Source organism: Stenotrophomonas humi (assembly GCF_001431415.1).
GTDB lineage: Bacteria > Pseudomonadota > Gammaproteobacteria > Xanthomonadales > Xanthomonadaceae > Stenotrophomonas > Stenotrophomonas humi.
The window spans coordinates 1-51,774 of sequence record NZ_LDJI01000017.1; the positions used below are offsets into that span (position 1 = coordinate 1).

The 51,774-nt window shown below is 64.5% G+C and carries 49 protein-coding genes and 1 other RNA gene; 37 read left to right on the forward strand and 13 right to left on the reverse strand.

Going from position 1 to position 51,774, the window contains the following annotated elements; all coding sequences use genetic code 11:
- The first annotated feature begins 37 nt into the window (after positions 1–37).
- From ribH to ABB26_RS09140, 6 genes are all read left to right on the forward strand, one after another.
- Entirely contained in the window at positions 38–505 is a 468-nt protein-coding gene (gene ribH / locus ABB26_RS09115; RefSeq protein WP_083490757.1) for a 6,7-dimethyl-8-ribityllumazine synthase, read from the forward strand.
- The gene (nusB, locus tag ABB26_RS09120) at positions 502–981 is read left to right on the forward strand and encodes a transcription antitermination factor NusB (RefSeq protein WP_057633372.1); all 480 of its coding nucleotides are present in this window, start codon (positions 502–504) and stop codon (positions 979–981) included. The genes ribH and nusB overlap by 4 nt, the downstream gene beginning before the upstream one ends.
- A 95-nt stretch (positions 982–1,076) precedes the next feature.
- The gene (gene thiL, locus ABB26_RS09125) at positions 1,077–2,081 is read left to right on the forward strand and encodes a thiamine-phosphate kinase (protein WP_057633373.1); all 1,005 of its coding nucleotides are present in this window, start codon (positions 1,077–1,079) and stop codon (positions 2,079–2,081) included.
- 257 nt (positions 2,082–2,338) lie between these two features.
- Positions 2,339–2,644 (forward strand): roadblock/LC7 domain-containing protein, encoded by a 306-nt coding sequence (locus ABB26_RS09130; RefSeq protein WP_057633374.1) that lies wholly within the window; start codon positions 2,339–2,341, stop codon positions 2,642–2,644.
- 158 nt (positions 2,645–2,802) lie between these two features.
- On the forward strand, positions 2,803–3,165 hold the full coding sequence (locus ABB26_RS09135) for a roadblock/LC7 domain-containing protein (protein WP_057633447.1): 363 nt from the start codon (positions 2,803–2,805) through the stop codon (positions 3,163–3,165).
- A 233-nt stretch (positions 3,166–3,398) separates the two neighbouring features.
- On the forward strand, positions 3,399–3,944 hold the full coding sequence (locus ABB26_RS09140) for a GTP-binding protein (RefSeq protein ID WP_057633375.1): 546 nt from the start codon (positions 3,399–3,401) through the stop codon (positions 3,942–3,944).
- Between the two features lie 117 nt (positions 3,945–4,061).
- Here the strand turns inward: ABB26_RS09140 and ABB26_RS09145 are convergent, their stop codons facing one another.
- The 4 genes from ABB26_RS09145 to ABB26_RS09160 are packed head-to-tail and all read right to left on the reverse strand — an operon-like array spanning position 4,062 to position 8,080.
- The gene (locus ABB26_RS09145) at positions 4,062–5,453 is read right to left on the reverse strand and encodes an FAD-binding oxidoreductase (protein ID WP_057633376.1); all 1,392 of its coding nucleotides are present in this window, start codon (positions 5,451–5,453) and stop codon (positions 4,062–4,064) included.
- The gene (locus tag ABB26_RS09150) at positions 5,450–5,992 is read right to left on the reverse strand and encodes a metal-dependent hydrolase (protein WP_057633377.1); all 543 of its coding nucleotides are present in this window, start codon (positions 5,990–5,992) and stop codon (positions 5,450–5,452) included. Before ABB26_RS09150 ends, ABB26_RS09145 begins: the two co-directional genes overlap by 4 nt.
- On the reverse strand, positions 5,992–6,366 hold the full coding sequence (locus tag ABB26_RS09155; protein ID WP_057633378.1) for a YraN family protein: 375 nt from the start codon (positions 6,364–6,366) through the stop codon (positions 5,992–5,994). Before ABB26_RS09155 ends, ABB26_RS09150 begins: the two co-directional genes overlap by 1 nt.
- Positions 6,356–8,080, reverse strand: coding sequence for a penicillin-binding protein activator (locus ABB26_RS09160; RefSeq protein ID WP_057633379.1), 1,725 nt, complete (start codon positions 8,078–8,080; stop codon positions 6,356–6,358). Before ABB26_RS09160 ends, ABB26_RS09155 begins: the two co-directional genes overlap by 11 nt.
- An 81-nt stretch (positions 8,081–8,161) precedes the next feature.
- On the opposite strand from ABB26_RS09160, the gene rsmI reads away from it, so the two are divergent.
- Both rsmI and rnpB read left to right on the forward strand, forming a co-directional pair.
- Positions 8,162–8,986 (forward strand): 16S rRNA (cytidine(1402)-2'-O)-methyltransferase, encoded by an 825-nt coding sequence (gene rsmI / locus ABB26_RS09165; RefSeq protein WP_057633449.1) that lies wholly within the window; start codon positions 8,162–8,164, stop codon positions 8,984–8,986.
- A 215-nt stretch (positions 8,987–9,201) separates the two neighbouring features.
- An RNA gene (rnpB, locus tag ABB26_RS09360) (RNase P RNA component class A) lies at positions 9,202–9,553 on the forward strand.
- Positions 9,554–9,856: 303 nt separating this feature from the next.
- Here the strand turns inward: rnpB and ABB26_RS09170 are convergent.
- Complete coding sequence (locus ABB26_RS09170; protein ID WP_057633380.1) at positions 9,857–10,627, reverse strand: NRDE family protein; 771 nt, start codon at positions 10,625–10,627, stop codon at positions 9,857–9,859.
- Positions 10,628–10,954: 327 nt separating this feature from the next.
- On the opposite strand from ABB26_RS09170, the gene mraZ reads away from it, so the two are divergent.
- From mraZ to lpxC, 14 genes are all read left to right on the forward strand, one after another.
- Positions 10,955–11,401 carry a division/cell wall cluster transcriptional repressor MraZ gene (gene mraZ / locus ABB26_RS09175; RefSeq protein ID WP_057633381.1) on the forward strand — a complete coding sequence of 149 codons (447 nt, stop codon included), beginning with the start codon at positions 10,955–10,957 and terminating at the stop codon, positions 11,399–11,401.
- 14 nt (positions 11,402–11,415) lie between these two features.
- Positions 11,416–12,471, forward strand: coding sequence for a 16S rRNA (cytosine(1402)-N(4))-methyltransferase RsmH (gene rsmH, locus ABB26_RS09180; RefSeq protein WP_057633383.1), 1,056 nt, complete (start codon positions 11,416–11,418; stop codon positions 12,469–12,471).
- Entirely contained in the window at positions 12,468–12,731 is a 264-nt protein-coding gene (ftsL, locus tag ABB26_RS09185; RefSeq protein WP_057633384.1) for a cell division protein FtsL, read from the forward strand. The genes rsmH and ftsL overlap by 4 nt, the downstream gene beginning before the upstream one ends.
- A 53-nt stretch (positions 12,732–12,784) precedes the next feature.
- Complete coding sequence (locus ABB26_RS09190) at positions 12,785–14,590, forward strand: peptidoglycan D,D-transpeptidase FtsI family protein (protein ID WP_057633451.1); 1,806 nt, start codon at positions 12,785–12,787, stop codon at positions 14,588–14,590.
- Positions 14,587–16,077, forward strand: a complete 1,491-nt coding sequence (locus ABB26_RS09195; protein WP_057633386.1) for a UDP-N-acetylmuramoyl-L-alanyl-D-glutamate--2,6-diaminopimelate ligase — start codon at positions 14,587–14,589, stop codon at positions 16,075–16,077. The genes ABB26_RS09190 and ABB26_RS09195 overlap by 4 nt, the downstream gene beginning before the upstream one ends.
- Positions 16,074–17,468: a UDP-N-acetylmuramoyl-tripeptide--D-alanyl-D-alanine ligase gene (locus tag ABB26_RS09200; protein ID WP_057633388.1), complete on the forward strand. Its 1,395-nt coding sequence runs from the start codon at positions 16,074–16,076 to the stop codon at positions 17,466–17,468. Before ABB26_RS09195 ends, ABB26_RS09200 begins: the two co-directional genes overlap by 4 nt.
- A complete protein-coding gene (gene mraY / locus ABB26_RS09205) occupies positions 17,458–18,543 on the forward strand; it encodes a phospho-N-acetylmuramoyl-pentapeptide-transferase (protein ID WP_057633390.1) in 1,086 nt (361 codons plus the stop codon). The genes ABB26_RS09200 and mraY overlap by 11 nt, the downstream gene beginning before the upstream one ends.
- Complete coding sequence (gene ftsW / locus ABB26_RS09210) at positions 18,543–19,844, forward strand: putative lipid II flippase FtsW (protein ID WP_057633393.1); 1,302 nt, start codon at positions 18,543–18,545, stop codon at positions 19,842–19,844. The genes mraY and ftsW overlap by 1 nt, the downstream gene beginning before the upstream one ends.
- Positions 19,841–20,938 (forward strand): undecaprenyldiphospho-muramoylpentapeptide beta-N-acetylglucosaminyltransferase, encoded by a 1,098-nt coding sequence (gene murG / locus ABB26_RS09215; protein ID WP_057633395.1) that lies wholly within the window; start codon positions 19,841–19,843, stop codon positions 20,936–20,938. The genes ftsW and murG overlap by 4 nt, the downstream gene beginning before the upstream one ends.
- A 43-nt stretch (positions 20,939–20,981) precedes the next feature.
- Complete coding sequence (gene murC, locus ABB26_RS09220; protein WP_057633397.1) at positions 20,982–22,418, forward strand: UDP-N-acetylmuramate--L-alanine ligase; 1,437 nt, start codon at positions 20,982–20,984, stop codon at positions 22,416–22,418.
- Positions 22,419–22,509: 91 nt separating this feature from the next.
- Complete coding sequence (locus tag ABB26_RS09225; RefSeq protein ID WP_057633399.1) at positions 22,510–23,238, forward strand: cell division protein FtsQ/DivIB; 729 nt, start codon at positions 22,510–22,512, stop codon at positions 23,236–23,238.
- Entirely contained in the window at positions 23,235–24,470 is a 1,236-nt protein-coding gene (ftsA, locus tag ABB26_RS09230; RefSeq protein WP_057633401.1) for a cell division protein FtsA, read from the forward strand. The genes ABB26_RS09225 and ftsA overlap by 4 nt, the downstream gene beginning before the upstream one ends.
- A gap of 206 nt (positions 24,471–24,676) precedes the next feature.
- Positions 24,677–25,906: a cell division protein FtsZ gene (gene ftsZ, locus ABB26_RS09235; RefSeq protein ID WP_057633452.1), complete on the forward strand. Its 1,230-nt coding sequence runs from the start codon at positions 24,677–24,679 to the stop codon at positions 25,904–25,906.
- Between the two features lie 304 nt (positions 25,907–26,210).
- The gene (gene lpxC / locus ABB26_RS09240) at positions 26,211–27,122 is read left to right on the forward strand and encodes a UDP-3-O-acyl-N-acetylglucosamine deacetylase (RefSeq protein ID WP_057633403.1); all 912 of its coding nucleotides are present in this window, start codon (positions 26,211–26,213) and stop codon (positions 27,120–27,122) included.
- Positions 27,123–27,567: 445 nt separating this feature from the next.
- On the opposite strand, the gene ABB26_RS09245 is transcribed toward lpxC, so the two are convergent.
- Positions 27,568–28,002, reverse strand: coding sequence for a DciA family protein (locus tag ABB26_RS09245; RefSeq protein ID WP_057633405.1), 435 nt, complete (start codon positions 28,000–28,002; stop codon positions 27,568–27,570).
- A gap of 12 nt (positions 28,003–28,014) precedes the next feature.
- Here ABB26_RS09245 and ABB26_RS09250 point away from each other — a divergent pair, with 12 nt between their 5' ends.
- The 3 genes from ABB26_RS09250 (at position 28,015) to ABB26_RS09260 (ending at position 32,995) form a co-directional block, all read left to right on the forward strand.
- A complete protein-coding gene (locus ABB26_RS09250; protein WP_057633406.1) occupies positions 28,015–28,965 on the forward strand; it encodes a M23 family metallopeptidase in 951 nt (316 codons plus the stop codon).
- 154 nt (positions 28,966–29,119) lie between these two features.
- The gene (secA, locus tag ABB26_RS09255) at positions 29,120–31,846 is read left to right on the forward strand and encodes a preprotein translocase subunit SecA (RefSeq protein ID WP_057633407.1); all 2,727 of its coding nucleotides are present in this window, start codon (positions 29,120–29,122) and stop codon (positions 31,844–31,846) included.
- 198 nt (positions 31,847–32,044) lie between these two features.
- Positions 32,045–32,995: a Nudix family hydrolase gene (locus tag ABB26_RS09260; protein WP_057633409.1), complete on the forward strand. Its 951-nt coding sequence runs from the start codon at positions 32,045–32,047 to the stop codon at positions 32,993–32,995.
- Here ABB26_RS09260 and ABB26_RS09265 read toward each other — a convergent pair.
- The 3 genes from ABB26_RS09265 to ABB26_RS09275 all read right to left on the reverse strand — a co-directional run bounded on the left by ABB26_RS09265 (position 32,985) and on the right by ABB26_RS09275 (position 35,344).
- Positions 32,985–33,593, reverse strand: coding sequence for a DUF4124 domain-containing protein (locus tag ABB26_RS09265; protein ID WP_057633411.1), 609 nt, complete (start codon positions 33,591–33,593; stop codon positions 32,985–32,987). The genes ABB26_RS09260 and ABB26_RS09265 overlap by 11 nt on opposite strands.
- A gap of 57 nt (positions 33,594–33,650) precedes the next feature.
- Positions 33,651–34,481 (reverse strand): methylenetetrahydrofolate reductase [NAD(P)H], encoded by an 831-nt coding sequence (gene metF, locus ABB26_RS09270; RefSeq protein ID WP_057633412.1) that lies wholly within the window; start codon positions 34,479–34,481, stop codon positions 33,651–33,653.
- Positions 34,482–34,585: 104 nt separating this feature from the next.
- Positions 34,586–35,344, reverse strand: coding sequence for a COG4705 family protein (locus ABB26_RS09275; protein WP_057633414.1), 759 nt, complete (start codon positions 35,342–35,344; stop codon positions 34,586–34,588).
- 165 nt (positions 35,345–35,509) lie between these two features.
- Between ABB26_RS09275 and ABB26_RS09280 the strand changes: the two genes are divergently transcribed.
- The 3 genes from ABB26_RS09280 (at position 35,510) to proP (ending at position 38,325) form a co-directional block, all read left to right on the forward strand.
- Positions 35,510–36,064, forward strand: a complete 555-nt coding sequence (locus ABB26_RS09280) for a DUF3228 family protein (RefSeq protein WP_057633415.1) — start codon at positions 35,510–35,512, stop codon at positions 36,062–36,064.
- Between the two features lie 8 nt (positions 36,065–36,072).
- A complete protein-coding gene (locus ABB26_RS09285) occupies positions 36,073–36,480 on the forward strand; it encodes a ribosomal maturation YjgA family protein (RefSeq protein ID WP_152982614.1) in 408 nt (135 codons plus the stop codon).
- A 315-nt stretch (positions 36,481–36,795) separates the two neighbouring features.
- Entirely contained in the window at positions 36,796–38,325 is a 1,530-nt protein-coding gene (gene proP, locus ABB26_RS09290; RefSeq protein ID WP_057633418.1) for a glycine betaine/L-proline transporter ProP, read from the forward strand.
- Between the two features lie 114 nt (positions 38,326–38,439).
- Here proP and dusB read toward each other — a convergent pair whose 3' ends face one another.
- The 3 genes from dusB to ABB26_RS09305 all read right to left on the reverse strand — a co-directional run bounded on the left by dusB (position 38,440) and on the right by ABB26_RS09305 (position 41,813).
- Complete coding sequence (dusB, locus tag ABB26_RS09295; protein WP_057633420.1) at positions 38,440–39,438, reverse strand: tRNA dihydrouridine synthase DusB; 999 nt, start codon at positions 39,436–39,438, stop codon at positions 38,440–38,442.
- A 95-nt stretch (positions 39,439–39,533) separates the two neighbouring features.
- Positions 39,534–40,484 (reverse strand): ribokinase, encoded by a 951-nt coding sequence (locus tag ABB26_RS09300; protein ID WP_057633421.1) that lies wholly within the window; start codon positions 40,482–40,484, stop codon positions 39,534–39,536.
- A gap of 30 nt (positions 40,485–40,514) precedes the next feature.
- Entirely contained in the window at positions 40,515–41,813 is a 1,299-nt protein-coding gene (locus ABB26_RS09305) for a NupC/NupG family nucleoside CNT transporter (RefSeq protein WP_057633423.1), read from the reverse strand.
- A 200-nt stretch (positions 41,814–42,013) separates the two neighbouring features.
- On the opposite strand from ABB26_RS09305, the gene ABB26_RS09310 reads away from it, so the two are divergent.
- The 4 genes from ABB26_RS09310 to ABB26_RS09325 all read left to right on the forward strand — a co-directional run bounded on the left by ABB26_RS09310 (position 42,014) and on the right by ABB26_RS09325 (position 46,854).
- The gene (locus ABB26_RS09310; protein ID WP_057633426.1) at positions 42,014–42,985 is read left to right on the forward strand and encodes a potassium channel beta subunit family protein; all 972 of its coding nucleotides are present in this window, start codon (positions 42,014–42,016) and stop codon (positions 42,983–42,985) included.
- A 285-nt stretch (positions 42,986–43,270) separates the two neighbouring features.
- Entirely contained in the window at positions 43,271–43,465 is a 195-nt protein-coding gene (gene hemP, locus ABB26_RS09315; RefSeq protein WP_057633428.1) for a hemin uptake protein HemP, read from the forward strand.
- 152 nt (positions 43,466–43,617) lie between these two features.
- On the forward strand, positions 43,618–45,822 hold the full coding sequence (locus ABB26_RS09320) for a TonB-dependent hemoglobin/transferrin/lactoferrin family receptor (protein WP_057633430.1): 2,205 nt from the start codon (positions 43,618–43,620) through the stop codon (positions 45,820–45,822).
- Positions 45,823–45,924: 102 nt separating this feature from the next.
- Positions 45,925–46,854, forward strand: coding sequence for a DUF6607 family protein (locus tag ABB26_RS09325; protein ID WP_057633432.1), 930 nt, complete (start codon positions 45,925–45,927; stop codon positions 46,852–46,854).
- Positions 46,855–46,937: 83 nt separating this feature from the next.
- Here ABB26_RS09325 and ABB26_RS09330 read toward each other — a convergent pair whose 3' ends face one another.
- On the reverse strand, positions 46,938–47,291 hold the full coding sequence (locus tag ABB26_RS09330; RefSeq protein WP_057633454.1) for a DMT family protein: 354 nt from the start codon (positions 47,289–47,291) through the stop codon (positions 46,938–46,940).
- Between the two features lie 263 nt (positions 47,292–47,554).
- Here ABB26_RS09330 and ABB26_RS09335 point away from each other — a divergent pair, with 263 nt between their 5' ends.
- The 5 genes from ABB26_RS09335 to ABB26_RS09355 all read left to right on the forward strand — a co-directional run bounded on the left by ABB26_RS09335 (position 47,555) and on the right by ABB26_RS09355 (position 51,774).
- Positions 47,555–48,268, forward strand: coding sequence for a response regulator transcription factor (locus ABB26_RS09335; RefSeq protein ID WP_057633435.1), 714 nt, complete (start codon positions 47,555–47,557; stop codon positions 48,266–48,268).
- A gap of 116 nt (positions 48,269–48,384) precedes the next feature.
- Positions 48,385–49,656 (forward strand): sensor histidine kinase, encoded by a 1,272-nt coding sequence (locus ABB26_RS09340; RefSeq protein ID WP_057633437.1) that lies wholly within the window; start codon positions 48,385–48,387, stop codon positions 49,654–49,656.
- Between the two features lie 149 nt (positions 49,657–49,805).
- A complete protein-coding gene (locus ABB26_RS09345) occupies positions 49,806–50,186 on the forward strand; it encodes a diacylglycerol kinase (protein ID WP_057633456.1) in 381 nt (126 codons plus the stop codon).
- A 55-nt stretch (positions 50,187–50,241) separates the two neighbouring features.
- Positions 50,242–50,991: a TerC family protein gene (locus ABB26_RS09350; RefSeq protein WP_057633440.1), complete on the forward strand. Its 750-nt coding sequence runs from the start codon at positions 50,242–50,244 to the stop codon at positions 50,989–50,991.
- A gap of 141 nt (positions 50,992–51,132) precedes the next feature.
- Positions 51,133–51,774 carry a LemA family protein gene (locus tag ABB26_RS09355; RefSeq protein WP_057633458.1) on the forward strand — a complete coding sequence of 214 codons (642 nt, stop codon included), beginning with the start codon at positions 51,133–51,135 and terminating at the stop codon, positions 51,772–51,774.

The window sequence follows — 51,774 nt, forward strand, 5'->3', positions numbered from 1 at the left end:
CGTTAAACTTACCCACCCTCAGGATTCCCCACACCCCATGAGCCACTACGAAGGCGACCTCCGCCCGGCCGGCCCGGCCCGTTTTGCCATCATCGCCAGCCGCTGGAACGCCCGCATCACCGATGTGCTGGTGACCGGCGCCCGCCAGAGCCTGGCCGGTAACGGCATCGGCGAGGACGCCATCGACGTGGTGCGTGTGCCCGGTGCGTGGGAAATCCCGCTGGTGGCCGCCCGTTTGGCCGCCGCCGGCCAGCATGCGGCCATCATCGCCCTGGGCTGCGTGATCCGTGGCGATACCCGCCATTACGAGCATGTTGCCGACCGCTGTGCCGAAGGCCTGATGCGCGCCCAGCTGGATTTCGGTGTGCCGGTGCTTAACGGCGTGCTGGCGGTGGAGCGGGTGGAAGATGCCGAGGCCCGCGCAGGCGGCAGCCACGGCAACAAGGGTGAGGAAGCCGCATTGACGGCATTGGAAATGGTCAATCTTCTGGAACAGCTGCCATGAACAACAAGAACAACGGCAAGCCTGCCGGAAAGCCGGTCCGTCGCGATGGCGTGGACCCGGTACTGCGCTCGCGCGCGCGCCGTCGTGCCCTGCAGGCGATCTACGCCTGGCAGATTTCCGGTGGCAACGCCGAATCACTGCTGGCCCAGTTCGCCCACGAGCAGGCGCATGAAATTGCGGATCTGACCTACTTCGAGAGCCTGTTGCGTGGCGTGCTCGACAACCGTCGCGATCTGGACGAGGCACTGGCCCCGTTCGTCGACCGTGGCGTGGAAGAAGTGGATGCCATCGAGCGCGCCGTGCTGCGCGTGGCCGCCTACGAACTGCGTTACCGCCAGGATGTGCCGTACCGCGTGGTGATCAACGAGGCCATCGAAACCGCCAAGCGCTTTGGTTCCGAACACGGTCACACCTACGTCAACGGCGTGCTGGATCGCGCTGCGGTGGAATGGCGCAAGACCGAATCGGGCCACTGAGTCCGGGCTGGCGGTGATTGCCGCTGGTTGTCTTCATCACTGCGCCGGGGCCGGCATCATCGGCGCCGGCGTTGTTGTTTCAGGGGTGCCTGTGCATGAGCCTTGATGAGTTTGGTTTGATAGAGCGCATCCGCCGCCGTGCCGGTGCGCGGCCGGATGTGGCACTGGGCATCGGCGATGACGCCGCGTTGCTGCAGATGCCGCCCGGCCAGCAGCTGGTGGTCACCGCCGACACGCTCAACGCCGGCGTGCACTTCCCGGTGGAGACGCCGGCCGCGGACATCGGCTGGAAGGCGCTGGCGGTGAATCTTTCCGATCTGGCGGCAATGGGTGCCGCACCGGCATGGTGCACCTTGTCCCTGTCATTGCCGGAGGCATCACCGGTGTGGGTGGATGCATTCGCGGACGGCTTCTTCCAGCTGGCCGATCCGCATGGCATGGCCTTGATTGGCGGCGATACCACGCGCGGCCCGTTGTCGATCTCGATCACCGCCATGGGGCATGTGCCTGCCGGCAAGGCATTGCGCCGGGATGGCGCCCAGCCCGGTGACGACGTGTGGGTGACCGGCATGCCGGGCGAAGCCGGCCTGGCCCTGGCGTTGTGGCAGCGGCAACGGTTGCAGGTGACCGGGCCAGCAAGTGACGCGGCGCTTGAGCATCTGCGTGGTCGCCTGGCGCGGCCCACGCCCCGGTTGGCGGCAGGGTTGGCCCTGCGAGGGCTTGCGACGGCGGCCATCGATGTATCCGATGGCCTGCTGGCCGACCTGGGCCACATCTGTGAACGCAGCCAGGTGGCGGCCGAGGTGCTGGAAGGCGAACTGCCGATGTCGCAGATGGCGGCACAGGCCGGTGAGGCCGAGGTGTTCCGCATGCTGCGCGCGAGCGCGGGCGATGACTACGAGTTGTGCTTCACCGCGCCGGCATCACAACGCGAGCAAGTGTTCGAAAGCATGGCGTCCGTTGCAGTTCGGGTCACCCGTATTGGCTATATTCGGGCCGGTAGTGGGGTTCGGCTGGTCAACGGGGAGGGCACGGTGTTGGCAACATCGCGGTTGGGCTTCGACCATTTTTCTGCAGCAGGTCAGTCAGCAGATCACTAGGAAAAGCCCGTCCGCGCGGCGGTGGATTCAATTCCACCTCATCCACTCGGTTTCATCATTCCAACCGTGACACGTCGCGCTTTTGATGCAGGGGGTTGCATCCGCGACGGCAAGCAGGGGGCCTGGTAGTGGAAACGGCGACACGGGAAAAGGTCCGGGCGAAGATCGGGGATGCAGTCGCATCCTTTGCGTCTGTCGACAACCCGGCATTGGAAGCAGCGCTGGATGCCGTCCTTTCCCGTAACGCGGGGATTTCAATGTTGCTGGTATCGACCGGTGACGGCCGCACCGTGGCCCATCGTTGCTTCAGCACGCTGGATCCGCGCCGCCTCTCGGCGATGAGCAATTCCTTTCTTACGTTGGGTGAAACCCTGTCGCGCGAGCTCGGCCTGAGCACGGCCGACCACGTGACGATGTCCACCTCGCAGGGATGCATGGTGCTGGTGCGTGTGGCCGCAGGGCGGCCCTATACATTGGCGGCACTGGGACATGCCGATACCTCGCTTGCGATCCTGTTGTATGCGGCCCGTGATGCGGCGGGCCGTATTGAAGCGTTGCTGTAGATCCTGTTGCAGGGAACCGGTGCTGCAGGTTGTCCGGCTCCCGTGCGACAGGCCCGGGTCGAGGGGTGGAGATTCGACAAACACGCGTTCAGCCCATTCCACGTTCCGGCATGGCGGCGCACCCTGGCAAGACAACAAACGAGTGCATGGAGAAAGTCATGGCTGGAAACGTCAAGCTGGAAAAGCTCAATGAGATCACTGGTTTCGTCGGTGCAGCGCTGGTGGACAGCGACAGCGGCATGGCGCTGGGCATGTTGGGGGGCGGCCCGATCAACCTGGAAGTCGCCGCTGCCGGTAACACCGAAGTGGTGCGTGCGAAACGTCGCGTCGCCGCGTCGCTGGGATTGTCCGACAACATCGAAGACATCCTGATCACGCTGTCCAAGCAGTACCACCTGGTGCGTCCGCTGGAGAGCAACCAGGATCTGTTCCTGTACGTGGTGCTTGACCGTGCCCGCGCCAATCTGGCGCTTGCCCGCCACGAGTTGAAGTCGTTCGAGCAGACGCTCGATTTCAAGTAACGGTTGTGCGCATCGCTGCCCACGCTCCGGGCGGCGATGCGTTTGAAGTGCCTCCCGGCTCTCGTTCGATCACTCCACTGCGCATCGCTGGCGAGAACGGATGCCCGGGCCCAGTGGCGTCGCAGCGTGCGAACGGCGAGCAACCTTCGCGTGCCGGTGTTGGTGCCATGTCTGGGTTCTTAAGGCGTGGCTGTGAGATGTCGATTCAACTCAATGCGCTTCAGGTCTGACATATGGCGACCAAGCTGGTGTTTGTCGGTGAGATGGGTGCGGGAAAGACGACGGCCATCCGGTCGGTCTCGGACATGGAGCCGATCAGCACTGAAATGCCGATCAGTGACGAGGATGCGCTGCAGGTCTCACAGGGCAAATCGCACACCACGGTGGCGCTGGACTACAGCTCCATCGAGCTGGGTGATGGCCAATTGCTGCATGTCTACGGCGTGCCTGGTCAGGCTTATCTGGATTTCATGTGGCCCATCGTGGCCGAAGGCGCAATCGGTGTCGTCGTGCTGGTAAGCACGCTCAACCCGCGCGCGTTGCCCAGTACGCTGGCCTTGCTGGAACGCTTTCGCGTCTTGGCACCGGATGCCTGTTTCGCGGTGGGTGTCACCTGCCAGGATCGCCATCCAACTTTCGCCTTCGCGGCGCTGCGCGACGGGCTCGCCGCGGCCGGTCACCGCTTGCCGGTGATGTGGGTGGACGCACGCGAAGCGATGCAGGTCGACTTCCTGGTCAAGGCACTGTTGTCCTGCCGTTACCCCGAAACATCGCGTTGAATCGGGGCGGCCGCGGAGGCCGGGCTGAAAGCCCAGTGGCTCTGCCTCGCGCAATCACAGCAGATCGGCTCGGTCGGCAGATGCTGCCGGGCTTTCAGCCCGGCCTGTGAGGCTGCATCACTGCGGTGCCGAAGGCGGCGGCAGTACCTTGCCCGGATTGAGGATGCCGTCCGGATCCAGTGCCTGCTTGATCGCACGCATCGCATCCAGGGTGCTGGGGGAAAATGCCTGCGCCATGAAGTCGCGCTTGGCCAGCCCAATGCCATGTTCACCGGACAACGTGCCCCCCAGCCCCAGCGCCAGTGCGAACACCTGGGGCAGGGCCGCATGCGCGCGTGCGTTCTCGTCGGCATCGTCCGGGTGGTAGAGGATGTTGACGTGCAGGTTGCCGTTGCCGGCATGGCCGAAGGTGACGATGGGCAGGCGGGCATCGGCCGACAACCGTTGCACGCCTTCAACCAGTTCCGGGATGCGTGATACCGGCACGACAACGTCTTCGTTGATCTTGCCCGGCGCGATGCTCTTCAGCGCGGGCGACAGCGCACGGCGCGCAGCCCACAGCCTGTCGCGTGCGCTGCCATCGGTGGCGACATCCAGTTCCAGCATGCCGTCGCCTTCGGCGGCCTGTGCCAATGCATTGAGCAGATAGGGCAGGGTGTCATCGTCGCCATCGGCTTCGATCAGCAGCATCGCGCCGGCATCCGGTACCTGCGCACCATTGCGGCGCAGCAGCTCCAGGCTGCGCGCATCCATGAATTCGAGCATGGTCGGCGTGACTGGCTGCACCATCACCCGCGATACCGCCGCTGCCGCTGCTGCGGCATCGCGATACAGCACGCGCAGCCCGGCCTGCGCACGTGGGCGTGGCGCCAGCTTGAGCGTGGCCTCGACGATCAATGCCAGCGTGCCTTCGCTGCCAACGATCAGATGGGTAAGGTCGAAGCCGGTGGCGTCCTTGGTGTAGGCGCCGCCACAGTGGATCAGCTCGCCGGTGCCGGTGACGGCGACCAGGCCCAGCACGTTGTCACGGCTGGTGCCGTACTTCACCGCGCGCGGACCGCCGGCATTGCAGGCCAGGTTGCCACCGATGCTGCAGATATCCGCGCTGGAGGGATCCGGTGGCCAGAACAATCCATGCGGCATCAGCGCCTGTTGCAGGTCGCCATTGAGCACGCCCGGTTCGACCACCGCGCAGCGATCCCCAGCACGGATAGCGACGATGCGGTTCATGCGTGCGAATGACACCACCACGCCGCCAGCGGTGGGCACCGCCGCGCCGGTGGTGCCGGTGCCGGCGCCGCGCCCAACCAGCGGCACAGCGTGCTCGCGGCAGGCGCGGACAATGGCCTGCACCTGCTCGCGGGTGCTAGGCAGTGCGACGCCCTGTGGCAGTGCATGGCGCCAGGAGTTGTCCTGCGCATGGGCTTCCAGCGCGGTGGCGTCGGTGCGCCAGTCATCGCCCAGCAGCTGCGACAGGGTTTGGTTGAAAGCGTCGGGCAGGGCAGTCATGGGTGTTGGATTTCAACCGGCGCGCGGTGCTGCATGGCCTTCCAGCCCAGCACGCACAGGAACAGGGGCAGCCACACCCAGCGCAGTTCCGAAAGAACGGTCTGCAAGCCGCGTGCGCTGAAGAAATTGTTGGCAAACGGTGATACGCGGATCGGCCGCCAAGGCGCGAACAAACGGCTGTCGCTCCATGGCCACCACAGCGCCACGCCGAGACCGCCAGAGGTGAAGGCATCGAGCAGCGGGTGCGATAGCGCGCAGGCGAATACAAAGGCCGTTGCCTGCACCCGCGTCGCGCGCAACGGTCGTGCCAGCACTGCCGCAAGCAGCGCCAATACCGTAGAGAACAACAACGAATGACTGGCGCCACGGTGGCCGAAGGCATCGGCATACGGAATGTGCAGCGCGAAGGCCAGTACGTCGGCGTCGGGCAGCATCGCTGCGATCACACCAGCACCAAGCAGACGCGGTGAAATGCGGCCGCGCTCGCTGGCACACCACAGCGCAAGGGGAATGGCGGCATGAGTGAAGATGCTGGGCATCAGCAGTCGTCCGCGCGGAAGGCGTCGGTTATCCAGTGCAGGCGCGGCGGTTCGCCGCTGGCTTCGACCACGTCGAAGCGGCAGGGAGCATCGGCGTAGCGCGCATTGCTGGCCAGATACAACTGCGCGGCATGCACCAGCTTGCGGCGTTTGCCGGCATCCACCGATGCCGCGCCGCCGCCGAATACCGCCGAGCGCCGGTAGCGCACTTCGACAAACACCAGAGTGCCGGTGGCGGGGTCGCGCATCACCAGATCCAGCTCGCCGCCACGAAAACGCACGTTGGCGGCGAGCCAGCGCAGGCCGGCTGATTCCAGATGCGCGCGGGCGGCACTTTCGACCGCCGCGCCGCGCTGCAGTGGATCAGCGACCATCACCGATCGATGTCGGACGACCACCGCTGAAGGTGGACCATGCCGGCGTGCGCAGCACATTGCCGAAGCCATCCAGATGCAGCGTACCGGTCGCGCCGAACAGGCCGCCGCTGGTGCTGTTGGCCATCTTTTCCAGATACGCGGTGATCTTCCATGCATCGAAACCGAAGGCGAACAGGCGCGCGGCGCCGCCGCGTGCGGTGGCCAAGGTGCCGGCAACACTGCTGGCGGCGGGCAGGCCGGCAACGCCGCGTGTGGTCCAGGCCTCGCTCGGATAGACGATGCCGTCCAGCGCGGTGTCTTCCTCTGCTTTGCCGGTGTTGCTGATCAACTGCGAGGTGCCCACGCGGCTCACCGCCGACAGCCCGGCCAGTGCCAGCTGTGGCGCCAGCGCACGCGCCTGGTTGCCCTTGACGGCCAGGAACACGGCGTCCACGCCGTTGGTCTGGCGCAGCTGCGCGCCAATGTCGCCCGGGGCATCGCCGACGTTGATGCTGGCGGCGACCTTGCCCCCGCGTTCGGCGAAGCGTTCCTTGAAGGCGTTGCTGGCGCGGCGGCCGGCATCGTCGTTGCTGGCGATCACCAGCACGTTGCCGCGCTCGCGGCTCAACAGGTATTCGGCGGCCATGATGCCGTCGTCTTCCGGCGCCAGCGAGAAGGCGGCGCTGCCTGCGGGCGGACTGTCCTTGCCGCGGTTCAGTGCCAGCAGCGGCACCTGTAGTTCACGGTGGAACAACGCATCCACTTCATCACGGCCCAGCGGCCCGACAACAAAGTCCGCGCCCGAGGCCACGGCCTTGTCGTAAGCGGCGTTGGCGCCGGCGGCGGTGCCGTGGGTGTCGATGAAGTCGATCTGCGGGCGACGGCGGCTCTCGGCGTAGTAGCCGGCCAGCAGGCCATCGCGGACCGGCGCGGCTGCGGTGGCCATGTTGCCGCTCAGCGGCAGCAGTACGGCCATCTTTGCCGGCGGGCGATAGCCATCGGCTTCGGCTGGCGGACGCTTGCCGGTGTCCAGTTGCCAGGCCGCGTCGCGGTCAAACGGACGCGGCAGCGGCAGGCCGCGTGCGATCAACGCACGGCCGGCATGGTTGTACAGCGGGTCGCCGGCTGGCAGTGCGGTGGTGCGGCTGCTGAGCGTGGCATCGTCCAGCCCGGCCAACAGACGGGTGATGGCGCGTTGATTGTCGCTGCGCGCGGCACCGCTGAGCAGTGCACTTGCGCGGGCGCGTTCGGCAGCGGCGTTGAAGGCATCGCCATTGGCTTCAAGTGCCTGCGCGCGAGCGAGGTGCCAGCGGGCCTGCAACGGCGCGGGCAGCTGATCGGCCGCACTGGCCAGGGCCTGGAGGGCCACCGCCGGTTGCTTTTCAGCCAGGGCCAGCTCGGCCAGCATCAGGTTGTACCGTTGCTGGGTGGCGCCGCTGAGCTGGCGTGACTGCACCTGCGGGATCAGCATGCGGGCGCGCGCGTGGTCGCCGGCTTCGTGCCAGGCAAAAGCCGCATCGGCCAGCAGCAGCGATTTGGCTGCACCACGCGCCAGCGCGGCCTGGGCTTCCAGCTGCTGTGCCGCTTCGCGCGGTTTGCCTTGCTCAAGCAGGGCGATTGCAGCCTGCTGGGCGGGCGAAGTGGTGGGCGCGACGCTGGTGGTGGCGCAGCCCACGAACAGCAGCATCGACAACGACAGGGCGGAAATCCGGGCGGCGACAGACTTGTTCATTTGATATCCGTTCGACAGGGCGCGGCGGTGCCGGGCGGGGGAAACGGTACGATTCTACCCTTGCCCATGGAAAAGCCGATGATGAGTACCTCTGTCGCCACCTTGTATGTCGTTGCCACGCCCATCGGCAACCTTGCCGATCTGAGTCCGCGTGCGCAGGAGGTATTGCGGTCGGTGGCGGCGATCTGTGCCGAGGACACGCGGCACACCGGCCAGTTGCTGTCGCATTTCGGCATCAGCAAGCCGCTGGTGGCGCTGCACGACCACAACGAGGAAGCCATGGCGCAGCGCGTGGTTTCGCGCCTGCTGGCGGGCGAGTCGCTGGCGGTGGTGAGCGATGCGGGCACCCCGTTGGTCAGCGACCCCGGCTTCCGGCTGGTACGTGCCGCGCGCGCGGCTGGCGTCAAGGTCAGCCCGATTCCGGGTGCCTGTGCGGCGATCGCTGCATTGAGCGTGGCCGGGCTGCCAAGCGACCGTTTTGTATTTGAAGGTTTCCTGCCGGCCAAGTCGTCGGCACGGCGCGAGCGTCTGCAACGGCTGGCGGGCGAAACCGGCACGCTGGTGTTCTACGAATCCTCGCACCGCATCGCCGAATCGCTGGCTGACATGGGCGGCGCCTTCGGCAACGAGCGCCCCGCCGTGATTGCACGCGAGCTGACAAAGCTGTTCGAGACCGTGCTCGATGGCACCCTGGAGCAACTGCTGGCCAGGGTTCTGGCTGACGACAACCAGCGCAAGGGCGAGTTCGTGGTGATGGTGCAGGGTGCCGGTGATGACGAGGAAGCCAAGATCGCCGAAGGTCGCCGCCTTTACACCAAGCTCAACGAGCATCTGCCTCCGTCCACCGCCGCCAAGCTCGCCGCCGAACTGAGCGGTGCACCGCGCAAGGCGCTGTACGGGTTTTAAGAGGGGCCCAGGATGCGGGGAGCAGTGAATCGCTTTCCGGTGAGGGCTGGCAGGTCATGTCGCCCTGCGCCACGTTGCGGGTGTGGTGCGAGGTGCCGAAGCATTTGGCTTTTCGCGTCTGCCTGAATGGTTGCAGGGCGCAGCAGCCTGCTTCTGCCCCGCATTCCCGATTTCCTGTTCCCCATTTCCCGCCCCGATGCGACAATGCGCGCGGCGGAGTCGGCCAGGCAGTCGCGTCATTCCTTCGGGAATGCCGAGGAAAGTCCGGGCTCCACAGGGCGAGGTGCCAGGTAACGCCTGGGCGGCGCAAGCCGACGGAAAGTGCAACAGAAAGATACCGCCTACGTCTCCTTCGGGAGGCCGGTAAGGGTGAAATGGTGCGGTAAGAGCGCACCGCGAGTCTGGCAACAGACCGGTACGGCAAACCCCACCTGGAGCAAGACCAAATAGGGACCTAATGACGTGGCCCGCGTCGGGTCCGGGTAGGTTGCTTGAGCGTCACGGTGACGTGGCGCCTAGAGGAATGACTGCTCACGACAGAACCCGGCTTATCGGCCGGCTCCGCCACTTTCCCCGTCTGCCAGGCGGGAAAAGTCCCAAGTTTTCGCGGCGCGAAATCTTGGTCCTCGGGCCTTTGGCCTTCCAATTCCCCGCGCCTGTCGGCGCGCACCCTTTACTAGAGGGGACTTGGCTCCATCAAGATTGCCTGGCTCGCATCGCGCCGTTTCCGGCGTGCAAAGGGCATGAAAGCTGAGCCTTTCTCCCGCGATGGCGGGAGAAAGTGCCCAAGGGTGGATGAGGGCGATTTTTCTTCTGGCTGAAATTCCATCCACCTACGAACCAATAGGCAGGTGTCGGATGCCGGCCTTCTCACTCCCCGTCGCCGGGAATCTCCACTCGGGTCTCGCCCTGGAATACACCTTCCGGACCAAAGCGACGTTCATGAATGAAGCCGCGCCCGGCGTGGTCAATAAGGATCACCGTGCTGGCACGGGTGCCATAGTCGGCGCCGCGGATGAAGGCGCTGGACAGGCGTCGCTCCAGCTCAATCGGGACGCCGGTATGCGGAAGTGCGGTATCGGCGGCCCGGGTTTCATCCGCCAGCGCCCGCCAGAGCGGATCAAGCGTGGGAGTTTCCTGTGTCGACCATGTTTCCATCGCCCGCATGAGTCGCAGGGTTTTGGGCCACGGTGCATCCAGGCTGCCATTGGACATGCCGTGGATGCCGGGCGGCAGGTTCTGCCAGCCGGCGGGGTGGTTGCCGAGGTAGGTGCAGGTCTTGGCATCGGCAACAAGCAGATTGAATGGCGCAAATTCGCCGGCACGATTGGCCAGTGCGCGGGTGTAGTGAGTGGCATCCAGTGCGCCGCCCAGGTAGCTGGCGATCAGCTCGCCGCGCGAGGGTCCGCCGGTGGCAGCGGTCGGGTCGCGCACGTTGGTGACCACGGCGGCATGCCCGCGTGCATTCACCCCCATCCAGCTGCCGCCCGAGCGCAGGTCGCGCCCGGCGATCACGCTTTCCTGTGGTTCGGCCCAGCGTTGCAGGGGCGCCGTGGGGCGGGCGTGGAACTCGTCACGATTGCCCGCCATCGCCAGGCGCCAGCGGGGATGAGAGTTCCAGGCAAGGGTGACGAGGCACATGGACGGAGTGTGCCGATTCGCGCGGTTTCCGGCCATCCCAGTCTGAATGGTGGGGTAGTTGCGGTCCGGTTTTCACGCTGTCTCTACAGTGCTGAATTTCTTGGAAATCTCAAAATTTGAGACGAAACAGCAACTTGTGGATAAGCCTTGAACAAGTCTCTAAACATTGCTGCAAACCCTTGATGCAAATAGCGATTTTGCGAGCGGAAAGTTGTTGACAACCTTTTTGCCACTGCTAAGGTGGGCATCAGAGGGAAAACCGGGTTTTTTGTGGTTTTTCGTGGTTCAATAACTTTCCATACGCAATCAACAAACGGGTGCATACGGGTGTTTCAGGGCGAGACGGCCATCACGGTTGACGACAAGGGACGCATGGCGGTGCCCACCGCCTACCGCGACCTCGTCGCGCGTGCCAGCGGCAATCGTCTTGTGCTGACCTACAACCCGTTTGAAGCCGGTTGCCTGTGGTTGTATTCAGAGCAGGAGTGGGAGCGGGTGCGGGACGATGTAATGGCAAAGCCCAATACCCAGCGCGTAGTGCGCACCCTTCAGCAGAAGCTTGTCGGTTCCGCCGCCCACCTGGAGCTGGATGGAAACGGCCGTATCAGCCTTCCCTCCAGCCATCGCAGTGCGGTGGGCATCGAGAAGAAAGCAGTGCTGATGGGCATGGGTGACAAGTTTGAATTGTGGAGCGAGCAAGCGCACCGCGCACTGATCCAGCAGACGTTGTCTGACGCGGATCTGGGCGATGGGCTTCTCGACCTGAAGTTGTGAGCCGGGGTGCCCGGGTGCGCGGTCAAGCGCAAGCCGGTCACCCTCCGGTGTCACAGCCGCCGGCGGGTCACCTGCCGGTGCTGTACACCCAGGTCCTTGAGGGCCTGAGGGTGATCGAAAACGGTACCTATCTGGATGGCACGTTCGGCCGTGGCGGTCATGCCGGTGGCGTGCTTCGCCAGCTGGGTGCCGACGGCCGTCTGCTGGTCATGGACAAGGATCCTGAAGCCATCGCCGTGGCAGAGCGCGATTTCGCGCCCGACGGTCGCGTGGCGATCTATCGCGGCAGCTTTGCGGATCTGTTGAACTGGGACGAAACCGCTGCCGGTCTGGATGGCGTGCTGTTCGACCTGGGCGTGTCTTCGCCGCAGCTGGACGTGGCTGAGCGTGGTTTCAGCTTCGGCAAGGATGGCCCGTTGGACATGCGCATGGACCCGGACTCGGGCGAAAGCGCCGCGCAATGGCTCAACCGTGCTGAAGACCGCGAAATCGCCGATGTGCTGTGGGCCTATGGCGACGAACGCCAGAGCCGCCGCATCGCCCGCGCCATCGTTGCCCGTCGCGCCACCCAGCCGTTTGCGCGCACCGCCGAGCTGGCGGAGCTGATCGCATCGGTGATGCCGCGCGGCAAGGACAAGATCCATCCGGCCACGCGCAGCTTCCAGGCCATCCGCATCCACATCAATCGCGAACTGGCTGATCTTGAAGCCGGCTTGGACGCGGCGATGGCGCGGCTCAAGCCCGGTGGCCGTCTGGCGGTGATCAGCTTCCACTCGCTGGAAGACCGCATCGTCAAGCAATTCATGAACCGGCACGCCAAGGCGCCGCCGGCCAATCGTCGTTTCCCGGAAGCAACGGTCTTCGTGCCGACGCTGGATCTGATCGGCGGCGCGATCAAGGCTGAAGACGACGAGTTGGCGGTGAACCCGCGCTCGCGCAGCGCGGTGCTGCGGGTTGCCGAAAAGCGCGGAACCGGGAACGGGGAGCCGGGAATGAAGAGCCCGGGGAATGCCTCATCCCCCGATGCTGATTCCCCGATCACCACTTCCAACAAAGGGCGCAGGCCATGAGCCGCCTGCTGCTGATCGTGCTGCTGGCCTGCACCATCGCTTCGGCGATCGGTGTGGTGTTCATGCGCCACCGTCATCGGCAGCTGTTTGTCGAGCTGTCCAAGCTCGAGCATGCGCGCGACGAACTCAATATCGAATTCGGCCGTCTGCAGCTGGAGCAGGCCACGCTGGCGCAAGCCACGCGCGTTGATCAGGAAGCACGCGGTCGTCTGGGCATGAAGTTCCCGGAAGCCGCCGACATCGTGGTGATCCGCCCGTGAACAAGTCCGGCCGCAATCGCACCCGCAGCCAGTTCGACCTGGGCAATCGCCTGATGATGGTCGGCATTGGCCTGGGTCTGTGCGCGGTCACGCTGGTCGGCCGTGCGGCCTATGTGCAGTTGATCGACAGCGATTTCTACCAGCGCCAGGGCGAAGCGCGTTACCTGCGTGAAGTGCCGATCCCGACCTCGCGCGGCATGATCACCGACCGCAATGGTGAGCCGGTGGCGGTGTCCACGCCGGTGGCATCGATCTGGGCCAACCCGCAGGAACTGCTGCAGGCACCGGAACGCATCCCCGAACTGGCACAGGCGTTGGGGCTGCCGGTGGACGAGCTGACCACCAAGCTCACGCAGAAGGCGGATAAGGAGTTCATGTATCTGCGTCGTCGCATGAATCCGGATGTGGCCGAGCAGATCGTGGCGCTGAAGATTCCGGGCGTGTTTTCACAGCGCGAGTTCCGTCGTTTCTACCCGCAGGGTGAGGCGATGGCGCACGTGCTGGGTTTCACCAACATCGATGACCGTGGCCAGGAGGGGCTGGAGCTGGCCTTCGACGAATGGCTGCGTGGCAAGGCCGGTGCCAAGAAAGTGATCCGCGACCGCAAGGGCGCGATTGTCGAGAACATCGACCAGGTGCGTCCTGCCGAGCCGGGCAAGGATCTGACCCTGAGCATCGACCGCCGCATCCAGTTCCTGGCCATGCGCGAGCTGCGCAATGCGGTCACCGCGAACAAGGCCGCTGGTGGTTCCATCGTGGTCATGGACGTGGCAACCGGCGAGGTGTTGGCCATGGCCAACCTGCCGACCTACAACCCTAACGCGGTCAGTGGCGCCACGCCGGACACGCGTCGCAACCGTGCGGTGACCGATCTGGTCGAGCCGGGTTCGACGATGAAGCCGCTGACCATCGCCACCGCGCTGCAGAACCACGTGGTCACGCCGGACACGATCATCGACACCAACCCGGGCTACATGTCGCTGGGTCGCTACACCATCCGCGATGTGCCGCGTAACAACGGCGTGCTCAACGTCACCGGCGTGATCACCCGCAGCTCGAACATCGGCGCGGCCAAGATCGTGGCCCGTATTCCGGACCAGACCTTCTACGACACCGTGCGTGCCTTCGGCTATGGCGTGGCGCCGGACAGCGGTTTCCCGGGTGAATCGTCGGGCGTGGTGCCGCGGCCGGGCAGCCCCAACTGGTACGGCACCACCAAGACCACGATGTCCTACGGTTACGGTCTGGCCGTGACGCCGCTGCAGATCGCGCAGGCATACTCGGCGCTGGCCAATGGTGGCACGGTGATCCAGCCGACCTTCATCAAGGGCCAGCGCAATGAAGCGCGCCAGGTACTGGACCCGAACGTGGCCCAGGAAGTGGTGCGGATGATGGAAACCGTGGTCACCAATGGCGGCGCCAAGCAGGCGGCGATTCTTGGCTACCACGTTGCCGGCAAGACCGGCACGGCGCGCAAGAACGGCCCCAATGGTTACGAGCGCGGTCACTACAACCTGTTGTTTGCCGGCGTGGTCCCGGCCACTGCACCGCGCTTTGCAGCGGTGGTGGTGGTCAACGATCCGCAGGGCGCGCTGCAGTACGGCGGCCTGGTTTCCGCGCCGGTGTTCCATCATGTGATGGAAGGCACCCTGCGCCTGATGGACGTGCCGCCGGATGACATCCAGTCGTGGCTGGCCGCGCAGGCGGCCGGCAAGGTGGGCGGCAAGCCGGGCAGCAATCGCGCGCCGCTGCCGATCCCGCAGGAAGCGGCCGATGTTCCCGACGCGACGGCCGAATTCGATGCCGCGCTGCCTACCGCCAGTGCTCCGGCACCTGCCACCACGGAGGTGCGCCAGTGAGCCGCACGATGCTGTTGTCCAACCTGCTGCCTGAGCTGACCCTGGCGCACGACCCGCAGATCAGCGGGCTGGTGCTGGACTCACGTTTCGTGCGCCCCGGCGATGCCTTCGTCGCGATCGCCGGCTTCGGCGCACACGGGCTGGGCTTTGTGGAACAGGCCAAGGCAGCCGGTGCGGCTGTAGTGTTGTTTGATCCGCCTGCTCCGGTCGAGTTGCCGGCGCCGGCCGATGCCATCGCCGTCCCCGGCCTGCGTTCGCGCATGGGCGTGATGGCCGACCAGTTCCATGGTCATCCGTCGCGCGCGATGACGATGGTCGGGGTCACCGGTACCAACGGCAAAACCTCGACGGTGCAGCTGCTGACCCAGGCATGGCATCTGCTTGGCATCCGCTGCGGCTCGATCGGTACGCTCGGTGTGGGCCTGTATGGCGATGTGGTGCCGACCGGCTTCACCACGCCGCTGGTGCTGCAGATGCATCAGGTATTGGCGCAGCTGCGTGATGACGGTGCCCAGGCCGTGGCGATGGAAGTCAGCTCGCATGCGCTGGACCAGGGCCGCGTCGATGCGGTGCATTACGACGTGGCGGTGTTCACCAACCTCACCCGTGATCATCTGGATTACCACGGCAGCATGGAGGCCTATGGCGCTGCCAAGGCCAAGCTGTTCCAGCGTCCGGGTCTGAAGGCGGCGGCGATCAATCTGGATGACGCGTTCGGCCGTGAACTGATCGCCACGCTGGCGCCGGACGTGCAGGCCATTGGTTTGAGCTCGACCGGCCGGAACGATGCCACGATTCGCGCCGAGAACCTGGTGCTGGACGGGCAGGGCATCGGCTTCGATCTGATCATCGGTGATGCGCGCCATCCGCTGCGTTCACCGCTGCTGGGTCGCTTCAATGTCGACAACCTGCTGGCCGTGGCCGGTGCATTGCATGGCCTGGGCCAGCCGACGTCGGCCATCGCCCAGGTGCTGGCTCAGCTGCAGCCGATTGCCGGGCGCATGAATCGCCTTGGAGGTCATGGCGAACCGACCGTGGTCATCGATTACGCACATACCCCCGACGCACTGGAACAGGCACTGCGCAGCCTGCATGGCCATCTTGATGGTCGTCTGCTGTGCGTGTTTGGTTGCGGTGGCGAGCGTGACACCGGCAAGCGTCCGCAGATGGCCGCCATTGCCGAAGAACTGGCCGACGTGGTGTTCGTCACCGACGACAATCCGCGTGGCGAAGATGGCGATGTGATCGTCGCCGACATCATGGCCGGCTTCACCGATGCCTCCCGGGTCAACGTACAGCGTGACCGAGCCCGCGCCATTGGCGCGGCCGTCGCGCAGGCCGGCCCCGGCGACATCGTGCTGGTTGCCGGCAAGGGCCATGAGCCCTATCAGGAGATTGCAGGTATCAAACATCCTTTCGATGACACCGACGTGGCATCGCGCGCGCTGCTGGCGCGCGCCGCCGTTGGCCAGGAGGTGCGTTCGTGAAGCGCGCCCCGCTGTCGCTGATCGCCCATTGGGCTGGTGGTGAGATCCACGGTGAAGACGTGGCAGTCGACGCTGTCAGCAATGACACGCGCACGCTCAGTGCCGGCAGCTTGTATGTCGCGTTGCGCGGCGAGCGCTTCGACGGGCATATGTTTGCCGCCAACGCAGTGGCCCGTGGTGCCAGCGCATTGCTGGTGGATACGCTGCAGCCGCTGGACGTGCCGCAGGTGGTGGTCGCCAATACCGAACTGGCGCTGGCAAGGATCGCCGCGGCGATGCAGCATGATCGCGCTACCCGCGTGTTCGCCATTACCGGCAGCAACGGCAAGACCAGCGTCAAGAGCCTGCTGCTGGCGATCCTGCAGCATGCCGCTCAGGTGGAAGGCCGTCAGGTCTATGCAACGCCAGGCAACCGCAACAACGAGATCGGCCTGCCGCTGGCCGTGATCGACGCGCCGGAAGACGCCGACTACGCCGTGTACGAAATGGGCGCCGGCAAGCCGGGTGACATTGCTTACCTGACCGACATCGCGCACCCGCATTATTCGTTGGTCAACAACGTTGCCGCTGCGCACCTTGAGCGCATGGGCAGCCTGTTGGGTGTGGCCACCACCAAGGGCGCCATCTATGCGGCGCTGCCGGAAGACGGCGTGGCGGTGATCAATGCAGACGATGCATTCGCGCCGTTCTTCGAGCAGCATTTCATCGGGACGCCGACACGTTGCAAGGTGCTGCGTTTCGGCCTGGAGCACAGCGCCGATGTGCGTGCAGTCAATCTTGTGCTGGGCGCCGAGGGTGCACGTTTCAACCTGATCACACCACAGGGCGAGACAGCGGTGGTGCTGCATCTGGCCGGCCGTCACAACGTGCTCAATGCACTGGCTGCCGCATCGCTGGCGTTGGCTGCAGGAGTCGCGCTGCCGTTGATCGTGGAAGGCCTGGCGCAGGCGCGTCCGGTGGCGGGCCGTCAGGTCGCGCACACGCTGGTCAACGGCGCGGTGCTGATCGACGACAGCTACAACGCCAACCCCGGTTCACTGGCCGCTGCGATCGACGCGCTGGCCGCGGGCAGCGAAGAAGGCTGGCTGGTGCTGGGCGACATGCGCGAACTGGGCGAGGGCGCGCAGGCGCTGCACGCTCAGGCCGGGCAGCGCGCACGCGAAGCCGGTCTCAAGCGACTCTACACGCTGGGGCCGCTGAGCGAAGCGGCATCAAAGGCGTTCGGTGAAGGCGGGCGTCATTTCGACTCCCATGCCGCGCTGGCCGCCGTATTGGAATCGGAACTTCATGCTGGCGTGCGTTGCCTGATCAAGGGCTCGCGCGGCAGCGCCATGGACAAGATCGTGACCGCGCTGTTGGGGCGTGGCGAGGACACTATGCATGTTGCTTGAACTGGCCCGTTGGTTGCAGCAGTTGGACGACCTGTTCCGGCTGTTCAACTACATCACTTTCCGCGGCATCCTCGCGGCGCTGACCGCGCTGGGCCTGTCGCTGTGGCTTGGGCCGGCGGCGATCCGTCGTCTGGCCCAGCTCAAGGGTGGCCAGCCGATCCGCAAGGATGGCCCGCAATCGCACTTCTCCAAGGCCGGCACGCCGACCATGGGCGGCGGTTTGATCCTGACCACCGTGCTGATCTCGGTGCTGCTGTGGGCCGACCTGCGCAACCGCTATGTGTGGGTGGTGATGGCGGTGATGCTGTGCTTCGGTGCCATCGGCTGGTACGACGACTGGTTGAAGATCGCCAAGCGCGATCCGAACGGTCTGAAGTCGCGCTGGAAATACCTGCTGCAGTCGATCTTCGGTCTGGCCGCGGGCCTGTTCCTGTTCTATACGGCCGACGTGCCGGCGGCGCTGACGCTGTACATTCCGATGTTCAAGTCGATCGCGCTGCCGCTGGCCGGCATCAGCTTCGTGGCCATCGCCTACTTCTGGATCGTCGGGTTCTCCAACGCGGTGAACCTCACCGATGGGCTGGATGGCCTGGCCATCATGCCGACGGTACTGGTGGCATGCGCGCTGGGCGTGTTCGCCTACGCCTCGGGCAACGCGGTGTTCTCCAGCTACCTGCAGATTCCGCAGATTCCCGGGGCCGGTGAACTGGTCATCATCTGCGCCGCCATCGCCGGTGCGGGCCTGGGCTTCCTGTGGTTCAACACCTACCCGGCCATGGTGTTCATGGGCGATGTCGGTGCGCTGGCGCTGGGCGCGGTGCTCGGCACCATCGCGGTGATCGTGCGCCAGGAGCTGGTGCTGGTGATCATGGGCGGCGTGTTCGTGATCGAAACCCTGTCGGTGATGATCCAGGTGGCTTCGTTCAAGCTCACCGGCAAGCGTGTGTTCCGCATGGCACCCATTCACCACCATTTTGAGCTGAAGGGCTGGCCGGAGCCGCGCGTGATCGTGCGCTTCTGGATCATCTCGGTGGTGCTCGTGTTGATCGGCCTGGCAACCTTGAAGGTGCGCTGATGGACGACTACTCGCGTCAGGCAACTCGACTTGAAGCCATCGGCGGCAGCTACGACAAGTGGCTGCTGGGCGCCGCCGTGACCTTGGCTTCGATCGGGATCGTGATGGTGGCTTCCAGCTCCATCGCGCTGACGCAGAGTCCGTTCTACTACCTCACCCGGCATCTGGTGTTCATCGGCATCGGCGTGATCCTGGCCATGGTGACGATGCGGGTGGAGTTGAAGGAAATCGAGAAGTACAACCAACTGCTGCTGCTGGGCTGCTTCGCGCTGCTGATCGTGGTGTTCATTCCGGGGCTGGGCAGCAGCGTCAATGGCGCGCGCCGTTGGGTGAACCTGGGCGTGTCCAAATTCCAGACCGTTGAAGCGGTGAAGGTGCTGTACATCGTCTGGTTGTCCAGTTACTTGGTGCGCTTCCGCGACGAGGTCAACGCGACCTGGCAGGCGATGTTGAAGCCGGTCGGAGTGGTGGGCCTTTTGGTCGGCCTGCTGTTGATGCAGCCGGACTTTGGTTCATCGATGCTGCTGCTGGGCATCACCATCTGCATGCTGGTGCTGGGCGGCGCCCAGATCACCCGCATCATCCTGCCGGTATTGCTGTTGCTGCCGGGCCTGGTGCTGCTGGTGATCTTCGAGCCGTACCGCATGCGCCGCGTCACCTCATTCATGGATCCGTGGCAGGACCAGCTCGGTTCGGGCTACCAGCTGTCCAACGCACTGATGGCCATTGGCCGCGGTGAATGGACCGGTGTCGGTCTGGGTGCGTCCATCCAGAAACTGAACTACCTGCCCGAATCGCATACCGACTTCATCTTCTCGGTGATCGCCGAGGAGCTGGGCTTCATCGGCGTGTGCGGCATCATCAGCCTGTACGTGTTGCTGGTGGGCCGTGCGTTCTGGCTGGGCATGCGCTGCATCGAAATGCGCCGTCACTTCGCCGGCTATATCGCGTTCGGCATTGCCCTGTGGATCAGCCTGCAGACCTTCGTGTCGGTTGGTGTGAACCTGGGCATTCTTCCGACCAAGGGTCTGACGCTGCCGCTGATTTCCTCTGGCGGCTCCAGCGTGATGATGACCTGCGTGGCGATGGGCCTGCTGCTGCGCGTGTCCTACGAATACAACCGCGCGGTGCGCCGACAGGAGGTGCGCGACGACGTCGAGCCGATGGTCGAAGACGCCGAGCCGGCGCCGGTGAGTGCACCGACGGCGACCGCCGTGGCCGCGGCCATGCAGGGCAATACCGCGCGTGGCACCAGCCGCATGCAGCAACGGGTCGAGCCGACCTTCGGGAGGATTGCATGAGCAATCCGACGAAGAACGCAGCGCCGCGTCCGGTGATGATCATGGCCGGCGGTACCGGTGGCCACATCTTCCCGGGGCTGGCGGTGGCCAAGGTGTTGCGCGAGCGTGGTGTGCCGGTGGTGTGGCTGGGCGCTGACGGCGCCATGGAAACCCGACTGGTGCCGCAACATGGCATCCAGATCGACACGCTGGCCATCTCCGGTCTGCGTGGCAAGGGCAAGCTGGCACTGTTGGGTGCGCCGGTGCGGGTGCTGCGTGCCATTCGTGACGCTGGCTACGTGCTGCGCGACCGCAATCCGCGCGCCGTGGTGGCTTTCGGTGGCTTCGCCTCCGGGCCGGGCGGCATGGCGGCGCGTCTGCATGGTCTGCCGTTGCTGGTGCACGAACAGAACCGTGCGCCCGGCATGACCAACCGTATCCTGTCGCGCTTCGCCCGTCGTCTGCTGACCGGTTTTCCGGGCAGCTTTGCCGGCGGCAAGGAAGAAGTGGTGGGCAACCCGGTGCGCGCCGAGATCGCCGCGTTGCCGGCGCCGGAACAGCGCTTGTCCGGGCGCACCGGTCCGATGCGTTTGCTGGTGCTGGGTGGCAGCCAGGGCGCGCGCGCATTGAACAATGCCGTGCCCAAGGCGCTGGCCGCGCTGGGTGACAGCGTCGCCATCGACGTCTGGCACCAGTGTGGCGAGAAACTGCACGAAGAAGCATTGCAGGCCTATCGCCAGGCCGGTGTGTCCGGTCGCGTGGATGCCTTCATCGGCGACATGGCCGCTGCCTACGACTGGGCCGACGTGGTGGTGTGCCGCTCTGGTGCATCCACGCTGGCCGAGTTGTGCGCGGTGGGCATCGGCAGCGTGCTGGTGCCGTTCGCCGCTGCGGTCGATGACCACCAGACCCGCAATGCCGAATATCTGGTCGAGCGCGGTGCCGCCGAACTGCTCAAGCAGGACGACGCACTGGCAGCCAACCTGGAAGGCGTGCTGCGCACGCTCGTCAACAATCCCGCCGGTCGCATGCAGATGGCGCACGCCGCGCGTGCACTGGCCAAGGTCGATGCGGCCGAACGCATCGCAGACATCATTCTTGAGGAAGCAGCATGAATACGGCATCGCGCCCCCGCGCCCGCCACACCGGAGGCCAGGCATGATCCGCCGCCTCCACGACACCACCGACCTGGTCCGTGCCTTCCCGCGCGTGCATTTCGTCGGCATCGGTGGCACCGGCATGAGCGGCATCGCCGAAGTGATGCTGACGCTGGGCTACGAAGTCTCCGGTTCGGACAACTCCGACAACGCCGCCACCCGTCGCCTGTCGCGCCTGGGCGCGCGGGTGATGCGTGGCCACTCTGCGGCCAACGTGCTGGGCACCGATTGCGTGGTGGTATCCAGTGCCATCCGTGACGACAACCCCGAACTGATGGAAGCGCGCAGCCAGCGCATTCCGATCATGCCGCGTGCGGCGATGCTGGCCGAGCTGATGCGCTTCCGTCGTGGCATCGCCGTGGCCGGTACGCATGGCAAGACCACCACCACCTCGCTGACCGCGGCGGTGCTGAGCGAAGGCGGGCTGGACCCGACCTTCGTCATCGGCGGCCAGTTGCTGGCGGCCGGTGCCAACGCCAAGCTTGGTGGCGGCCAGTGGCTGGTGGCCGAGGCCGATGAAAGCGATGGCAGCTTCCTGCGGCTGAACCCGCTGGTGGCGGTGATCACCAACATCGACTCCGACCATCTGGAGAACTACGGCAACGACTTCGCCCGCGTGCAGGAAGCCTTTGCCGAATTCCTGCAGCGCCTGCCGTTCTACGGCTTGGCCGTGCTGTGCATCGACGACCCGGAGGTGGCGGCGCTCGCCGCCAAGACGCCGCGTCACGTGATGAGCTACGGCATGAGCAGCAATGCCGATGTGCGCGCCGAGGACGTGGTCCAGGATGGCCCGCGCATGCGCTTCACCCTGCGCCTGCCGGAAGGCAGCAGCGTGCCGGTGACGCTGGCATTGCCGGGCAAGCACAACGTGCTCAACGCACTGGCGGCGGCGGCGGTGGCATGGCAGCTGGGCGTGGCGCCGGAAGCCATCGCTTCGGCGCTGGAGAAGTTTGAAGGTGTCGGCCGCCGCTTCAACGATCTGGGCGTGGTCACCACGCACAAGGGCGCCAAGGTCCGCGTCATCGACGACTACGGTCATCATCCGCGCGAACTGGAAGCCGTGTTCGCTGCCGCGCGCGGTGGCTGGCCGTCGCAGCGTCTGGTGGTGGCTTTCCAGCCGCACCGCTACAGCCGTACGCGTGATCAGTTCGACGCGTTCGCCGCAGTGCTGTCGGATGTCGACGCGCTGGTGTTGAGCGAGGTTTACCCGGCCGGTGAAGCGCCGATTCCGGGTGCCGATTCCAAGTCGCTGGCACGTGCCATCCGCGCACGTGGTCGTAGCGAGCCGGTGGTGGTGAGGCAGGCCGCTGACCTGGTGTCGGTGCTGCCGGACGTACTGCAGGACGGCGACTTGTTGCTGATGATGGGCGCGGGCGACATCGGCCATGTGGCTCAAATCGTGGCAACCGAGGGCTTCAAGGAGGCCACGGGCGAATGAGCCATCACGCATTCCCGTCGTTGCATGCCGGCACCACCGCTCTGCGGTCGGTGCGGGGTGCGTGCGCGTGGAATGCAGGGGAGGGCGCGCGATGAATGCTGTGTTGCGCATCCTCGCCTGGCTGTTGGCTATCGCGCTGGTCGCCTTGCCGGTGGTTGCCGTGCTCAACGGCTGGGTCGGAACCGAGCGCTGGCCGCTGGCCAAGCTGCGTGTGCATGGTGAGTTTGAGCGGGTGCCGGCCGAGGATCTGCAGAAGGCATTGCTGCCGTATGCGCAGGCGGGCTACTTCGCGGTGAAGCTGCAGGACGCCCAGCACGCAGTGGAAAAGCTGCCGTGGGTGGAAAGCGCCCGCGTGCGCAAGCAATGGCCGGATGTGCTGGAGGTTTCCATCGTCGAGCACAAGCCGTTCGCACGCTGGGGCAAGGATCGACTGTTGTCCGAGCAGGGGCGTTTGTTTGCGGTGCCGCATGGCCTTGAAAACGCACCACTGCCGGAGCTGGACGGCCCCGATGCCAAGACCGCGGAAGTGGTCGAGCTCTACAACGATTCCCGCGCCTTGTTCGCGCCTGCCGGCGTGGACGTGCGCAAGGTCGCCATGGATGCGCGCGGCAGCTGGTCGCTGGCGTTGAACAGTGGCACCGAGATCATCGTCGGCCGCAATGACGCGCGTTCACGTCTATCGCGCTTCGTGCGGGTGCTGCCCCAGCTCACCCGCACGCAGGTGCCGATCGAGCGCGCCGACCTCCGCTATACCAATGGTTTCACGCTGAGCTGGGGAACCCCGCCGCCGGCAACAAAGCAGACGCAGGACAGAACATGAATCGCAAGGGTGACAAATCGCTGATCGTCGGACTCGATATCGGCACTTCCAAGGTGGTGGCACTGGTGGGTGAGTACTCGCCGGGCAGCCCCATCGAGGTCATCGGCATCGGTTCGCATGAATCGCGCGGCCTCAAGCGCGGCGTGGTGGTGGACATCGAATCGACGGTACAGTCGATCCAGCGTGCCATCGAGGAAGCCGAATTGATGGCCGGCTGCGAGATCCGTTCGGTCTACGCCTCCATCTCCGGCAACCACGTGCAGTGCCGCAACTCGCAGGGCATCACCCCGATCCGTGAAGGTGAAGTCAGCTGGGGTGACCTGGACCGTGTGCTGGAAGCGGCCAAGGCCGTGGCCATCCCGGCCGACCAGAAGATCCTGCATGCGATCCCGCGCGAGTACGTGCTGGACGATTCGCAGGAAGGCATCCGCAACCCGGTCGGCATGACCGGCGTGCGCCTGGAAGTACACGCGCACCTGGTGGTCTGCGCGCAGTCGGCGGCGGCCAACATCAGCAAGTGCGTGCAGCGCTGCGGCCTGCAGGTGGACGACCTGGTGCTGTCGTCGCTGGCCTCCAGCGTGGCGGTGCTCACCGCCGACGAGCGCGAGCTGGGCGTGGTGATGGTGGACATCGGTGCCGGCACCACCGACATCGCGGTGTTCGTGCAGGGCGCGATCTGCCACACCGCCTCGTTGCCGATCGCCGGCGACCACGTCACCAACGACATTGCGCACATGCTGCGCACCCCGACCCCGGAAGCCGAGCAGATCAAGGTGCGCTACGCGTGCGCACTGGCACAGCTGGCTACCGCCGAGGAGAGCATCCAGGTGCCGTCGGTGGGTGACCGTCCGCCGCGCCGCATGCCGCGTCACTCGCTGGCGCAGGCCGTGCAGGGCCGCTACGAGGAAATTTTCGAGATGGTGCAGGCCGAACTGCGCCGTTCCGGTTTCGAGGAAATGGTTCGCGCCGGCATGGTGCTGACCGGTGGTGCGTCGAAGATGGAAGGTGTGGTCGAGCTGGCCGAGGAAATGCTGCAGATGCCGGTACGCGTGGGCATTCCGCAGCACGTCACCGGGCTGGGCGAAGTGGTCGGCAACCCGGTGCATGCCACCGGCGTGGGCCTGCTGCTGATGGGCAGCCAGATCGAACATCCCCGTCGTCCGTCGCTGCCAACCGGGCGCGCCGGCAGCATGTTCAACAAGTTGAAGAACTGGTTCCGCGGCGAATTCTGAGCGCGGTGTCAGGTGGCAAGGCAGTAAAGCAGGCAGTAGGGCAAGACGAAGTGCAGTAACGCAGTCATTGATACAGGCAACAACCACCGTGACGGGGCAACCCGGAGCGGAAAACCTAAAACAACTCGCCGGTGCGGGCGGGCGCAGAAGGAGAAGGATTCTTCCCGGATGCTCGACCCAATCACGGCAATAGAGAGGACATGGACATGGCGCATTTCGAACTGATTGAAAAGATGGCACCGAACGCGGTGATCAAGGTGGTGGGTGTTGGCGGTGGCGGCGGCAATGCCGTGGCACACATGGTTAACAGCGCCGTCGATGGCGTGGAATTCATCACTGCCAACACCGATTCGCAGGCCATCAAGAACTGTGGCGCCAAGCTGCAGCTGCAGCTGGGTACCAACGTAACCAAGGGTCTGGGTGCTGGCGCCAACCCTGAAGTCGGCCGCCAGGCCGCACTGGAAGACCGCGAGCGCATCATGGACGCCCTGCAGGGCGCCGACATGGTGTTCATCACTGCCGGCATGGGCGGTGGCACCGGTACCGGCGCTGCGCCGGTGGTGGCACAGCTGGCCAAGGAAATGGGCATCCTGACCGTTGCCGTGGTCACCAAGCCGTTCCCGTTCGAAGGCCGTCGCCGCATGCAGGTCGCGCTGAAGGGCATCGAGGAGCTGAGCCAGCATGTCGACTCGCTGATCACCATCCCGAATGAAAAGCTGATCACCGTGCTTGGCCGCAACGCCACCATGGTGCAGGCCTTCCGTGCCGCCAACGACGTGCTGCAGGGCGCCGTGCAGGGCATCGCCGACCTGATCGTGCGTCCGGGCCTGATCAACGTCGACTTCGCCGACGTGCGCACCGTGATGTCGGAAATGGGCCTGGCCATGATGGGCACCGGCACCGCACGTGGCGATGATCGCGCCCAGGCTGCTGCCGAAGCCGCGATCCAGAACCCGTTGCTGGACGACGTGAACCTGGCTGGTGCCAACGGCATCCTGGTCAACATCACCGCCGGCCCGGACTTCACCATGAGCGAGTTCGACGAAATCGGCCGCACCATCGAAGGCTTCTCCTCGGAAGACGCCACCGTCGTGGTCGGCACCGTGCTGGACCCGGACATGCAGGACGAAGTGCGCGTGACCGTCGTGGCCACCGGCCTGAACCGTGCCACCGCCAAGAACGCACAGCGTCCGGGCGAGCGCGCACCGATCAAGCTGGTCCGCAATGCCACCACCGGCCAGCCGGAGTTCGGCGAATACGAAAGCCCGGCCGATGCCGTGGCCAAGGCCGTGGGCAACTCCTTGGGCATGGGCCTGCGCCGTCCGAGCGCCGACACCGCGGCGGCTTCTTCCGCATCGATGTCCGCGCCGGCCGCTGCTGAGCTGCCGAACGACTACCTGGATATCCCGGCGTTCCTGCGCCGCCAGGCAGACTGATCGGGGCTGATCCGGCGCCACTGAGTGGACCGGGTCTGGTCACGCGCCTGCCGGCAATGGCGGCGCGGGTCGGGCCGGTTCGTCCCGGTGGGTCGGAGTCGCCGCCGCTGCACTACACGTCAGGGCTGTCCACCCTGACGGGCAAGACCATGTCCTTTGTCGCCGGGCCAGGATCGGCCCGGCGGCATTTTCCGTCGCTCCCCGCATGAGCTGCCGTTGTCTGGCGTTTTCGGGGTGGTTGTTAACGCGTGTTATTCTTGTTTGTCCCCAGCCGCGCATGCGCGGCTTATCCGGTTCCGCACCCATGATCCAGCAACGCACACTCAAGAATACGATCCGCGCCACCGGCGTCGGCCTGCACAGCGGTGACAAGGTCTATATGACGTTGCGCCCTGCGCCGGTGAACCATGGCGTCGTGTTCCGTCGGGTCGATCTTGACCCGGTGGTGGTGGTGCCGGCACGCGCCGATCTGGTCACCGAGGTGACCCTGTGCACCGGGCTCACCTGCGAAGGCGCCAAGATCCAGACCGTCGAACACCTGATGTCGGCCCTGGCCGGCCTTGGCGTGGACAACGTGATCGTGGAGTTGTCTTCGGCCGAGCTACCGATCATGGACGGCTCTTCCGGCCCGTTCGTGTTCCTGCTGCAGTCGGCGGGGGTCGTCGAACAGGATGCGCCCAAGCGTTTCCTGCGCATCCTCAAGACAGTGGAAGTGCGCGACGGCGACAAGATTGCCCGCTTCGATCCGTATGAAGGCTACAAGCTGGGTTTCACCATCCAGTTCGACCACCCAATGATTCCGGCCAAGCAGTCGCGTGCGGAGATCGAATTCTCAACCGCTGCTTACGTCAAGGAAATTTCCCGCGCCCGTACGTTTGGCTTCATGCGTGACCTGGAGTACATGCGTGAGCGCAACCTGGGCCTGGGCGGCTCGATGGACAACGCCATCGTGCTGGACGAATTCCGCGTATTGAACGAAGACGGCCTGCGTTACGTCGACGAGTTCGTGCGCCACAAGATCCTCGACGCCATCGGTGACCTCTATCTGGCCGGCGGCCAGGTGCTGGGTGCCTACGACGGCTTCAAGTCCGGCCACGCGCTCAACAACAAGCTGGTGCGCGCCTTGTTGGCCGATGAAAGTGCCTGGGAATGGGCCAGCTATGACTCCCCGGTCGCTGCTGATCCGGTGGTCTACGGGCTGCCTGCCTACGCCTGAGGCGTGGTCCTGTGATGCTGAAACGGCCGGTCGAACCGGCCGTTCTGCTGTCCGGGTGCCGGATACGCACGGGACATGCAGGCCAATGAAGCAGTGCACGCTTCGGTTCGCGCCAGCCAAAGTGGCGCCATGCTCCCCGGGTCACCAGCCTGATGGTCGGCGCTACCGGCTGTACTGCCGGGATTGGGTCCAGTCATGCCGGTACCAGCATGGCTGGGTGCGTGGTCTTCGGGCGGCTCATGCGTAAGAGCGCCGCCAGATTCCTAGGACTGAAAGCGGCCATGTCATGGATTTGTGAACCCAGTAAGGGTTCGAGCCTGAATTTAGCGAAAAATTAACAAAAGACTAACTCCCGGGGGCCAATCCACCGCTAGGATTCCTCCGGCTTCCTGCTTCGACCCTCCGGGTCAGCGGCGGGAGCCGGGGCCGGTAGGGCTCCCGGATTTCAGGATCGCGAGGATTTCACATCCTGGAGGGCAGCCAGGGCGTCACGCAGGCCTTTATGCGTGGCTTCCGATACTGCGGTACTGCGCTGGTCATTACGCACTGGGGAGTGCGGGGGCGCAGTGGCAGTCTTGACGGTCACTCGCGTGGCCTTCAGCCCGATGGATCGGGCCGCGTCGATCAGCTGGTCTTCGGCAAGCCGCACTTTGGCATGCCACACCGGCGACTCGACGAGAAAAACGAGGTGTTCGCCGTCCACATTGGCCAACCGGCAACGGTTTGCCAGCGCCGGCGGCAGATGGGGGCGCAATTGCCGGTCCAACGCATCGAGCCACAGGGCTCGCCGCAACGGGTTTCCAGCTTTGTCCGCCATCGCCGCTTCCAGCGCCTGTTTGGGCGCGGAACGGGAACGAACGCTGGATTTCGGCTCAGACATAAGAATTCTTCAATGACATTTAAAAAGATCGTAATCAAAACGCGTGAACGGCAGGCCAAGACGTCGCTGGCGCGTGTTCAGATGTATTTCGAGGATCGCCCCAAGGCGTTGCTGGGCAGCGTACTCGGGTTGGGTTGCCTGATGGGCCTGGCGTCGAGCCTGGCACTGGGCATGGTGGGGGATTCGGCCCTGCAGACCAAGGTCGACCGGCAGGAACAGGAGCTGGCCAAGGTGCGCGCCGACGCGCAGACCCAGGTCAATGCACTTGCCGCCCGCCTGGGTGAACTGCAGGCGCAGGCCACGCGGCTCAACGCGCTGGGTGACCGCTTGACCCAGATGGGCAAGCTGCAGGACGGCGAGTTCGACTTCAATGAAACGCCCGGTATGGGTGAAGGCGAGCCGGGCCCGACCCAGGACATCCCGGCCAACGCCGTCGTCACCGACTTACAGGTGCTGGAGCAGCGTTTCGCTGCTTCAGGCAAGCAGTTGTCGGTGCTGGAATCGCTGTTGTTCGATCACCAGCTCGAGCAGAACGCCGTGCCATCGCGCATGCCGATCAGCAACACCTACATCACCTCCAGTTTCGGTACCCGCGCCGATCCGTTCGGTCGCGGTGCCGGCAACCACAAGGGCATGGACTTCCATGCACGCGTGGGTGACCCGGTGATGGCCGTGGCCGACGGTGTGGTCAGCTATTCCGGGGTCAAGGGCGGCTACGGCAACGTGGTCGAGATCGACCATGGCAATGGCTACAAGACCCTGTACGCGCACAACTCGCGCCTGACCGTGCGTGAGGGCAGCCTGGTCCGTGCCGGGCAGGAAGTGGCCAAGGCCGGTTCCACGGGCCGTTCCACTGGCGCCCACGTGCATTTCGAGGTCTGGCAGAACGGCCAGGTGATGAACCCGCGCAAGTTCCTGGGCGAGGGTGGCAATACGCCCGTGGGGCGTCTCAGCCGCGGCTGACAAAAGCGGGGGAGGGAGCTTGAATCGCCAAGCCCCCGCCCCAAGCTACAATAGGCGTTGCCATAGACAGGGCGCATTGCGCCCTGTTTCGTTTGTGAGGGCGGTCCCAGGGGCCTGCCTGTCATACGGCATTTCATTCAAACCGGTTCCTTCAATGATCAACAGCCTGCTTACCCGCGTTTTTGGCAGTCGTAATGAACGCCAGTTGCGTCAGCTCAACCGTATCGTCGCCAAGATCAATGCCTTGGAGCCGGAGATCCAGAAGCTCTCCGATGACCAGCTGAAGGCCAAGACGCCTGAGTTCCGCGAGCGCATCGCCGCTGGCGAAGCACTGGACAAGGTGCTGCCGGAGGCCTTCGCGGTCTGCCGTGAAGCATCCCTGCGCGTATTGGGCATGCGCCATTACGACGTGCAGCTGATCGGCGGCATGGTGCTGCACCTGGGCAAGATCGCTGAAATGCGCACCGGTGAAGGCAAGACGCTGGTGGCAACGCTGCCGGTCTACCTCAACGCGCTGGAAGGCAAGGGCGTGCATGTGGTCACGGTCAATGACTACCTGGCTCGCCGCGACGCCGCGCAGATGGGCAAGCTGTACAACTGGCTGGGCCTGAGCGTGGGCGTGGTCTACCCGGGCATGCCGCACGGTGACAAGCGCGAAGCCTATGGCAGCGACATCACCTACGGCACCAACAACGAATTCGGCTTCGACTACCTGCGCGACAACATGGCGCTGAGCAAGGCCGATCGTTACCAGCGTGGCCTGCACTACGCCATCGTCGACGAAGTCGACTCGATCCTGATCGACGAAGCGCGTACGCCGCTGATCATTTCCGGCCCCGCCGATGATTCCCCGGAGCTGTACATCCGCGTCAACCGCGTCGTGCCGCACCTGATCAAGCAGGAGGCCGAAGACGGTGAGGGTGATTACTGGGTCGATGAAAAGGGCAAGCAGGTGCACCTGTCCGAAGCGGGCATGGAGCACGCTGAAGCACTGCTGCGCGAAGCCGGCATCATCGGTGAAGACAACGACAACGGCCTGTACGCCGCGCAGAACCTGACCGTCGTTCACCATCTCAACGCCGCACTGCGCGCGCACGCCATCTACCAGCGCGACGTGGACTACATCGTGCGCGATGGCGAAGTGGTGATCGTCGATGAATTCACCGGTCGTACGCTGGCCGGCCGCCGCTGGTCCGATGGCCTGCACCAGGCGGTGGAAGCGAAGGAGGGCGTGCCGGTACAGCGTGAGAACCAGACGCTGGCCAGCATCACGTTCCAGAACCTGTTCCGCATGTACAAGAAGCTGTCCGGCATGACCGGTACGGCCGATACGGAAGCCTTCGAGTTCCAGAGCATCTACGGCCTGGAAGTGGTGGTGATTCCGACCAACAAGCCGACCGTGCGCAAGGACTACCCGGATCAGGTGTTCCTCAACCGCCAGGGCAAGTTCAACGCGGTGCTGGCCGACATCGAAGAGTGCGCCAAGCGCGGTCAGCCGGTGCTGGTGGGTACCACCTCGATTGAAACCTCGGAGATGTTGTCCGAGCACCTGCGCAAGGCGGGCGTGAAGCACGAAGTGCTCAACGCCAAGCAGCATGACCGCGAGGCCAGCATCGTCGCCAACGCCGGTCGTCCGGGCTCGGTGACCATCGCCACCAACATGGCAGGCCGTGGTACCGACATCGTGCTCGGCGGTTCGCTGGAGACCGAACTGCATGAGCTGGGTGAAGACATCAGCGACGAGCAGAAGGCCGCGGTGAAGGCTGCCTGGCAGGAGCGCCACGAAGCCGTGAAGGCCGCTGGCGGTCTGCACATCGTCGGTACCGAGCGCCATGAGTCGCGCCGTATCGACAACCAGCTGCGCGGCCGTTCCGGTCGTCAGGGTGACCCGGGTTCGTCCCGCTTCTACCTGTCGCTGGAAGACAACCTGATGCGCATCTTTGCCTCTGACTGGGTGCAGAAGGCGATGCGCATGATGGGCATGAAGGAAGACGACGTCATCGAAGACCGCATGGTCAGCCGTCAGATCGAGAAGGCGCAGCGCAAGGTGGAAGCGCACAACTTCGACATCCGCAAGAACCTGCTGGACTTCGACGACGTCAACAACGACCAGCGCAAGGTGATCTACTCCCAGCGTGATGAACTGCTGGACGCCGAGTCGGTGAAGGAAAACATCGACGGTATCCGCGGCGATGTGATCTACGATCTGGTCGCCCGTTTCGTGCCGCCGAATTCGGTGGACGATCAGTGGGACCTGGCTGGCCTGCAGGCCACGCTGGACTCCGAGCTGGGCGTGCAGATGGACCTGGTGGGCCTGGTCAAGCAGCACGAAGAACTGGACGCCGATGCCATCGCGCAGAAGGTCGTCGAGCGGATGGAAGAGCACTTCGCGCAGAAGGAAGTGGCCGTTGGCGGCGACACCATGCGCGCGCTGGAGAAGCACGTGATGCTGACCGTGCTCGACCAGAGCTGGAAGGAGCATCTGGCACGCATGGATTACCTGCGCCAGGGCATCTACCTGCGTGGTTACGCACAGAAGCAGCCCAAGCAGGAGTACAAGAAGGAAGCCTTCGAGTTGTTCTCGCAGATGCTGGAGGACGTCAAGAGCGAAGTGATCAACCTGTTGTCGCGCGTGCGCGTGCGCAGCGAGGAAGAGGTCGCCGCGATGGAGGCCCTGGAGCGCCAGCAGGCCGAAGCACGTCTGCAGATGTCGCAGTTCCAGCACCAGGACAACGGCAGCTACAGCGCGGACGAAGAAGCTGCGCAGGTCGAAGCCGGTGTCGCGCAGGTCACCCGTGAGGAACCGAAGGTCGGTCGCAACGATCCGTGCCCCTGCGGCAGCGGCAAGAAGTTCAAGCACTGCCACGGGCAGTTGAACTGATTGATGAAAAACCCCGCGGAAGCGGGGTTTTTCGTATGCGGGCCTGCGCGCGCTGGCTGCACCGCAGCCCTGGGGCCATGCGCCGCTGGTGTCGTGCCGGGAGACCTCGTGCCCAGCAGGGCTGGGCTTCGTCTTCTACCCCCTCCCGCCTGTACATGCCCGTTGCGTGTCTGGCCTCGTTTTCGGCATTCTCAGGCAATGAATTCACCCCTTCGCTCGATCCATGTCGTGGCTGCCGTCATCACTGACGCGCGGGGCCGCATCCTGCTCAACCGCCGTACCGGCAACAGCGACATGGCGGGGTTATGGGAATTCCCGGGAGGGAAGCGCGAGCCCGGCGAAACTTCGGAACAGGCGTTGGTGCGTGAGCTGCACGAGGAGCTCGGCATCGACGCACAGATCGGTGAGTGGCTGATGGAAGTGCCGCAGCTTTACCCGGACAAACGGCTGCGCCTGGAAGTGCGCATGGTGCGTGACTGGAAGGGCTCGGCACGCGGTCGTGAGGGCCAGGCCATCACCTGGGTGACGCCGGACAAGCTGTCGCGCTACTCGATGCCGCCGGCCGATCTGCCGGTCGTGGCCGCCCTGCGCCAGCCTGACCGGTATCTGGTCACGCCTGAGCCCGTGTACGGGGCGGATGCATGGTTGGGCGGTATCGGCGCGGCGATTGAAGGTGGCATCCGGCGCGTTCACCTGCGCACGCCGCAGGCTGAAGACCGTGCCGCGTTGGCGCGCAATGCGGCCGAGCGTTTTGCCTCCCAGGTGGATGTGCTGCTCAACCGAGACATCGCGCTGGCGCGCGAGCTGGGGGTGGGCGTGCATCTGGGTGGCGAGCAGCTGCTGTCGCTGTCGGCGCGGCCACTGCCGGAGTCGCTGCCGGTGGCCGCATCCTGTCACGACCTGGTGCAGCTGCAGGCCGCACAGCGGTTGGGCTGTGACTTTGTCGTGCTGGGCCCGGTGCAGCCCACCGCGACGCATCCCGGCGCGGTGCCGTTGGGCTGGGAGGCCTTCGAGCGACTGCGCGAACAGGTGTCGTTGCCGATCTACGCGATCGGTGGGATGGCTGCTGCCGATATCGAGACCTCGCGCCGGCATGGTGCGTTGGGCGTGGCGGCGATCCGTTCGCTGTGGCCTGCGCCTACAGCGTGATCCAGAAGCAGTTGTATTGGCGCCGCAGCCGAAACACGGTACGCGTGGGCGTGCTGCTGCGTGGCAGCGTCTGCTCCAGCCGCAGCGCGACCGGCCGCCGAGCGGGCGGGGCGGCATTGCTGATGACCGGGACCGTCGCGGACTGCGCTGGATCCACGGGGGTGCCGTCGGCGTAGGTGAACGGTTCGGTAGGGGCTGGCTCGTAGACGGGCGCTTCGGGAAACACCGGCGCGATATCCAGCAGCGGGCGCTGCACGATTTCGTGCAGGCGATCCATCACCTGGGTAGCGGCAGCGGTGGACAATCCGTTCCAGAGATAGATGCTGGACAGGCGGTTGGCATCCTGGGCTTGTGCGGCGGATTGAATCTGCCCGACCAGCTCACTGAGACGCCGTGCGCAGCTGTCGCGATAGAGCCCGCTGCCGCCGGTTGGGCGTGCCGGCAGCAATCGCGCGCGGGCGCCCATGACCTCGCAGGGTTTGTCGCCGTAAACCGTCTGGCCCTGTGTGTTGGTGCAGCGATTGACCTGCTGTGCATGCGCGTTGAACGCCAACAGGGCAAGGCAGGAAGACAACAACAGCAGCAACGCGGTTCGCATCGCGCAAGCGTAGCGGTTGTGGCGGTTGGCAGGACGTGACGGCGGTGGCGTTGTTGATCAGGCGCTGCGCAGACGTTGCAGTACGGCGTGGGTCGGCTTGGCCAGGTTCAGCGTATAGAAATGCAGCGATGGTGCGCCGCCGCTGATCAGGCGTTCGCACAACGTTGCGACCACGTCGGCGCCGAAGTCGCGCACCGATTCGACATCATCGCCAAAGGCCTGCATGCGCTTGCTGATCCAACGCGGGATCTCGGCGCCGCATTGCTCGGAGAAACGCCGCAACTGGCTGAAATTGGAGATCGGCATCACGCCGGGAATGATGGGCACATCCACCCCGAGTTTGCGTGCGGCATCGACGAAGTGGAAGTACGCATCGGCGTTGTAGAAATACTGAGTGATGGCGGCGTCGGCACCGGCGTCGATCTTGGTCTTGAAGTGACGCAGGTCGGCCAATGCATCGCTGGCCTGGGGATGAGTCTCCGGATAGGCCCCGACCTCGATGCGGAAGGCATCGCCGTGCTCGGCACGGATGAAGGCGATCAGCTCGGAGGCGTAGCGCAGGTCGCCGGGGAAGCCCATGCCCGAGGGCAGGTCGCCACGCAGGGCCACCAGGCGCTTCACGCCGATGGCACGGTACAGCTTGAGCAGCTCACGGATTTCCTCGCGGGTGCCGCCCACGCATGACAGGTGCGGGGCTGCCTGCAGGCCATGGTGCTGGTTGAGGTGGCGTACGGTTTCGGAGGTGTAGCTCAGGGTCGATCCGCCCGCACCGAACGTGCAGGACACGTATTCGGGGGTGTGAACCTTGAGCTTGGCAGCGGTGCGATCCAGCTGGGCACGCTGGTCGTCGGTCTTGGGGGGATAGAACTCGAAGCTGATCGCGGTCATGGATAGCAGCCGGGCATATATCGGAATGCTCGGCATTATATCTCTCCATCAAGATGGATGTGCAATGGTTTCAGGCGAGACCGCGATCAGGTTGTGTGCTGGCCTCAGTGCGCCCGCGTGGCCGGTCGTTGCGGCAGCCAGGCGACGCAGGCGGCAATAACCAGCAGCAACAGTACGGTGCCGGCGTAGCGGCTCAAGGCCAGGCCACCGTGGTCGAGGGGCTTGTCCAGGTAGTCGCCCACCACGGCACCCAGTGGCCGGGTGAGCACGAAGGCCGACCAGAACAACAGCGTGCGCGGTATCCGGGTGGTGGCGTAAAGCAGGGTGATCAGGGCGAGCAGGCCGGAAAACAGGGCGATGCCGCCGCTATAGCCCAGCCCCTGGGTGTCGGCGACCCAATCGCCAAGCGCGGTACCCAGCGTCTGCGAGAAGGTAATGGTCAGCCAGTAGAAAAACTCACTGCGCGGCGTGTCGATGCTGGAGACGGAGATCGAACCGGTCGCTTGCTTCCACAGCCACAACGACGCCAGCAGCAGCGACAGCAGCAACATGCTGCCGCCGCTATAGCCCAGCCCAAGCGAGCGGTTCACATAGTCGGCCAGGGTGGTGCCAACGGTGGTGCTGGCAATGATGGCCGACCAGTAAAGCCAGGGGTGAAAGGCGCGTGCACGGATCTGTGCGGCGACCGCGAGGGCAAACACCACGGCGAAAAATGCCGTGCTCAACAGATAGCCCAGCCCCATCGACATGCTGACCGCATCACCGCCGACTTCGCCCAGCGTCGTGGCCAATATCTTGATGACCCAGAAGCCGAGGGTGATGGCAGGCACCTTGATTGCATCGTGGGAATCCTTAGGGCGCATGGCAATGCTCTGCAGGGACGGTGCGTACTGTCAGCGCGCGGACGTCGGAGCCCTGTCGTAACCTTGCGGGCACCGCAGCGGTGTTTTCCTGCCGTTCAATACGGCGCCACTGCCAAGGTGAGCGCCGATCACCGACAATGTGCTCAGCCTCCGAAAGACGTTGCCATGTCCATCCATCTCACCGCGTTTGCCCATACCCGGTTGTTTCCACGTACGCCGCGCCCCAATACCATCCAGGACTGCAGCGCCGAGCAGTTCGAGCAGCACTTGAACGCGCATGCGCCGGACAAGGTGATCGATGGCTATGCGCCGTTCTGCAAGTTGTTCGTCTACCGCAACTGGACCAGCACCCGCTGCCTGACGGTCCCGATCACCGACGACAACCGCCATCTGCTGCGTTCGGCGTATGAAGCGCGCACGCGCGAAGAACTGCCGGTGTTGGTGCGCTGGTTTGAAGGCGTGGAGTCGCCGGTTGCCGACTATCTGGTGGTCATCATGTACAGCCGCGAACAGCTGGAAAAAGAAGGTTCAATCATTGAGGCGGAGTGGGGTGTGGTGGGCTGCCTGTACACCGCGGAACCAGCAGAAATTCCGATGGCCCCGATCACGATGATGCGCAATGCACTGGGTGTGGAAGAAGGGGGCTCCGGCGTGCCGATGGATCGCGATGCCTATCGCGATGCGGTCGCGTTCTGGGAACGCAATGCGAACTGGCGATGAGCGCGGGCATGCCGATTTCGCATCAACGGCTGGCCTTGGGTTTCAGCTGGCCACATGCCCTGCTGGCACTGGTGGTGTTCGCGATGGAAGTAGTCATCGCCACGCAGTTGCCGCATGTCTCATGGATACGCGCGTATCTGGGCGACGTGCTGGTGGTGATACTGATCTATGCCGCTGCGCGCAGTGTGTTGCGCATCCATGACCATGTGCTGCTGCTGGCGGTGTTCGTGTTCGCCTGCTGCATTGAGTTCGCGCAGTATTTCCGGCTCGCCGAGTTGCTGGGATTCGTACGTGGCGATGTGATGTATACGGTGATCGGCAACACTTTCTCGTGGGGCGATATCGTCTGTTACGCGATCGGCTGCATTGCGATGGCGCTGGTTGTTTCCGGTAAAAATGCACTTGTTCCGGCGTAATTCCATCGAACGTGTTGAAGGCAATCGCGCTAGCGGATGAATGCGCGCTCGGCCTGATCTTTAGGCGGTCTTAACACCTGCTTGCGTAGAATAAATCGGCTCGGTACTCCACGCGCTTCGCGCAGGGCATTCACGCCTGGGTATCTGGACAGCCGGCGTTTCGCCTTTCCAGGCTTGTTCCTGGTTCTTTCTGTCCCCGACCGTTCCTGCAGCGCCGCTGCGGGTCATTCATTCGTGCGCATCGCGGCCTGCGCTGGATTCATTGTCTCCAGGCCCTGCACGCATCCTACTCACTCATGGGAGGACTGGTCCTGCATGTCTACAGGTGAATCCGCTATTCGTAATGAGCCGCTGCAGATCGACGACATCACCGTCATCGACAAGGGCAGAGTCAAAAAGGCCGTCACCGCCGCTGCGCTTGGCAACGCAATGGAATGGTTCGACTTCGGTGTCTACGGCTTTGTTGCCTATGCCCTTGGCAAGGTGTTCTTTCCCGATGCATCGCCCAGCGTGCAGACCATCGCCGCGCTCGGTACGTTCTCGGTGCCGTTCCTGGTGCGTCCATTGGGAGGCGTGTTCTTCGGTGTGATGGGAGACAAGTTCGGCCGGCAGAAAGTGCTGTCGGCCACCATCATCCTGATGGCGATCAGTACGTTCTGCATCGGTTTGATTCCGTCGTATGAAAGCATCGGGATACTCGCGCCGATTCTGCTGCTGGTGTGCAAATTGGTGCAGGGTTTCTCGGTGGGCGGCGAGTACACCGGTGCGGCGGTGTTCGTGGCCGAGTTCGCGCCGGATCGCAAACGTGGCTTCCTCAGCAGCTGGTTGGATTTCGGCTCGATCGCCGGCTTTGTACTGGGTGCCGGTGTCGTGGTGGTGCTGAGCAGCATCCTCGGCGAGGCGCGTTTCCTGGAGTGGGGCTGGCGCGTGCCGTTCTTCCTGGCTGCACCGCTGGGCTTGATCGGCCTGTATCTGCGCAACGCCGCGGAGGAAACACCGGCCTTCACCGAGCAGCTGGAGCGCATGGAAAAGGAGGATCAGGACGCAGTGGGAAGCGCGCCGCGCATCTCCTTCCGGGAAATCACCACCAGGTATTGGCGCTCGTTGCTCGCATGCGTGGGCATCGTGCTGGTCACCAACGTGACCTACTACATGCTGCTGACCTACATGCCGACGTATCTGTCACACAACCTGCACTACTCCGAGGATCACGGTGTGCTCATCATCATCGTGGTGATGATCGGCATGTTGTTCGTGCAGCCCCTGGTGGGCTGGGCCAGTGACCGGGTCGGCCGCAGGCCGTTCATCGCCGCCGGCAGCGTCGGTTTATTGCTTGCGGCGATTCCGGCGTTCCGCCTGATCAACAGCGGCAACATCGGTTGGATCTTTGTCGGCCTGTTGCTGTTGGCGGTGTTGTTGAACTGCCTGATCGGGGTGATGGCCTCGACGCTGCCAGCGATGTTCCCCACGCGCGTGCGTTACAGCGCATTGGCGACGGCCTTCAACATCTCGGTGATCGTGTGTGGCCTGACACCGACGGCGGCCGCATGGTTGGTGGAAGCGACCGGCGATCTGATGATGCCGGCGTACTACTTGATGGTGGTGGCCGTGGTGGGTCTGGCGACCGCCCTGTTGATGCGTGAAACCGCCAATCGCCCGCTGCATGGTGATACGCCCAATGCGTCCAGCCGCCGCGAGGCGCGCGAGTTGTTGCAGGAGGCCTACGACCACATCGAAGCGAGCGTGGACGACCTGGACGCGAAGATCGATGGCTTGCAGATCCGGATCAGCGATCTGCAGCAACGCAAGCAGGCCCTGGTCGACCGGCATCCTGACCTGGTGTGATGGATTGAGCGCGGATTGCCGGTTGCTTCCGCGAAACGCCGCGATACGAGCTTGCCGGGTGCGCTGTGCTCACCGGGGCCAGGTTGGGTGGCGTGGTGGAAGGCGTCGCGTGGATCAAGCGGCTGGCGACAATGCCGGCCGCTCACCTGCGATCAGGGCATCGAAATAGTCGCCGGTCAGGCGCAACTGCGCGTCGGCGCTTTCGGCGGCGTTGACCACGGCACGGAAGGCGGCATTTTCGGGTCGATCCTTGGCGTACCAACCCAGGTGCTTGCGCGCGATCCGCACGCCTTGCGGTTCGCCGTAGAAGGCGTGCAGGTCGATGAGGTGCGCGATCAGGATGTCACGCACTTCCTGCAGCGACGGCGGCGGTAGTTCTTCGCCGGTTGCCAGGTAGTGGCCGATCTCGCGGAAGATCCACGGCCGGCCCTGCGCCGCGCGGCCGACCATCACCGCATCGGCGCCGGTGTGCTTGAGCACCTGCTCGGCTTTCCGGGGCGAGTCGATGTCGCCATTGGCCAGCACCGGGATGCGCAGCATCGCCTTGATACCGGCGATGGTGTCGTACTCGGCCTGGCCGGTGTAGTGCTGGTCGCGGGTACGCCCATGCACGGCCAATGCGGCGATGCCGCTGTCTTCGGCGATGCGGGCGATGGTCGGTGCGTTGCGCACGTCGGCGCACCAACCGGTGCGGATCTTCAAAGTGACCGGCACCGGGACCGCATTGACCACCGCTTCAAGGATGCGCGCCACCAGTGCCTCATCACGCATCAGTGCCGAGCCGGCCCAGGCGTTGCATACCTTCTTGGCCGGGCAGCCCATGTTGATGTCGATGATCTGCGCACCGTGGTCAACGTTGTAGCGCGCCGCCTCGGCCAGCTGCTGCGGTTCGGTGCCGGCGATCTGCACGCTGATCGGCGCCGGTTCGCCGGCGTGGTCCATGCGGTGGATGGACTTGCGGGTGTTCCAGAAGCGCGGATCGCTGATGGTCATTTCAGACGCGGCAAGACCCGCGCCCAGCCGCTTGCACAGCTGCCGGAACGGTTTGTCGGTGACGCCCGCCATGGGCGCGAGCACCACGTTCGGGGCAATGGTGTAGGGGCCGATCTGCATGCTGCGTATTGTAGTTGCCGAACAAGCGTGTGGCGCCTGAACGGCATGACGGCCCGTTTCCGGGCCGTCATGGGATCACGTGATGTAGCGGGGACTCAGACGTCGGCCGGGGTCATCCGCGGCATCGACACCGCTGCGCCTTCCTGCTCGGTGGAGCGGGCGGCGTACTGATTGGCAAAGCGCACGTGCTTGATGAACGAGGCTTCCGGGGCATATGCCAGCGAGGCGGCCAGCGCACCGTTGAAGGCATCGCCGGCGCCGGTGGTATCCACCACCTGCACCGACTCGGCGGCGATGCGGTAGTACGGCTGGCTGTCGCCACGCAGCTTGTCTTCGTCATGCGAGACGAACACGCCCACCGCGCCCAGCGTCACCACCACGGTGTTGCCCGACAGCTTGCGGCACAGTGCATGCAGGCTGGCGCCATCGAGTGCGGCCACGTCGTCCGCTTCCAGGCGCTCGCCGACATGGCGACCGAGCAGGGCGGCGAATTCGGTCTCGTTCGGGGTGAGCACATCGGCCAGCTTGAGCAGGCTGATGGTCGACGGCGCATTGGCCGGTGCAGCGTTGAGCATTGTCAGTACACCGGCTTCACGGGCCAGGCCGAGGGCGGCCTCGATCGTTTCCACCGGCGATTCCAGCTGCGCCAGCAATACCTTGGCGTTGCCGATCAGGGCCGTATTGGCGGCCATGAACTCGGTGCTCAGCGACGCATTGGCGCCGGCGCCGATCACGATGGAGTTGCGGCCACGGCCGTCGACGTAGATGCCGGCGGTGCCGGTCGGCTCATTGCTGGCTTCGGCCACCAGCACGATGCCGTCAGCCGCCGCCAGCTGGCGCGCCAGCGTGCCACCAGCGTCTTCGCCCAGGGCGCAGACGAAGCTGGCCTCGGCACCGGCACGGCGGGCCGCCACGGCCTGGTTGAAGCCCTTGCCGCCGGGGCCGGTGCTGTAGCGCCCGGCAATGGTCGCCCCTGGCGCGGGCAGGGCATCGCAGCGCCAGACGTGGTCGACATTGAAAGAACCGGCAACGACAACAGAACTCATGGAATCTACGTCTCTAAGGTGGCTGATGAATCAGCCGAAATGGGTCAGCACGCCGGCGATGGTGGCGGTCATCAGGGTGGCAACGGTGCCGCCCAGTACCGCGCGCAGGCCGAACTTGGCCAGGTCCTGGCGACGGTCCGGTGCCAGGCCGCCAATGCCACCGATCTGGATGGCGATGGAGCTGAAGTTGGCGAAACCGCACAGGGCGTAGGTGGCGATCAGGCGGCCTTCTTCGCTCAGGGTGACGCCCGGGACGTTGCCCTTGATGATCTCCGACAGGTCCATGTAAGCCACGAACTCGTTGATCACGACCTTCTGCCCGATCAGCGAGCCGACGGTGGTGGCATCGGCCCACGGCGTACCGATCACCCAGGCAATCGGGGCCAGCACATAGCCGAAGATGGTGGCCAGGTTGGTCGGCTTGCCGATGGCCTGGGCCAGGCCGGTGACGTCACCGATCCAGGTCAGCGGCGCATTGAGCAGGGCGATCAGGGCGATGAAGGCCAGCAGCATCGCACCGATGTTCAATGCCAGGCGCAGGCCGTCAGCGGCGCCGCCTGCAGCAGCGTCGATGATGTTGGACGAGGTCTTCTCCACTTCCATCTTCACCGTGCCGCGGGTCAGCGGGGTACCGGTTTCCGGCACCAGCAGCTTGGCGATCACCAGCGTGGCCGGGGCGGCCATGATCGAGGCGGCCAGCAGGTGCTTGGCGTAGAACGCCTGCGCGGCGGGATCGCCGCCACCCAGCATGCCCACATAAGCGGCCAGCACGCCGCCGGCGATGTGCGCCATGCCGCCGATCATCATCGTGATCAGCTCGGACTGGGTCATCTTGGAGATGTACGGGCGCACGGTCAGCGGCGCCTCGGTCTGGCCGATGAAGACGCTGGCGCAGACGCTGGTGGTTTCAGCGCCGGACACGCGCATCACCTTGGTGATGGCCGCGGCCATGACCCGCACGATGGCCTGCATCACGCCCAGGTGATACATCACGCCCATCAGCGCCGAGAAGAAGATGATGGTCGGCAGTACCTGGAAGGCAAAGATGAAGCCGTATTTGGGTACATCCATCAGGCTGCCGAAAATGAAGTTGGAACCTTCATTGACGAAGCTCAGGATCTTGACGAAGCCCTTGCCCAGCCAGTCGAACACGTCGCGTCCGCCGGGAACCAGCAGCACCAGCGCGGCAAAGGCGATCTGCAGCGTGATACCGGTAGCAACCAGTTTCCAGTCCACCGCCTTCTTGTTGTTCGAAAACAGCCAGGTGATGCCCAAAAGCACCGCCAGGCCGAAGAGGCCGAAGCCAATCCTGCCCAAACCTTCGACCATGATGAATCCCCGGGCGAGCCCGCAAAAGACGCAAGCCTAGAGCAGCGGCTTATGCCCGGCAAGAATCTTCGAGGCATATGCAGCCAACTGCCCGGATTGCGCCGGTATCGGCAAGGTCTGGGGCCTGAACGGGCGGGCCGGGCAGTTACACTTAGCGCCCATCCGCGCCGATGACGCGGTCTGAAATCCTGGAGTGAGCCATGCAATACCGTCGTCTCGGGTCGTCCGGCCTGCAGCTTTCCGCCCTGTCCTTTGGCGCCTGGGTGACCTTTGGCAGCCAGATCGGGCGCGATGAGTCCCGCAACCTGGTCGCCGCCGCCTGGGACAACGGGGTCAACTTCTTCGACAACGCCGAGGGTTATGCCAAGGGCCGCGCCGAGCAGGTGATGGGTGATGTGATCGCCGACCTGCGCCTGCCGCGCGATGGCTTCGTGGTGTCCAGCAAGGTGTTCTTCGGCTCGGCGGAGGACCCGGCGCCGACCCAGCGCGGGCTGTCGCGCAAGCACGTCACCGATGCCTGCCACGCCGCGCTCAAGCGCCTGCGGGTGGAGTATCTGGACCTGTACTACTGCCACCGTCCGGACCCGGAAACCCCGATCAGCGAGACCGTGCTGGCCATGGATACGCTCGTGCGCCAAGGCAAGGTGCTGTATTGGGGCACCTCGGAATGGTCCGGTGCGCAGATTGCCGAAGCGGTGGCCTTTGCCCGCGCCAATCACCTCTATGCACCGACGATGGAGCAGCCGCAGTACAACCTGCTGCACCGTCAGCGCGTGGAGCAGGAGTACGCGCCGCTGTACGCCGATGCCGGGCTGGGCACCACCATCTGGTCGCCGCTGGCCTCGGGCCTGTTGACCGGCAAGTACAACGACGGCATCGCCACCGATTCGCGGCTGGGCCAGCCCTCGCTGGAATGGCTGCAGACCGCGGTGCTGGGCGAGCCGGCCGCTGACCGCCTGGGCAAGGTACGCAGGTTCAGCGCGCTGGCGGCGGAACTGGGGGAGTCGCCGGCGCAGCTGGCCATCGCCTGGTGTCTGCGCAACCCGAACGTGTCCAGCGTGATCCTGGGCGCGAGCCGCGTGAGTCAGCTGGAGGAGAACCTGCGTGCGCTGGATGTGCTGGAGCGTGTGGATGCGCAGGACTGGCAGCGGATTGAAGCCATTTTTGGCTGATCGCAGCGCGTTTCGATTGTGATGATGTAATCCAGAATGGCCCGGCTTCGTACCGGGCCGTTCTGCTGTTCGCGACAGCACGGTAGGGGCGGCTTCAAACCCGGCGCAGGCAATGCAACCCCGTCGCTTGGCTGCAAGCGCCGGGCCCGGCTGCCGCTGGAGCCTCCCCCGGCTCGCGGTCGAAAGCCCTCCTGCGGGGAAGGGGAGAAAGTTTTTGCGAATGGGTCTTGCATTGGTATTGAGAATCATTATCATCAACTCCGTCCCCAGCACGGAATCACCACGATGTCCGCTCAGCCCATCCTGCTTCGCCCCCGTACCCTCCACCTGCCGCAGCGCCCGGTCCAGTTGATGTCGGCTGACGGCGTTGTCGACAGCGGCGCCCTGCTCAAGGGGCAGCGTGAAATCGTCATCCAGCATGGCGACAAGTTCTATCGCTTGCGCCACACCAGCAACGACAAGTTGATCCTGACCAAGTAACCGCAGGCGGCATTGCCTGTAGGCGCGCCACTGCGCGCCTTGCCCGACTGAAGCACACCTCTCTCTCCCCCCTTGGCCGCGGCCGGGTTGTCCTCCAGGCAACCCGGTCGTTCCGCCAAGGGTTCCGCATCTCCAACGGATTCCAGGCTTCCATGATTCGTCCAACTGTTCTGAGTGCTGCCCTGTGGGCGGTACTTTCTCCCGTGCACGCCGAAACAGCGGCGTCGGCCGACACGCGTGATTTTGACCGCGTGCAGGTCACCGCCACCCGTACCGAGCGTGCCGTCAGCGACGTTGCCGCGACCGTGGACGTCATCGACCGCGAGCAGTTGGACAACCAGCTCGTGCACGACATCGCCGATCTGGTCCGTTATGAGCCGGGCATCTCGGTCACCCGCAATGCCACGCGTTTTGGCCTGGGCGGTTTCCGCATCCGTGGCCTGGACAGCAACCGTGTGTTGATCCAGACCGACGGCATCGCCATGCCGAAAAGCTTCGACATCGGCAACTTCGCCAATGCCAACCGCAACTTCACTGATCTGGAAACGCTCAAGCGCGTGGAAATCGTGCGCGGCCCCGCCAGTTCGCTGTACGGCTCCGATGCACTGGGTGGCGTGGTGGCCTTCGTCACCAAGGACCCGGCCGATTACCTGAAGGACGGCAAGGACAGCTACGTCGGCCTCAAGTTCGGCTACGACGGCGATTGGCAGGGCTTGCTGGGCAGTGTCACCACCGCCTTTGGCGGTGAGCGCTGGAGCGGCATGGTCAACGTCAACCACCGCCAAGGCCAGGAAACCGACAACAAGGGCGATGTCCGCAGCCGCGACTACACCCGCACCGCGCCCAACCCGCAGGAGCGCGACGGCCGCAGCGTGCTGTCCAAGCTGGTCTATGCGCCGGACGAAAGCCAGCGCTTCCGCCTGACCGTGGAAGGCAACGAAGACATCACCGATACCGACGTGTATTCATCGATCAACGACAAGCATCCAACGCCTTCCGTGCGCACCACCACCGGCATGACTGCGCACGACAAGCAGACGCGCATGCGCGTTTCGTTCGCACATGAAATGGATGCGCTGGACACGGCATTCGCCGACAGCCTGCGCTGGCAGGTGTACCGCCAGGACAGCGAGACCACGCAGGTCACCAACGAGAACCGCACCAATGGCAGCCGTCGCCACCGCGAGTTCAATTTCGACCAGCGCGTGTATGGCGCACAGGCACAGTTCAACAAGGGTCTGCAGACCGGTGATGTCGAACACGCGCTGACCTGGGGCTTTGATGGTGCATGGACCGAGGTCCACCAGAAGCGTGATGGCTTCCAGGTACTGGCCAATGGCAATACCAGCACGACCATTCTTCCCGACGCCTTCCCGGTGCGTGATTTCCCCATCAGCAAGACCACCGAGCTGGGCCTCTATGTGCAGGATGAAATGCGCCTGGCGGGCGGGCGGCTGTCGCTGGTGCCGGGCCTGCGCGTGGATCACTACCGGCTCTCGCCGGAGCTGGACAGCATTTTCCGCGAGGACAACCCGGACATGCCGGTCGCTTCACTGAGCAAGACCAGCGTGTCGCCGAAGCTGGGCATGGTGTGGCGTTTCGATGATGAGTGGTCACTGTTTGCCGGCTACTCGCACGGATTCCGTTCGCCGCCGTACAACGACGTCAATCTCGGTTTCACCAATGTCATGTTCGGTTACACCGCCATTCCCAATCCGGACCTGAAGCCGGAAACCAGCAATGGCGTCGAACTGGGCATGCGTTACCTGACTCCCGCCGCCTATGTCAGCGTCAGCGGCTACTGGAACGACTACAAGGATTTCATCGAGTCGCAGCGCAATGTCGGTCGCAATGCACAGGGCCTGCTGGTGTTCCAGTCGCAGAACATCTCCGAAGCCCGCATCTATGGTGCCGAATTGAAGGCCGGTGTGGATTTCGGCCAGCTCACCGCTGTGCTGGACGGCTGGTCGCTGCGCAGCGCACTGGCGTGGTCGCATGGGCAGAACCGCACCGAGGATGTGCCACTGGATTCGGTGGATCCGCTGCGTGGCACCGTCGGCCTGATGTATGACCGCGATGCGTGGGGCGTGGAGCTGGCCGGCACCTTTGCCAAGCGCAAGACCCGCATCGCCGATGCGGACGCCTATCGGCCGGCGGGCTATGGCGTGCTCGACCTGATGGGGCATTGGGAGTTCGCGCCCGGCGCCAAGTTCAACGTCGGCGTGTTCAACCTGGCCGATCGCAACTACATCGACTGGTCCAGCATCACCTCGACGCTGGCCTCCGGCAGCACGGTCGTCGACCGCTACAGCAATCCGGGGCGCACCGTATCGGCCAGTGTCGCGGTGTCCTGGTAACAGAAAAGCCTCTCTCTCCGGTTTCTCCAGGACCCGCCTCTGAAGGAACGACTGCGGCCATGGACGGCCATTCTCCCTTCGCAACGCACAAAGGAACGCTCCATGAAGCTCCATCACGCCAGCCTGTTGTTGCTCGCCACCGCCTGCGGTGCCGCCAGCGCAGCACCCGCCAGCATCCGTGACCATGATTCCATCCTGGCCATGCAGGGTGAGTACACCGTGGATTTCGCCTTCGACGAAACCGTCCTGCTCAAGCCTGGCTATGAGCGCGCGGCAGCCATGCGCAGCGGCGGCAATGAAGTGGTGATCGTGATCGAGGACACGCCGCAGCGCATCGTGCTGCAGCATCTGCTGGTGGACGAGAAGAGCGGTCATGTCACCAAGCATTGGCGCCAGGACTGGGTGTACGAAGCGGGCAATCGCTTTGAGTTCAGTGCCGACCAGACCTGGCAGGTGCGCACCATCCCGGTCGCGGTGAATCAGGGTGCCTGGACCCAATGCGTCTACGAAGTCAGTGATGCGCCGCGTTACTGCGGCACCGGCAAGTGGAGCTACGACAACAACGTGCCGACCTGGACCAGCGATCTCAGCTGGCGTCCGTTGCCGCGTCGTGAATACACCAAACGCAGCGACTACAACGCGCTGGCGGTGGTGAACCGGCACACCCTCACGCCCAATGGCTGGACGCACGAGCAGTTCAATACCAAGGTGCAGCGCAACGCCGATGGCAGCCAGGTAGAAATCGCGCGCGAGTTCGGCTTCAACGATTACATCAAAACCACTGAAGTGGATTTCGCGCCAGCCTACTCCTACTGGAAGGGCACGTCGGGCTTCTGGGCACAGGTGCGCCAGCGCTGGGAGGGATTCCTCGGCAAAGCACCAGGCGTGCACCTGAAGACCAAGCTCGACGGCATGGCGATGATCATTCCGCTGTTCGAGCAGGCCGAAGCCGTCAAGGATGGCGCGGCGGTGGATGCCGCGAAGATCGATGCGGTGTTCAAACAGTACGTTGAACCGGCAGTAGTCAAGTAAACGAGAGGCCCCGCATTGCGGGGCCTTTCTGTTTGCATGACATCGACGGAGATGGAGCAGGGAGCATCCCGTGCCTGCCCCCGCTATTCCTTGAACATCAACAGCGCCGCCACCACGATCAGCGCGAACGCAGCCCAGTGGTTCCACTTCAACGGTTGGTCCAGATAGGTAGCCGAGAACACCGCGAACACCAGCAGGGTGATCACTTCCTGCATGCCTTTGAGCTGTGGCGCCGAATACACCGCGCTGCCCAGACGGTTGCCGGGCACCTGCAGGCAGTACTCGAAGAAGGCGATGCCCCAGCTGACCAGGATGACGGTCATCAGCGGTGCCGATTTGTACTTCAGGTGGCCATACCAGGCCACGGTCATGAATACGTTGCTGGCGATCAACAGCAACACCGGATACAGATAGGCAGTGAAGGGCGGGGCAGGCATGGGCAGGTTCATCGAGACGGGCCGATAGCATAGGCCTGCGATGTCATCGGTTCTAAACGGGGCCATTCCTGAAAGTGCGGCGTGCGGCGTGCGGCGTGAGCCGCCGCCCTGCCGCGCGCAGGTGGATTCAAACCCGGGCGCGTGCACGCGTCCCGATTGCGCAGTGGAATTGGTTGCAAGTAAAACAAATACGGCGGATGCCTTCACATGGTTTCTACTTGCCATCCGGCATCTTTCACAAAGCTGAAGACTAAGGAGGCTCCATGCGACAGACCAAGGAATCGTCCGGACTCGTGTTGGTTGTCGAGGACAACCGCAACATCTCCGAGATGATTGGCGAGTACCTGGAAGGCAAGGGCTTTGAAGTGGACTATGCGGTCGATGGCCTTGATGGCTACCGGCTGGCAGCCGAGAACAGCTACGACGTGGTGGTGTTGGACCTGATGCTGCCGCGCCTGGACGGCATCGAAGTCTGCCGGCGCCTGCGCAACGAGGCACGCAAGTCAACGCCGGTATTGATGCTGACCGCGCGTGACACCCTCGACGACAAACTCACCGGCCTGGGCTACGGCGCCGATGATTACCTGACCAAACCGTTCGCGATCCAGGAACTGGAAGCACGCCTGCGTGCGCTGATCCGCCGCGAACGCCGTCAGGTAGGCGCCGAGGTCCTGAAGGTAGCCGATCTGGTGCTGGACCCGGTGAGCATGCGGGCCACCCGTGCCGGCAGCGAGCTGCAGCTTTCGCCCATTGGTCTGCGCCTGCTCACGATACTGATGCGCGAATCGCCCCGGGTGGTTACCCGGCAGGAGATCGAGCGTGAGATCTGGGGCAACGGCCTGCCCGATTCGGACACCCTGCGCAGTCATCTGTACAACCTGCGCAAGATCATCGACAAGCCGTTCGATCGTCCGTTGCTGCACACGGTGCAGAGCGCCGGCTATCGCATCGCCGATATCGGCCAGCCAATGGGCTGAACACCGGGTTGGTAGGACCGCCGCCGAGGGTGAGGCGGCGGTTGGTTGTGTTGGGTATAGCGTCGGTGGCAGGCGGTCAGTCCCTATAATCACGGCGGTTCAGGGGGGCGGACGCAATGCCGTACGGCTTGCCGCACAAGATCAGAGTCGCGTTCATTGTGCAGGCGTTGCTGGCAAGCCTGGGCGTGCTGCTGGGCGGCTATCTGGTAGCCCTGTTGATTGAATATGGGCTGGTGAAGGTGGTGCTGGGCGACGAAGCGCGGCACTACTGGTCATTGCATGCGCAGTCGTCGGAGGCGCCCCTGCCCAACACCCGTTACATCCGTGGCTACCTGCTGGCCGATGGCTGGCCCGGCGAGTCCGTTCCGGCGGATCTACGCCCGCTGTTGCCGGGCTTCCATGCGTTGGAAGCATCCGACCAACTGGTGCTGGTGGATCAGAAGCCCGAAGGTCGGCTCTATCTGGTGTTCCCGCAGTCACAGGCGCGCCGGGCGGTGTTCTGGCTGGGCGTGCTGCCGGTGACGCTGGTGCTGCTGGCGATCTACGCGCTGTCATGGTTGACCTATCGGGCTTCATGGCGGGCGGTATCCCCCGTGAACTGGCTGGCGCGGCGGGTGGCGCGCTGGGATCCGCGGTATCCCGATGCCAGCGAGCTGGCACCGGAGCAACTGCCGACCGAAGTGAAGGGCGAGGCCCGGCAGCTGGCACTTGCGCTGCATGGCATGGCTGGCAGGGTCAGCGAGCACGTCGCGCGCGAGCGCAATTTCACCCGTGATGCCAGTCATGAGCTGCGCACGCCACTGACGGTGATCCGCATGGCCAGTGACATGGCGCTGGCCGATTCGGGGCTCACCCCGCGCTTGCAGCGGGGGCTGCAGCGTATCCAGCGCTCCGGTCGGGACATGGAGGCCATCGTCGATGCATTCCTGCTGCTCGCACGCGAAACCGATGTGGAGCCATTGTCCGAGCCGTTCGACGTGGGCGACGTGGTGCGCCAGGAAGTGGAAGCGATCGCGGAGTTGCTGGTCGGCAAGCCGGTTGAGCTGCGCGTGCTGATTGACGGCCCACAACCGATGGTCGCGCCTCCCCGGGTGATGCATGTCGTGGTGGGCAATCTGTTGCGCAATGCCTGCCAGTACACCGATGTCGGCGAAATCGAGGTGCGGGTGGCCGAGGGCAGGGTCGTGGTGCGGGACACCGGCATCGGCATGAGCAGTGAAGCGTTGTCACGGGTGTTCGAGCCCTTCTTCAGGGCCGAGGAAGGCCGGCCGCAAGGGGCCGGGCTGGGCTTGGTCATCGTGCGCCGGCTATGCGATCGCTGCGGTTGGCGCATCACCCTGGAAAGCGCCGAGGGCAAAGGCACCACGGCAACCCTGCATTACCGCTGAGGTGCCCCGAAACCGGGCTTGGGGTGCGCGGTGGGCAGATGTGGCAAAATTGCCGATTGCTTTCCACCCTCCCGGTATCTCCTGCATGGCAGCCTTCCTGTTCCGGCAATTCCGTCTTGACCGTCGCGTGGCTGCTGGCCAGGTGCGCCGTGGCTGATCAGACCGGGCATATGCCGCGCGGGCCGGCCCGCATCTTCAAGGCGGCGCAGTGGTCCTGGCAGGGCTTGAAGGCCGCTTGGCTGCACGAATCCTCGTTCCGGCTGGAGGTCTGCCTGTTCGTGGTGCTGGCCCCGCTGGCGCTGTGGCTGGGCCAGGGGCCCATCGAGCAGGTGCTGCTGATCGGCTCGATGCTGCTGGTGCTGGCGATGGAGCTGGCCAATTCGGCCATCGAGGCGGTCATCGAGCGCTATGGCCCGGAGTACCACGTGCTGGCCGGGCGCGCCAAGGACATGGGCTCGGCGGCGGTGTTCGTGCTGATGATGAATGTTCTGCTGTGCTGGGGCTTGATCCTGGTGCCGCGGTTTCTTTGAGAAACCACCTGCCGGGCGGCGGTGGTAGTGACGTTTTTGTTTAAGGATTGCCTGCATGTCTTTTGAGATTCTTGCCGACCCCAATGTGTGGTTGACCCTGTTCATGTTGAGCGCGCTGGAAATCGTGCTCGGTATCGACAACCTGGTGTTCATCTCCATCGCCGTGGGACGTCTGCCGGCGCATCAGCGCCCGGTGGCACGTCGCGTCGGCATCGCGGTGGCCTGCATCACCCGCATCATGTTGCTGGTGTCGCTGGCTTACCTGGCGCACATGGAGAGCAACCTGTTCAACGTGTTCGGCATGGGCATCTCCATCCGTGACCTGGTGCTGGTACTGGGTGGTCTGTTCCTGCTCTACAAGGGCATCAAGGAAATCCGCGAGCTGGTCAGCGGCGGCGAAGATGCCGACCCGACCACCACCAAGGCCACGGCGTCGTTCGGCATGGTGATCGCGCAGATCGCCATCATCGACATCGTGTTCTCGCTGGACTCGGTGATCACCGCCGTCGGCATCGCCGACCACGTGCCGGTGATGGTCTGTGCGGTGCTGTTGTCGGTGGCGGTGATGCTGCTGGCTGCCAACCCACTGGGCCGTTTCATCGATGCCAACCCCACCGTGAAGCTGTTGGCGCTGGCCTTCATCCTGCTGGTCGGTGCGGTGCTGGTGCTTGATGGCCTGGACGTGCACGTGCCCAAGCCCTACATCTACGCCGCCATGGGCTTCTCGGTGATGGTGGAGTGGCTGAACCTGCTGATGCGCCGCAACGCCAAGGCCCATCACGTGCCGGGTGCGGACAACTGGTAAGTGTGTGATCTGGCCGGCCACCACGCCGGTCAGGTTCGCCTGCAGCAACGGAAGGGCCGGCATTGCCGGCCCTTCCTGTATGCACGCGCTGCACACCGGTCCGTGGCATGCTCGGCGCTCCTGCCGTTGAAGGGTCCGACCATGCGCCAGTTCCTCCGCCTGATGTTGCTTGTCGTCGCGGCGATTTCGATTTCCGGGTGTGGCTACAACGCCATCCAGCAGAAGGACGAAGCGGTCAAGGCCGGCTGGTCCGAGGTGCTGAACCAATACAAGCGCCGCGCCGACCTGATCCCCAACCTGGTCAATACCGTGCAGGGCTACGCCCAGCAGGAGCGGCAGGTGCTGACCGAGGTCACCAACGCCCGTGCCAAGGTCGGGCAGATCCAGGTCAACGCCGATGATGCAGCCTCGCTGCAACAGTTCCAGCAGGCGCAGGGTGAACTGGGCAGCGCGCTGTCGCGGCTGCTGGTGGTCAGCGAGAACTACCCGACGTTGAAGTCGGACCAGAATTTCCGCGATCTGCAGGCGCAGCTGGAAGGAACCGAAAACCGCATCACCGTGGCGCGTGGCCGTTACATCCAGCTGGTGCAGGACTACAACACCTACATCCGCTCGTTCCCGCAGGTGATCACCGCCAAGATGTTCGGTTATGCGGCCAAGCCCAATTTCACCGTCGACAACGAGGCGCAGATTTCGCAGCCGCCGGAAGTGAAGTTCGGCAGCCCGCAGCCGGCCACGCAGCCGCAGCAGAGCCCGCCGCCAGCGCCGGCCCCGGCGCAGTGA

Bases quoted from the DNA above. Each gene is read 5' to 3' on its own strand.
- ABB26_RS09280 (WP_057633415.1), top strand. From the start codon at position 35,510: ATGTCCATCCATCTCACCGCGTTTGCCCATACCCGGTTGTTTCCACGT.
- ftsZ (WP_057633452.1), top strand. From the start codon at position 24,677: ATGGCGCATTTCGAACTGATTGAAAAGATGGCACCGAACGCGGTGATC.
- metF (WP_057633412.1), bottom strand. From the start codon at position 34,481: ATGACCGCGATCAGCTTCGAGTTCTATCCCCCCAAGACCGACGACCAG.
- ABB26_RS09190 (WP_057633451.1), top strand. From the start codon at position 12,785: ATGATGGTCGGCATTGGCCTGGGTCTGTGCGCGGTCACGCTGGTCGGC.
- ABB26_RS09325 (WP_057633432.1), top strand. From the start codon at position 45,925: ATGAAGCTCCATCACGCCAGCCTGTTGTTGCTCGCCACCGCCTGCGGT.
- ABB26_RS09130 (WP_057633374.1), top strand. From the start codon at position 2,339: ATGTTGCTGGTATCGACCGGTGACGGCCGCACCGTGGCCCATCGTTGC.
- ABB26_RS09155 (WP_057633378.1), bottom strand. From the start codon at position 6,366: ATGGTCGCTGATCCACTGCAGCGCGGCGCGGCGGTCGAAAGTGCCGCC.
- ABB26_RS09170 (WP_057633380.1), bottom strand. From the start codon at position 10,627: ATGTGCCTCGTCACCCTTGCCTGGAACTCTCATCCCCGCTGGCGCCTG.
- murC (WP_057633397.1), top strand. From the start codon at position 20,982: ATGATCCGCCGCCTCCACGACACCACCGACCTGGTCCGTGCCTTCCCG.
- thiL (WP_057633373.1), top strand. From the start codon at position 1,077: ATGAGCCTTGATGAGTTTGGTTTGATAGAGCGCATCCGCCGCCGTGCC.
- ABB26_RS09135 (WP_057633447.1), top strand. From the start codon at position 2,803: ATGGCTGGAAACGTCAAGCTGGAAAAGCTCAATGAGATCACTGGTTTC.
- murG (WP_057633395.1), top strand. From the start codon at position 19,841: ATGAGCAATCCGACGAAGAACGCAGCGCCGCGTCCGGTGATGATCATG.
- ABB26_RS09275 (WP_057633414.1), bottom strand. From the start codon at position 35,344: ATGCGCCCTAAGGATTCCCACGATGCAATCAAGGTGCCTGCCATCACC.
- ABB26_RS09250 (WP_057633406.1), top strand. From the start codon at position 28,015: ATGACATTTAAAAAGATCGTAATCAAAACGCGTGAACGGCAGGCCAAG.
- dusB (WP_057633420.1), bottom strand. From the start codon at position 39,438: ATGCAGATCGGCCCCTACACCATTGCCCCGAACGTGGTGCTCGCGCCC.
- ABB26_RS09305 (WP_057633423.1), bottom strand. From the start codon at position 41,813: ATGGTCGAAGGTTTGGGCAGGATTGGCTTCGGCCTCTTCGGCCTGGCG.
- ribH (WP_083490757.1), top strand. From the start codon at position 38: ATGAGCCACTACGAAGGCGACCTCCGCCCGGCCGGCCCGGCCCGTTTT.
- ftsL (WP_057633384.1), top strand. From the start codon at position 12,468: ATGAGCCGCCTGCTGCTGATCGTGCTGCTGGCCTGCACCATCGCTTCG.
- ftsA (WP_057633401.1), top strand. From the start codon at position 23,235: ATGAATCGCAAGGGTGACAAATCGCTGATCGTCGGACTCGATATCGGC.
- ABB26_RS09265 (WP_057633411.1), bottom strand. From the start codon at position 33,593: ATGCGAACCGCGTTGCTGCTGTTGTTGTCTTCCTGCCTTGCCCTGTTG.
- ABB26_RS09145 (WP_057633376.1), bottom strand. From the start codon at position 5,453: ATGACTGCCCTGCCCGACGCTTTCAACCAAACCCTGTCGCAGCTGCTG.
- ABB26_RS09355 (WP_057633458.1), top strand. From the start codon at position 51,133: ATGCGCCAGTTCCTCCGCCTGATGTTGCTTGTCGTCGCGGCGATTTCG.
- ABB26_RS09350 (WP_057633440.1), top strand. From the start codon at position 50,242: ATGTCTTTTGAGATTCTTGCCGACCCCAATGTGTGGTTGACCCTGTTC.
- ABB26_RS09330 (WP_057633454.1), bottom strand. From the start codon at position 47,291: ATGCCTGCCCCGCCCTTCACTGCCTATCTGTATCCGGTGTTGCTGTTG.
- nusB (WP_057633372.1), top strand. From the start codon at position 502: ATGAACAACAAGAACAACGGCAAGCCTGCCGGAAAGCCGGTCCGTCGC.
- rsmI (WP_057633449.1), top strand. From the start codon at position 8,162: ATGAGTACCTCTGTCGCCACCTTGTATGTCGTTGCCACGCCCATCGGC.
- ABB26_RS09140 (WP_057633375.1), top strand. From the start codon at position 3,399: ATGGCGACCAAGCTGGTGTTTGTCGGTGAGATGGGTGCGGGAAAGACG.
- proP (WP_057633418.1), top strand. From the start codon at position 36,796: ATGTCTACAGGTGAATCCGCTATTCGTAATGAGCCGCTGCAGATCGAC.
- secA (WP_057633407.1), top strand. From the start codon at position 29,120: ATGATCAACAGCCTGCTTACCCGCGTTTTTGGCAGTCGTAATGAACGC.
- ABB26_RS09310 (WP_057633426.1), top strand. From the start codon at position 42,014: ATGCAATACCGTCGTCTCGGGTCGTCCGGCCTGCAGCTTTCCGCCCTG.
- hemP (WP_057633428.1), top strand. From the start codon at position 43,271: ATGTCCGCTCAGCCCATCCTGCTTCGCCCCCGTACCCTCCACCTGCCG.
- ABB26_RS09260 (WP_057633409.1), top strand. From the start codon at position 32,045: ATGAATTCACCCCTTCGCTCGATCCATGTCGTGGCTGCCGTCATCACT.
- lpxC (WP_057633403.1), top strand. From the start codon at position 26,211: ATGATCCAGCAACGCACACTCAAGAATACGATCCGCGCCACCGGCGTC.
- ABB26_RS09335 (WP_057633435.1), top strand. From the start codon at position 47,555: ATGCGACAGACCAAGGAATCGTCCGGACTCGTGTTGGTTGTCGAGGAC.
- ABB26_RS09300 (WP_057633421.1), bottom strand. From the start codon at position 40,484: ATGAGTTCTGTTGTCGTTGCCGGTTCTTTCAATGTCGACCACGTCTGG.
- ABB26_RS09320 (WP_057633430.1), top strand. From the start codon at position 43,618: ATGATTCGTCCAACTGTTCTGAGTGCTGCCCTGTGGGCGGTACTTTCT.
- mraY (WP_057633390.1), top strand. From the start codon at position 17,458: ATGTTGCTTGAACTGGCCCGTTGGTTGCAGCAGTTGGACGACCTGTTC.
- ABB26_RS09150 (WP_057633377.1), bottom strand. From the start codon at position 5,992: ATGCCCAGCATCTTCACTCATGCCGCCATTCCCCTTGCGCTGTGGTGT.
- ABB26_RS09245 (WP_057633405.1), bottom strand. From the start codon at position 28,002: ATGTCTGAGCCGAAATCCAGCGTTCGTTCCCGTTCCGCGCCCAAACAG.
- ABB26_RS09160 (WP_057633379.1), bottom strand. From the start codon at position 8,080: ATGAACAAGTCTGTCGCCGCCCGGATTTCCGCCCTGTCGTTGTCGATG.
- ftsW (WP_057633393.1), top strand. From the start codon at position 18,543: ATGGACGACTACTCGCGTCAGGCAACTCGACTTGAAGCCATCGGCGGC.
- ABB26_RS09225 (WP_057633399.1), top strand. From the start codon at position 22,510: ATGAATGCTGTGTTGCGCATCCTCGCCTGGCTGTTGGCTATCGCGCTG.
- ABB26_RS09340 (WP_057633437.1), top strand. From the start codon at position 48,385: ATGCCGTACGGCTTGCCGCACAAGATCAGAGTCGCGTTCATTGTGCAG.
- ABB26_RS09285 (WP_152982614.1), top strand. From the start codon at position 36,073: ATGCCGATTTCGCATCAACGGCTGGCCTTGGGTTTCAGCTGGCCACAT.